Below are 56,218 nucleotides of genomic sequence, written 5' to 3'. Positions count from 1 at the left end.
CTGCTCCTTTAAGGATAAAGAGGCAACTTTATCATCCACTGTCTATTCTGGCCGTCATAAACGTTGGGTTAAACAATGCGAATCATGTATCGCAGACCTGTATGATGACGCCATGGGAATTAATGTCGCCTCTATGCGTCCTAAAAGAGGCAGTCACAGGGAAGCGCTTAGCAGTAAGCTACACACATCCGACACCTGCCCTGTCTGAAACATGTGTCCTTAAAAGTAATCAAGGAGAAGTCCATGCTGATACTCACCCGTAAAGTTGGTGAAAGCATAAACATCGGTGATGACATTACGATCACCATCCTGGGCGTCAGCGGCCAGCAAGTACGAATCGGCATCAATGCACCGAAGGATGTTGCCGTGCATCGCGAGGAAATCTACCAGCGCATCCAGGCCGGCCTGACGGCGCCGGACAAAAACCAGACGCCTTGAAGCGCCTTCAGTAGCCAGCCTTTTCGTTCACGGTCACGGCTGGCGAAAACCCTATTGGCCTGCTCGCGTTCTTTTCGCGTTCAGCGTATCCAGTCCTTTCATCGTCGCTAAAAAGATGAAACTGTCATTACGCCCGGAACTTGTTACATGATTTGCAGCCGAACCTCGTGAGAACCTCTTCCGCCATACGAGTGCACTCAGGAGCACATCGATGAGGCCTAGCACGAAGCGACCTTTTGCCGCCCGTTCCTGGATGATCGCCCTGTTCATCGGGCTCGTCTTTGCGGGATTGGAATGCGGCTTGAGGTTCGAAATCAAAGACATCTACGTCACCGATGTGCCGTCGTGGCTGGACTTGACGCTGTTGCTCGGCGGCTACCTGTTTGTGTTCTGCCTCAAGCCGATCCAGAAAACCGTCCAGCGCAAAATGTGCCAGCGCGCAGCTCCCGGCGAACACCGGAGAACTACCCGCTGACGGCTGATGCCTGGCTATCAGATCGCCGGTATTTACAGCCCTGCAGCAGCACCTATGCTTGGCCTTGCACGGTCGGCTGAAAGGCGTTGAAACAGATGGACACCCTGAGCAAATCCCAAATCGAATCTGCACTGGCATCGCGCTTGCCCAGCTATAAGGTCGTCTGCACATTACATGCTGACGGCACCCTCTCAGCCATTCTCAGCGGCCCGAACACCGACCACTTCGCAATCACCGGCATCGTGCGCGCGCACTATCGCGGCGAAGAAGCGATTGCCCGACTTGCCAATGAGATACTCAGAGAGATGGTGCTGTCGCGCCAGGGCGTGAAAAATTATCCGTTGCACACGCCCGGCGCCCCAGGCACGTGTGAAGAAGGCCACGGCCGATAGAACGCGCAGCCTGTTCCCCTCACTCCATTCGGCGCTCGACGCGCAGCAGGCCTTCAGCGTCGCGCCGCACCTGAAACTGCTCATACCCGTCGATCCAGGCATGCGCAGTCACCATGGGTGTCAGGTGCGTCGAGGTCACGACCATCACATCCGCGCCCGCCGCCTCCCCCGCTCGGATCCCCACCGTCGCATCTTCGAATACCAGGCAGTCCTGGGCCGCGACACCCAGACGTTGCGCACCCAGCCTATAGCAGGCGGGATCCGGCTTGCCGTTGGCGACATCCTCGGCCGTCACCCACACCGCCGGCGGACTGATGCCCGCCGCCTGCAGGCGCCGCAGCGCCAACTCCCTGGGGGCGGACGTCACCAACGCCCATTGATCGCTGGGCACATCATTCAAGAACGCAACGGCGCCGGGAATCGCCACCACACCCTCGACATCATTCAGCTCAGCCTCGGTGATCCATTGCGCCTCAGCCTCAGGATCGACCCCAGGCAACGCCTGACGCCTGATCGTATCGATCGCCCGCGCGCCATGAATGGTGGTCAGGAACGCCGCCACATCCAGGCCATGACGTTCAGCCCAGATACTCCACACCCGTTCGGCAGCCGCAATGGAGTTAAGCAAGGTGCCATCCATATCGAACAGGAAGGCGCGATAACGCTGGGCAAATACAGCTGAACCGGGGATGGGCACGGTGTGGCTTCCTCGCAGGCGACGACAAAAATAGACTCGAGGCAATCTACGGATCACCTCGACGCTTGTAAACGCCAACAGCGCTCACGCGACGCATCCCCGGCGCTACAGCGGCAGCGCCCAGGGCGGGGCGACGTGTTTCGAGTGGTTTTTTCCAAGGCGGGAGAATTGTCGCTGCAGACCGACAAACCGTGGGGGGGGGGGGGGGTGATCGCCTTGTGTCGGCCCGGCGTGAAGATTCTCATTCAGCCACTACACTCAACAAAGCAACCGCACGTTCTGTGCATCGTTCAGGGCAAGATTGCCGACAAAGAGGCTAGCCACTATGTACGCCGGACAAACGCATATGGAAACGTTCAATGGCGAAATTCTCGGCCAGATGCTCGTCCAGATCATCTGTCTGCTAGCGGTGGCTCAGCTTTTCTTCTGATCGCCCGCTTCACCGTCCGCCGCGAACGGGGCGTGGCGAAACTGCGCGCAAATTTCAGGCGCACACAAAAAAGGGCCCACCTTTCGGTGAGCCCTTCTAGACCGCCCAGCAGAGCGGATTTTGTTTGGTAGGCGCGATTGGACTCGAACCAACGACCCCCACCATGTCAAGGTGGTGCTCTAACCAACTGAGCTACGTGCCTGCTGTGAGGCGGCATTTTACGGAATTCCGGAGGGCTGTCAACATCTTTTTTGCAGCTAACCCTATGAATATGCGAATTTTTTATTTTCGGCCCGCACACCCGTATTTTTCGGGCGGCTGGCAGGCGATTTTCAACTCAGGTAGGATCAGGGCACTCGTAAAAAATATAAAACAGAGGTTCCAGGATGGCGAACACCCCCTACCCCCAGTCGTATTACGCCGCGTCGGCGAATGCGGCTCCGCCTCGCCCAGTGCTGCAAGGTGAAGTCGAAACCGATGTGTGCGTGATCGGTGCTGGCTACACCGGACTCTCCAGCGCGCTGTTTCTGCTGGAGAACGGTTTTCGCGTGACAGTCCTGGAGGCAGCCAAGGTGGGGTTTGGCGCGTCTGGCCGCAACGGCGGGCAGATCGTCAACAGCTACAGCCGCGATATCGATGTGATCGAGCGCAGCGTCGGGCCGAAGCAGGCGCAGTTGCTGGGACAGATGGCGTTCGAGGGCGGCAGGATCATTCGTGAGCGGATCGCCAAGTACCAGATTCAGTGCGATCTGAAGGACGGTGGAGTATTCGCCGCGCTGAACAGCAAGCACATGGGTCACCTGGAGTCGCAGAAGCGCTTGTGGGAGCGTTATGGCCATACGCAGCTGGAGTTGCTGGACGAGCGGCGCATCCGCGAGGTGGTGGCCTGTGACAATTACGTCGGCGGCCTGCTGGACATGAACGGCGGACATATCCACCCGCTCAACCTGGCGCTGGGCGAAGCAGCAGCCGTAGAGTCCCTCGGCGGCACGATTTATGAGCAGTCAGCCGCATTGCGCATCGAGCGCGGCGCCAACCCAGTGGTACACACCGCCGAGGGCAAGGTCAGGGCGAAGTTCATCATCGTCGCCGGCAATGCCTACCTGGGGAACCTGGTGCCGGAATTGGCGGCCAAATCGATGCCGTGCGGCACGCAGGTGATCACCACCGCACCGCTGGGGGACGAACTGGCCAAAACGCTATTGCCACAGGACTACTGCGTCGAAGATTGCAATTACCTGCTCGACTACTACCGCCTGACCAGTGACAAACGCCTGATCTTCGGCGGTGGCGTGGTCTATGGCGCGCGGGACCCGGCCAATATCGAAGCAATCATCCGCCCGAAGATGCTCAAGGCCTTCCCGCAACTCAAGGATGTGAAGATTGACTACGCCTGGACCGGCAATTTCCTGCTGACCCTGTCGCGCTTGCCGCAAGTCGGTCGCCTGGGCGACAACATCTATTACTCCCAAGGCTGCAGCGGCCACGGCGTGACGTACACACACCTGGCGGGCAAGGTACTGGCAGAGGCCCTTCGAGGCCAGGCAGAGCGTTTTGACGCGTTTGCCGACCTGCCGCACTACCCGTTCCCCGGCGGGCAACTGCTGCGCACGCCGTTTGCCGCGATGGGCGCCTGGTATTACGGGCTACGGGATAAGCTGGGGTTCTGATGGGAAGGCTTGCCTGGGATGCTGGCACGGCGCACTCAGCCGACATCATCGCAGGCAAGCTTGCGTCCACAGGGGCTGAGGTAGCTTGCCGACACGCGCCGATCAATGCTGAATCGCAGACACAAAAAACCCCGGTCTTTCGACCAGGGTCTTTGCTATCGGGTCAAAGGCAGCCAACGGCTTTCTTTGTGCTGCAAGGCGTTCAGTGGGCCTTGAAGCAGATATGGCGCAGCGGACGGGACTCGAACCCGCGACCCCCGGCGTGACAGGCCGGTATTCTAACCGACTGAACTACCGCTGCGTATCGCTTGACCGGCCGAACGTAAACCCTCGACCGTCTTTAAACATCTGGCTGATCAGCCTTGGCTGTTCAACCTCAAGCCCGACGAATCGAACCTGGCAAATATGGCGCAGCGGACGGGACTCGAACCCGCGACCCCCGGCGTGACAGGCCGGTATTCTAACCGACTGAACTACCGCTGCGCGTCGGTGCAACCTTTAACGTTGCGTCTTACCCTAGGGCAAAACTCTCAAGAAGTGGTGGGTGATGACGGGATCGAACCGCCGACCCTCTGCTTGTAAGGCAGATGCTCTCCCAGCTGAGCTAATCACCCTTTGCTTCGTTGAGGCCGCGAAATTTACGCAGATAGCGGACCTAAGTCAATAGCCTGCTTGAAGTTTTTCTGAAAAAGACAAAATAGTTTCAAGACGGCTACCCACCCTACTCGCTGTAAATCATCTTCTTGCTCATGCCGCCGTCCACCACAAACTCCTGCCCGGTGACGAACCCGGCCTGGCGCGACAGCAGCCATGCCACCAGCGCCGCCACGTCCTCCACCGTGCCAACCCTGCCCGTCGGGTGCTGGGCGTGGTCGGCGTCGGTCAGCGGCTCTGCGCGACGGGCTGCCGGATCACGCGCATCGATCCAGCCAGGGCTGACGGCGTTGACCCGCACTTCCGGGCCAAGGCTCATCGCCAAGGCGTGTGTCAGGGCCAGCACGCCGCCCTTGCTCGCCGCGTAGGCTTCGGTGTCCGGCTCCGACTGCCGAGCCCGGGTCGAGGCCAGGTTGACGATCGCACCGCCATGGGCGCGCAGGTAAGGCGCACAGTGCTTGGCCAACAGCATCGGGCCGCTGAGATTCACCGCCAGCACGCGATTCCAGGAGGCCAGGTCAAGGCTTTCAAGGGTGATATTGCGCGGGTCGGCCACCGCCGCATTGCACACCAACGCATCCAGGCGCCCGAACTGCCCGAGCACTTCAGCGACGCCCTGGGCGACTTGCTTCTCGTCGGCCACGTCCATGGTGATAAACCAGGCGTTCTCGCCGAGCACCTTGGAGACCTTGGAGCCGCGCTCGCGGTCCAGGTCGGCCAACACCACCTGCCAGCCTTCGCTGATCAGCCACGCCGCGATCCCCAGGCCAATGCCCCGGGCAGCGCCCGTCACCAGCGCGACGCGGCCGTTACCGCCCGCAGCCGCTTCCATGGACCACTCGATCACAAAGCCGCCAGCCCACGGGCCAGATCAGCCTGCAAGTCAGCGACGTCTTCAAGCCCCACCGCAACACGGATCAGGCTGTCGCGAATACCCGCCGCTTCCCGCTCCTGCGGCGCCAGGCGGCCGTGGGACGTGGTGCTCGGATGGGTAATGGTGGTCTTGCTGTCACCCAGGTTGGCGGTGATCGAGATCAGGCGCGTCGCGTCGATAAAGCGCCAGGCGCCCTCTTTGCCGCCTTTCACTTCAAAACTCACCACCGCACCGAAGCCGCGCTGCTGGCGCTGGGCCAATGCGTGCTGCGGATGGCTCTTGAGACCGGCGTAGTGAACCTTCTCGATACCGTCCTGCTGCTCCAGCCACTCGGCCAGGGCCTGGGCGTTCGCGCAATGGGCTTTCATCCGCAGGCTGAGAGTCTCCAGGCCCTTGAGGAAGATCCATGCATTGAACGGGCTCAGGGTCGGGCCGGCCGTGCGCAGAAAACCCACCACTTCTTTCATCTGCTCGCTACGCCCCGCCACCACACCGCCCATGCAACGGCCTTGGCCGTCGATGAACTTGGTCGCCGAATGCACGACAACATCCGCACCCAGCTTCAACGGCTGTTGCAACGCCGGCGTGCAGAAGCAGTTGTCGACCACCAGCATGGCGCCTTTGGCATGCGCGACTTGCGACAGCGCGGCGATGTCCACCAACTCGGCCAGCGGGTTGGACGGCGACTCGACGAACAGCAGCTTGGTATTGGCTTTGATTGCTGCATCCCAGCCGGAAAGATCCGCCAAAGGCACGTAGTCCACTTCAATACCGAAGCGCTTGAAATACTTTTCGAACAGGCTGATGGTCGAACCGAACACGCTGCGTGACACCAGCACATGGTCGCCGGCGCTGCACAAGCTCATGACCACCGCCAGGATCGCCGCCATGCCGGTCGCCGTGGCGACCGCCTGCTCAGCGCCTTCCAGTGCGGCGATACGCTCTTCGAACGCGCGCACGGTCGGGTTGGTGTAACGGGAATAGACGTTGCCCGGCACTTCACCGGCAAAACGCGCAGCGGCGTCGGCAGCGGTGCGGAACACATAGCTGGAGGTGAAGAACATCGGATCACCGTGCTCGCCTTCTGGCGTGCGGTGCTGACCGGCGCGCACAGCCAGGGTATCGAAAGCTACGCCATCGAGGTCGCTGTCCAACCGACCGGCATCCCATTCCTGACTCATGCTGCGACTCCTTACTCAATGCTTTGTTTAAGATACAAAACCGGCCCCTCAGGGCCGGTGTTCACTCAATTGTTGTACAGATCGATGATCGCACTGACCGCCTGGGTCTTGATCTTCGACGAGTCGTTACGCGCCTGCTCGATCTTATTCAGGTAAGCCTCATCGACATCACCGGTCACGTATTTGCCGTCGAACACCGCGCAGTCGAACTGCTCGATCTTGATCTTGCCACCGCCGACCGCTTCGATCAGGTCGGAAAGGTCCTGATAGATCAGCCAATCGGCGCCGATCAGATCGGCTACGTCCTGGGTCGTGCGGTTGTGGGCGATCAGCTCGTGGGCGCTCGGCATGTCGATGCCGTACACGTTCGGGTAACGCACGGCAGGCGCGGCGGAGCAGAAGTACACGTTCTTCGCGCCAGCTTCGCGGGCCATCTGGATGATCTGCTTGCAGGTGGTGCCACGCACGATGGAGTCATCCACCAGCATCACATTCTTGCCGCGGAATTCCAGTTCGATGGCGTTGAGCTTCTGGCGTACCGACTTCTTGCGCGCCGCCTGGCCAGGCATGATGAACGTGCGGCCGATGTAGCGGTTCTTGACGAAGCCTTCACGGAACTTGACGCCCAAGTGGTTGGCCAGCTCCAGCGCAGCGGTACGGCTGGTGTCCGGGATCGGGATCACCACGTCGATATCGTGCTGAGGGCGCTCGCGCAGGATCTTGTCGGCCAGCTTCTCGCCCATGCGCAGGCGCGCCTTGTACACCGAAACGCCGTCGATGATCGAATCCGGACGCGCCAGGTAGACGTGTTCGAAGATGCACGGGGTGAGTTTCGGCGCAACAGCGCACTGGCGGGTGTGCAGCTTGCCATCTTCGGTGATGTACACCGCTTCGCCCGGTGCCAGGTCGCGGATCAGGGTGAAGCCCAGCACGTCCAGGGACACGCTTTCGGAGGCGATCATGTACTCGACGCCTTCATCGGTGTGACGCTGGCCGAACACGATCGGGCGGATGCCGTGCGGGTCACGGAAACCGACGATGCCATAACCGGTGACCATCGCCACTACCGCGTAACCACCGACGCAACGGTTATGCACGTCGGTGACGGCGGCAAACACATCTTCTTCGGTCGGCTGCAGCTTGCCGCGCTGGGCCAGCTCGTGAGCGAACACGTTGAGCAGCACTTCCGAGTCAGAGTTGGTGTTGACGTGGCGCAGGTCAGATTCGTAAATCTCCTTGGCCAGCTGTTCAACGTTGGTCAGGTTACCGTTATGCGCCAGGGTGATGCCGTAAGGCGAGTTGACGTAAAACGGTTGAGCTTCGGCCGAGGTCGAGCTACCGGCAGTCGGGTAGCGCACATGGCCAATGCCCATGTGCCCGACGAGGCGCTGCATGTGACGCTGATGGAACACGTCACGTACCAGACCATTGTCCTTGCGCAGGAATAACCGGCCGTCGTGGCTGGTCACAATACCGGCAGCGTCCTGGCCGCGGTGCTGGAGGACGGTTAGCGCGTCATACAGCGCCTGATTGACGTTCGACTTACCGACGATACCGACGATGCCACACATGCGACGCAACCCCTACTTAATGAATCTTGACTGAACACTGCTTACTGAGGCGTTTTGGCCGGTAAGAGGTGCTCCTTGAACGGAAGATCAGCGGGCACGCTGATCCCGCTGGCCAGCCACTGACTGCTCCACCCCAAAATGAGGTTCTTGGACCAATCTGCAACCAATAGAAATTTTGGCACGAGTACCGACTCCTGCCACCACGAATCCTGCTGTACTGGCCCCAGGCTCAACAGCCCGACCGCCACGACCACCAGCAACGCGCCACGCGCAGCGCCGAAGGCCATGCCGAGAAATCGATCGGTCCCGGAGAGGCCGGTGACACGTATCAACTCGCCAATAAGATAATTGACCATTGCTCCCACCAGCAGCGTGGCGATGAACATGATGGCGCAGCCCGCGATGACGCGAGCCGAAGGTGTCTCGATGTACCCGCTCAAGTAGACCGACAGCGAACCGCCGAACATCCAGGCGACGACTCCTGCAATGATCCAGGTCAGCAACGACAGTGCTTCTTTTACGAAGCCGCGGCTTAGACTGATCAAAGCGGAGATGGCGACGATTGCGACGATCGCCCAATCAACCCAGGTAAATGGCACGGTGCAGCCTACAGACGGATAAGGCGGCGCATTTTAGCAGAGCGCCGGGCTATCGGTAAGCTGTGATTGCGGGTGCTTTGCAAAACAATAGTTTGTGACGAGTTAAGCGCATTTCAAGGCCCACTCGAAACCAAAGTGGAAGGGGGCTGGCTCCCGATGGCGGTGGGTCAGTCAGCACAACCGATACTGATCGACCGCCATCGGGGGCAAGCCCCCTCCCACATTTGACTGCATTCCAAGCTGAAAGCGGCGTGAACTCAGCCGCGTTCAGGCTGGAAACGCACCACAAAACCGTTGAGATTCTGCTGACGCCCCAACAAATCGCGCAGGCGGTCCGCCTCGGCACGCTCGATCAACGGCCCGATAAACACGCGGTTCTTGCCATCGGCGCTGCGGATGTAAGCGTTGTAGCCCTGGCTGCGCAGTTTTTTCTGCAAGGCCTCGGCGCTTTCGCGATTGGCCAGGCTGGCCAACTGGATCGACCAACTGATCGGCAGGCCATTCGGGTCGATACGGCTCTGACCCACGTCCGGCTTGCCCGGCGCAGCGGGTTGCGGCGCGACCGGCTTGGGGGCAGGCGCTGGCGCGGCGGGCTTGGCAGCGACGGCAGGCGCCGGCTTGACCACTGGAACACTCGGCTGCACCGGCATCGAAGGGGCCGGCTGCGCGGCCAACTCCTCATCGGCCGGCACCGGCTCTTCTTCAGGCAATGCCTGCGGCTCAGGCACCACCACCGGCTCAACCTGCACCTGAGGCACGGCCGGCGCCTGGGGCGCTGCCGGGGCCTCGACGACCACCTGGCGCTGTTCGTCCTGACGGGAAAACAGCATCGGCAGGAAAATCACCGCCAAGGCCACCAGCACCAGGGCACCGACCATCCGCTGCTTGTATGCGCTATCCAGTAATGCCATGTGCAGCTTCCTCCGTGGAGCGCCGGGCCAACCATTCGAGCGCCTCGGCAACACAATAAAATGACCCGAACAACAGAATCTCATCCTCGGGCGTGGCAACCGCACACTGCGCTTCAAGGGCCGCAGTGACACTTGCATACGACGCCACGCGCGCACCAAGGTTCTGCAAGGCCGCCTCAAGCTCGGCGGCCGGACGGCTACGCGGCGTGTCCAGGGGCGCCACGGCCCAGGCCTGGACATTCCCCAGCAACGGCGTCACTACGCCCTCCAGATCCTTGTCGGCCAGCAAGCCGAACACCGCCAGGCGGCGACCGACCGGCGCTGTACGCGACAGGCGTTGCGCGAGGTATTCGGCGGCGTGGGGGTTGTGCCCCACATCCAGCAGCAGGTTCAGGCGCTTGCCCTGCCAATCGAAGGTTCGGCGATCCAGACGCCCAACGATCCGCGTCGCCAGCAATGTACGAGCAATCTGCGCAGGATTCCACGGCAGATCCAATAGCAGATAGGCTTGCAGAGCGAGCGCGGCGTTTTCCATCGGCAGGTTCAGCAGCGGCAAGTCATGCAACTCTACGAGCTGGCCGCGCGCATCACGCCCGCGCCACTGCCAATGCTCAGCACCGACCTCAAGATTGAACTCACGCCCGCGCAGGAAGAATGGGCAATCCAGCTCCCGCACCCGGTCGAGCAACGTCTGCGGCGGGTCCAGGTCACCGCACAGCGCAGGCCTGCCCTGGCGGAAGATGCCGGCCTTTTCATAGGCCACGGATTCACGGGTATCGCCCAGGTAGTCGACATGGTCGACACCGATGCTGGTGACCAGCGCCAGGTCGGCATCCACCACGTTGACCGTATCCAGGCGCCCGCCCAGGCCCACTTCAAGCACGACCACGTCCAGGCGCGCCCGTTCGAACAGCCAGAACGCCGCCAGAGTGCCCATCTCGAAGTACGTCAGGGAAATCTCACCGCGCCCGGCATCGAGCGCGGCGAAGGCTTCGCAGAGCTGCTCGTCAGTGGCTTCCACACCATTGAGTTGCACCCGCTCGTTGTAGCGCAGCAGGTGCGGCGAGCTGTACACGCCGACCTTCAGGCCTTGGGCCTGCAGCAGCGCTGCGACAAAGGCACAGGTCGAGCCCTTGCCGTTGGTCCCCGTCACCGTGATCACTCGCGGCGCCGGGCGGCCCAACCCGAGGCGGGCCGCTACCTGTTGCGAGCGCTCCAGGCCCATGTCGATGGCGGACGGATGCAACTGCTCAAGGTAGGCGAGCCATTCGCCCAGGGTACGTTGGGTCATAGGTTTGCAGGCACCGGCGGCACGACGATCGGCTCAACCTTCGGCGCGATGTAGACCGGCGTCGGCAGGCCCATCATTTGCGCGAGCAGGCTACCCAGGCGTGGACGCAACTCGCCACGGGCGATGATCATGTCGATCGCACCGTGCTCCAGCAGGAATTCGCTGCGCTGGAAGCCTTCCGGCAGTTTTTCGCGAACGGTCTGCTCGATCACACGCGGGCCGGCAAAGCCGATCAGGGCCTTGGGCTCGCCGACGATCACGTCGCCCAGCATCGCCAGGCTGGCGGAAACACCGCCGTACACCGGATCGGTCAGCACGGAGATGAACGGAATGCCCTCTTCCCGCAGACGCGCCAGCACCGCGGAGGTCTTGGCCATTTGCATCAGGGAGATCAGGGCTTCCTGCATGCGCGCACCACCGGAGGCTGAGAAGCAGATCATCGGGCAGCGGTTTTCCAGGGCGTAGTTGGCGGCGCGCACGAAACGCTCGCCGACGATGGCACCCATGGAACCGCCCATGAAGGAGAACTCAAACGCCGACACCACGACCGGCATGCCCAGCAGCTTGCCGCTGACCGAAATCAGCGCGTCTTTCTCACCGGTCTGCTTCTGTGCAGCGGTCAGGCGGTCCTTGTACTTCTTGCCGTCACGGAACTTGAGGCGGTCAACCGGCTCGAGGTCTGCGCCCAGCTCGTTACGGCCGTCGGCGTCGAGGAAAATGTCGATGCGCGCGCGAGCGCCGATACGCATGTGGTGGTTGCACTTAGGGCAAACGTCCAGGGTCTTTTCCAGCTCCGGGCGGTACAACACCGCGTCGCAGGATGGGCATTTGTGCCACAGACCTTCAGGAACCGAGCTTTTTTTCACCTCGGAACGCATGATCGAAGGGATCAGTTTGTCTACTAACCAGTTGCTCATGCTTTCTTTCTCCAGTACCGGTGGCTTGAACACAGCCCCGCGTATGCCCTTGAGCTAAATTCATATGTGGCGATGACACATGCAGGACGGGGTCAGACGTTCGACCAGCCATTTCCCGCATGTTTCCTCAGCCTTCCAGACAACCCCGTGCAGGGTTGCCACTTCATTTCCGGGCCTCCCGCAGGTGGCACCGGGCTGTTTTACACAGTGGTAGTTATGGACGGCGGCAGACTGCCAGCCGTCACATCACGCCATCGCTGTTGCGCACAGCCTGCATGAATGCGCGAATCTTGCCGTGGTCCTTGATGCCCTTGCCCTGCTCTACCCCACCGCTGACATCCACGGCATACGGCCGGACCTGCTCGATCGCCGCCGCGACATTGGCGGAGGTAAGCCCGCCGGCCAGGATGATCGGTTTGCTCAACCCCTCGGGGATCAGCGACCAATCGAAGGCTTCGCCGGTGCCGCCGGGTACGCCTTCGACGTAGGTGTCCAGCAGTATCCCGCGCGCGCCGGTGTAGGCCGCGCAAGCGCCGGCGACATCATCCCCGGCCTTGACTCTCAACGCCTTGATATACGGACGCTGGTAGCTTTCGCATTCGTCAGGGCTTTCATCGCCGTGAAACTGCAACATGTCCAGTTGCACGGCATCCAGGGTTTCGTTGAGTTCGCAGCGGCTGGCATTGACGAACAAGCCCACGGTGGTCACGAACGGCGGCAGTGCGGCGATGATCGCCCGCGCCTGCAGCACATTCACCGCCCGCGGGCTCTTGGCATAAAACACCAAACCGATGGCATCCGCCCCCGCTTCGACTGCCGCCAGCGCGTCTTCTATGCGGGTAATCCCACAAATCTTGCTGCGAACGGCTGACATGTCGTGGAAACCTCAGGGGTTGAACCGAGAAAGTCCCGGATGGTAACAAAAGCTTTTCCGGGCGTCAGCCGCCAAGTTCGCTGAAACCTGTGAGGAAGTGTGGCCCGATGAAGCGCTGCGGCAGCTCGAACTCGTCGCGGTACTCCACTTCCACCAGATACAGGCCAAACGGATGCGCCGTGACGCCGCCGGTCCGCCGAATACGGCTTTCCAGTACTTCCCTGGCCCACTCCACCGGGCGCTCGCCGGTGCCGATGGTCATCAACACACCGGCAATGTTGCGCACCATATGGTGCAGGAACGCTCCGGCGCGGATATCCAGCACGATCATCTTGCCGTGACGCGTCACCCGCAAGTGATGGACTTCCTTGATCGGTGACTTGGCCTGGCACTGGCCGGCACGGAACGCGCTGAAATCGTGGACGCCAACCAGATGCTGCGCGGCTTCGGCCATGCGCTCGGCATCCAGCGGGCGGTGGTTCCAGGTGATTTCTTCGTTGAGGTGCGCCGGGCGGATCTGATCGTTGTAGATCACATAGCGGTAACGCCGGGCGATCGCCTTGAAGCGCGCATGAAAGTGCGCCGGCATGACCTTGGCCCAACTGACACTGACGTCATGGGGCAAATTGATATTAGCGCCCATCACCCACGCTTTCATCGAGCGCTCGGCCTGGGTGTCGAAATGAACCACCTGGCCGCAGGCGTGGACGCCGGCGTCGGTACGCCCGGCGCACATCAGCGATACCGGCGAGTCGGCGACTCTGGACAGGGCCTTTTCCAGGGTTTCCTGCACCGTCAGCACGCCGGACGCCTGGCGCTGCCAGCCACAATAGCGCGAACCTTTGTATTCCACGCCCAGGGCGATGCGGTAAAAGCCTGCAGCCGCCATTTCGGCAGCCGGGTTATCTATATTTGCCAAGAACTGAGAGCCTGATGAGTTGCGCAAAGGCGGGCATTATAAGGCGCTGCGCCCCAGACGCCATGTGTTTGGTACCGGCAATGCAAAACGGCGGCCCGAAGGCCGCCGTCTGGGTCACCCCGTGGCGATTACACCAGTCGGCCAAGCATCTCCTTGGCTTCGCCGCGCTGGGTTTCATCACCCTCGGTCAGCACTTCGGAAAGGATATCCCGCGCGCCATCCGTATCGCCCATGTCGATATAGGCCTGGGCCAAATCCAGCTTGGTTGCGACCTCATCGGTGCCGGAGAGGAAGTCGACCTCCGGTTCGTCACCGCCCAGCGCCGCGTCTTCAGCGGTGAAGGACGGCTCGATCGGCGGGTTTTCCAGGCTCTGGGACAGACGATCGAGCTCGGCGTTGACGTCATCCAGCTCCGAGGCGAACGCATCGGGTTTGGCCGCCGGGGCGTCCGGCTCGTCAGCCAGGGACAGGTCGAAGTCTTCCGGCAGGTCGAGGTCGTCCAGGGCGGCCGGGGTCAGGGTCGGCGGTTCGACCGGCGACACGTCCTTCATCTGATCTTCAAGCCCCGAGAGGAAGTCGTCATCGGACTGGGACGCCGGCGGGTCCAGTTGCAGGTCGAGGTCAAAGTCCGACAGATCTTCCGGGCTCGGCTTGGCATCGGTCTGTTGCTGCAGCAGCGCTTCGAAGGTCTGCTGATCGGTCTTGTCCAACGCCGCTGGCGAAGCCGCCTCCAGCTCGTCCAGACTCAGATCGAAATCAGTATCGAACGGCTCCGCTTCTGCCGTCGCTTGCGGCGCGGCGGCCGGCTTGTCTTCCAGCAGATCCTTGACGTATTGAGCGTCCATCGCGGCGGCGGCCACGGCGGCACTCACTCCCGCCGCCAACACGGCCATGGCCGGGAAGCGCGACTTGAGCTGCTCGACCTGGGCATGGTTTTCACCATTGGCCACCAACTGACGCTCCTGGACGACAAAACCGTCCTTGTCGTTCTGCAGGCCGTAGACTTCCATCAGCTTCAAGCGCAGGTCGCTGCGCTTGGGTTCGTACTTGATGGCTTGTTCCAGCACATCGGCCGCCTGGTTCAAGTGACCGCGGTCGATATGGGATTGGGCCTGGACCAGCGCATCATTGGTGTTTTCCGGCGCTACGGCGCCAGCCAGTGGCGCAAGCACCGAGGCCGCGCTTGGTGCCGCTGCCGGCGCGACCACAGGTGCCGGCGCAGGCGCAGGCGCGGCGGCCAACGTCACGTTCGGTGCCGGTACTTCCAGACCAGCGAAGCTGTCCGGTGGCAGATCAAGGTCGATGTTCGAGGTGAATTCCGGCTCTTCGGACAGGGCCCGCGCCATGCGCAGGTGCTTTTCTTCTGCGCGACGGGCATTGCGATGACGCGCCCACAGCAACAGGAGCACCAACGCCACCAGGCCGGCTGCGCCGCCGATGACGCCAAGCACAATCGGGTTGGTCAGCAGTTCGTTGAATTTGTCTTCGCTGGTCGCAGGCACGGCGTCGGGCTTGATCGGCTCGGCCACCGGGGCCGCAGTGGCGGCCGGCTCAGCGGGCGCGACTGCAGCGGCCGGCGGCTCACCTGCCAACTGCGCGGGCATGACCGCAGTCGCCGGGGTTGCCGGGGCGCCTTTTTCAGCCTGCAACCTGGCCAGTTGATCGTTTTTCAGCTGGATCAGCTTTTGCAGCTTGTCCAATTGGCTCTGCAGGTCTGCGGCGCGGCTTTTCAGTTCTTCGTTGTCACGGCGTGTGGTGTCGAGCTGTTCCCGGGCCATCGCCAGCTTGTCGCTCAGGGCCTGACCATCACCCGCCTTGCCCTTCGCGCCCTTTTTGGCGGAGTCGGCCGAAACCAGACTCAAGTTATCCTTGGCGTTGGTGCTCGCCGGCGCATTGCCAGCCTGGGTGCGCTTGGTGGCGTCCAGTTGTTGCTTACCGGCCGCCTGATGGGGCGCGGCACGGCGGCCCTGGCGCCAGGCGACGTTCTGCGCGGTCACTTCGGCAATGGCCTTGGACTGCGGTAACGCCGTGCTTTGTACGGTATCCGGCAGGCGCAGCACGTGGCCGGTTTTCAGACGGTTGATGTTGCCGCCGATAAAAGCGTCAGGGTTGAGTGCCTGGATCGCCAGCATGGTCTGCTGCACCGAAGCGCCATTGCGGTGCTTCTCGGCGATTTCCCACAGCGTGTCACGGGCCGTGGTGGTGTGCTGGGCTGGCACGCTCAACGCGGGCGCGCTCAAACGCGGCGTGGCTGCGCTGTTGGTCGGCGTCGACTGGTCGAACTTGGCCGGGTCGAGCAGCACGCTGTAGTCACGCATCAAGCGGCCATTGGGCCATTGCACTTGCAGCAGGAACCGCACGTAGGCATCAGGCAGCGGCTTGCTGGACGTGACACGCACCACACTGCGCCCGGCCGGGTTGATCACCGGGGTGAACGTCAGGTCATTGAGGAACGCCTGGCGATCGACGCCGGCATCGACAAACGCCTGGGACGACGCCAGGCTCGGGGTGATCTCGGAGGCCGTGAGGCCGCCGACGTCGAGCAATTCGATTTCCACCGACAACGGCTGGTTCAACTTCGACTTGAGGGTCATCTCCCCCAGCTGCAGCGCCTGCGCCATACCGGAGGACAGCGCCGAGGCGGCCGCTATTGCTAACACCAGTTTGCGAACTTGAACCATAGCCTCATCCTTTGTTTGAACACTCCCCGGCCTGCGAGAAGGTTGGTAACCGTTGCCATAAGGCACGGCGAGCCGATAGGTCACCGACACGCAACTGTTCCTGCTTGGGGCCAAGCATAGCGCCTGGTTAGAATCAATCTACAAATTGCCGCCAAGTATCTTTTACACAAGGCCTTTTATCAACAACTGCGCCAGCTGCACCGCATTCAGTGCGGCGCCTTTACGCACGTTATCTGACGTCAACCACAGATTTAGTTCCGCCGGATCGTCCACCCCCGCACGCACTCGTCCGACGTAGACTACATCCTGGCCGACGGCATCACCCACCGCTGTCGGGTAATCCCCCTCCTCCACCCGCTCGATACCCGCTGCGGCGTCGAGCGCACGGTTGACGGCGGCAAGGTCGACCGGCGAACCCAATTGCAATGACACAGTCAAGCTATCGCCAAAAAACACCGGGGCTTGAACGCAAGTCGCAGAAATCTTTAGTAAAGGAGTTTCCAGCACCGCGCGCAGTTCGTGTACGAGACGTTTCTCCAGCGCTGTATGACCTTGGGCATCCGGCGTGCCGACTTGTGCCAACAGGTTGAATGCCATCTGCCGATCAAAGAATTTGGGCTCCAGCGGGCGCACATTCAGCAACTCGGCGGTTTGGCGCGCCAGCTCGCTGACTGCTTCACGGCCCTGGGCAGACACCGCCAGATTGGCGGTAACGCTGACACGCTGGATATCCAGAATCCCGCGCAGCGGCGCCAGCACCACCGCCAGGTTGGTCGCGGACGGGCTCGGGCTGCCGAGCTGGAACGGCTTTTTCAAGCCCTCCAGCACATGGGCATTGGCTTCCGGCACCACCTGAGGCGCTTGCGCGGCCGGCAATGCGCCCGACAAATCGATCACCGAACAGCCGGCCGCCGTGGCGCGTGGGGCGAAGCTCAGGGTCACCGCCGGGCCGGCGGCGAAAAACGCCAGTTGCGCCTTGCTGAAGTCAAACTCATCGACTTCCCGCACGCGCACGTTCTTGCCACGGAACGGCACCGACGCGCCCGCGGAGTTGCTGCCCGCCAGCAGGTACAGGGTGCCCACCGGGAAAGCCAGCTCTTCGAGGATCTGCACCAGGGTTTCACCGACGGTGCCGGTGGCGCCGATCACGGCGATATCAAAGGTCTGGGTCATGGGAGCTGCCTCGGGCATTGCGGGGGGAGCGGCACTTTACCGGGTGGTGGGGGGTGAGGCAATTGGGCTGGGCCTTGCGGTGTGACGATTCGACTTGCTCCCGATGCCTTCCTGAAAGCCAACAAAAAACCCGCGCCTGTCACCAGTCGCGGGTTTTTCTTAGTGCCTCAAGCGATCAACGCTCCAGCAGAATCCGCAGCATGCGCCGCAGCGGTTCGGCCGCGCCCCACAGCAACTGGTCGCCGACGGTGAACGCGCCCAGGTACTGGGTGCCCATGTTCAGCTTGCGCAGACGCCCCACCGGAACATTCAGGGTGCCGGTAACCTTGGTCGGGCTCAGCTCCTGCATGCTGATTTCGCGGCTGTTCGGCACCAGCTTGACCCAAGGGTTGTGCTGGCTGATCAGCCCTTCGATATCGGCGATCGGTACGTCTTTGTTCAGCTTGATGGTCAGCGCCTGGCTGTGGCAGCGCATGGCGCCGATACGCACGCAGATGCCGTCCACCGGGATCGGGCTCTTGAAGCGACCGAGGATCTTGTTGGTCTCGGCCTGGGCCTTCCACTCTTCACGGCTCTGCCCGTTCGGCAGTTCCTTGTCGATCCACGGGATCAGGCTACCGGCCAACGGCACGCCGAAGTTCTCGGTCGGGTAAGCGTCGCTGCGCATGGCTTCGGCCACACGGCGGTCGATGTCGAGGATCGCGCTGGCCGGGTCGGCCAGTTGATCGGCGACCGCCGCGTGGGTCGCGCCCATCTGCTTGATCAGTTCGCGCATGTTCTGCGCGCCGGCGCCGGACGCCGCCTGATAAGTCATGGCGCTCATCCACTCGACCAGGCCGGCTTCGAACAAGCCGCCCAGGCCCATCAGCATCAGGCTGACGGTGCAGTTGCCGCCGATATAGTTCTTGGTGCCAGCGTCGAGTTGCTGGTCGATGACCTTGCGGTTGACCGGGTCGAGCACGATCACCGCATCGTCCTGCATGCGCAGGCTGGACGCGGCATCGATCCAGTAACCCTGCCAGCCGGCTTCGCGCAGCTTGGGGAACACTTCGCTGGTGTAGTCGCCGCCCTGGCAGGTCAGAATCACATCGAGGGTTTTCAGCTCTTCAATGCTGTAGGCGTCCTTGAGCGGCGCAATATCCTTGCCCACGGACGGCCCTTGGCCACCCACGTTCGAAGTGGTGAAAAACACCGGCTCAATAAGATCGAAATCCTGCTCTTCCAGCATCCGCTGCATGAGCACGGAACCGACCATACCGCGCCAACCGATCAGACCTACACGTTTCATCGCAACTACACCTTGTTAAAAAGTGGGCCGACTTGCAGCAACAACTGCAAGCGGGCCCGAGAGATTACAGATTCCGCAACGCGGCGACTACTGCGTCACCCATTTCTTGCGTACCGACTTTGGTGCAACCCTGCGACCAGATGTCTCCGGTGCGCAAGCCCTGGTCCAACACCAGGCTCACGGCCTTCTCGATGGCATCCGCCGCGTCGCCCAGGTTGAAGCTGTAACGCAGCATCATCGACACCGACAAAATGGTCGCCAGCGGGTTGGCGATGCCAAGGCCTGCGATGTCTGGCGCCGAACCGTGGCACGGCTCGTACATGCCCTTGTTGTTAGTGTCCAGGGACGCCGACGGCAGCATGCCGATGGAACCGGTGAGCATCGACGCCTGGTCGGACAGGATGTCGCCGAACAGGTTGTCGGTGACGATCACGTCGAACTGCTTCGGCGCGCGCACCAGTTGCATGGCAGCGTTGTCGACGTACATGTGGCTGAGTTCGACGTCCGGGTAGTCCTTGGCGACTTCTTCGACGATTTCGCGCCACAGCTGGCTGGAGGCCAGGACGTTGGCCTTATCGACCGAGCAGATCTTCTTGCTACGCACGCGGGCCATGTCGAAACCGACCCGGGCGATACGGCGGATTTCGCTCTCGCTGTACGGCAGGGTGTCGTAGGCCTGGCGCTCGCCATTCGGCAGCTCGCGCACGCCGCGCGGCGAGCCGAAGTAGATACCGCCGGTCAGCTCGCGCACGATCAGGATATCCAGGCCCGCCACCACTTCCGGCTTGAGGCTCGACGCGTCGGCCAGTTGCGGGTAGAGGATTGCCGGGCGCAGGTTGCCGAACAGGCCCAGTTGCGCGCGGATCTTCAGCAGGCCGCGCTCAGGGCGGATGTCACGCTCGATCTTGTCCCATTTCGGGCCACCCACGGCGCCGAGCAACACGGCGTCGGCCGCACGGGCGCGGTCCAGGGTCTCGTCGGCCAGGGGCACGCCGTGCTTGTCGATGGCCGCGCCGCCGATCACGTCGTGGCTCAATTCGAAGCCCAGGTTGTACTTGGTGTTGGCCAGTTCCAGGACTTTGACCGCTTCGGCCATGATTTCCGGACCAATACCGTCGCCTGGGAGAATCAGAATCTGCTTGCTCATGCGTTCCTCATTTCATCATGCGACCCGCCCTGGGGCAGGTCGGGAAAAATACTCAGCGTTCGGCCCAAACCACCAGCACGTCGGTGCTGAAGGTGCCGTCGGCTTGAATTTCGTAATAATCGCGGACTTCCTGGCCCATTGCCTGTTGCAGCTCAAGAATCGCCGCACGCAAAGGCGCTGGCGTACGCATGCGCTCGACCCACGAGGTGTATTCCAGGCGCAGGCGCTGGCGGCTGCTGTTGCGCACATGCAGACCGGCTTCGCTGAGCTGGCGCATCCATTCGGCGGCGGAGTAATCGCGCACGTGGCTGGTGTCGCGCAGCACTTCGACAGTTTGCAGGTAAGTGTCCAACAGCGGGCTGCCCGGTGACAAGACATCGACAAACGCCGCCACGCCACCCGGCTTGAGCACCCGGCGCACTTCGCGCAGGGCCAGGCCGAGGTCGCTCCAATGGTGCGCCGAATAGCGGCTGAACACGAAGTCGAATTCGCCATCGGCGAACGGCAAGCTCTCAGCAGCGCCGTGGACCGTGCGGATATTGCCCAGGCCACGGTCTGCGGCAGCGGCGGCGACCACGTCGAGCATCTGCTGCGACAGGTCGTAGGCCACCACTTCTTTTACCAGCGGCGCCACATGGAAACTGACATGACCGGCGCCGCAGCCCAGATCCAGCAGTCGCGCAGCGCCGTGCCCGGCCAGTTCGGCCTGGAGCAGCGCAAATTCAGTACCTTGGGCGTGTACGGCACTGCTCAGGTAGGCCGAGGCCTGTTCACCGAATTGTTTTTGCACGACTTGGGTGTGGACGGTGTGGGTCATGGGAGTTTCCTCAATGGACCTTGTGGTGTTTGTTCTGGCCCCATCGGGGGCAAGTCGAATCGTCGCACCGCCCCTCCCACATTTGAAGGTGTTCACACATCAAAATGTGGGAGGGAGCTTGCTCCCGATGGCGGCGGTCCTGCCTACATCACATCAAGCGTCGCGAAACAACCAAGGCTGGCTGGCCCGGTGCCTGGTTTCAAACGCGGCAATCGCATCGCCGTCCTGCAAGGTCAGGCCGATGTCGTCCAGGCCGTTGAGCAGGCAGTGCTTGCGGAAGGCATCCACTTCAAAGTGGTACACCTTGCCGTCCGGACGGGTCACGGTCTGCGCGGCGAGGTCGACGGTCAGTTCGTAGCCGGGGTTGGCTTCCACTTGCTTGAACAGTTCATCCACTTCGGCATCGCTCAAGATGATCGGCAGCAAGCCGTTCTTGAAGCTGTTGTTGAAGAAGATGTCGGCGTAGCTCGGCGCGATGATGCTGCGAAAGCCATATTCTTCCAGGGCCCACGGCGCGTGTTCGCGGCTGGAGCCGCAGCCGAAGTTTTCCCGCGCCAGCAGCACGCTGGCACCCTGGTAACGTTCGGCGTTGAGCACGAAGTCCTTGTTCAGCGGGCGCTTGGAGTTGTCCTGATAGGCGTAGCCCACGTCCAGGTAGCGCCACTCGTCGAACAGGTTGGGACCGAAACCGGTGCGCTTGATCGACTTCAAGAACTGCTTGGGGATGATCTGGTCAGTGTCCACGTTGGCACGGTCCAACGGCGCGACAAGACCAGTGTGTTGGGTAAAAGCTCTCATCGGGTATTCCTCAGATCAATTCGCGAACGTCGATGAAACGACCGTTGACGGCAGCGGCGGCGGCCATGGCCGGGCTCACCAGGTGAGTACGCCCACCGGCGCCCTGACGCCCTTCGAAGTTACGGTTGGAGGTCGACGCGCAATGCTCGCCGGACTCCAAGCGGTCCGGGTTCATCGCCAGGCACATGGAGCAGCCCGGTTCACGCCATTCAAAACCGGCGTCGAGGAAGATCTTGTCCAGGCCTTCCGCTTCGGCCTGGGCCTTCACCAGGCCCGAACCCGGCACCACGATGGCCTGCTTGATGGTCGAGGCGACTTTGCGGCCCTTGGCGATCACTGCCGCGGCGCGCAGGTCTTCGATCCGCGAGTTGGTGCAGGAACCGATGAACACGCGATCCAACTGAATGTCGGTGATCGCCTGGTTGGCTTTCAAGCCCATGTACTTCAAGGCGCGCTCGATGGAACCGCGCTTGACCAGGTCGGCTTCCTTGGCCGGGTCCGGCACGTTCTGGTCGACGGCCAAGACCATTTCCGGCGAGGTGCCCCAGCTGACTTGCGGCTTGATCTGGCTGGCGTCCAGTTCCACCACGGTGTCGAACACGGCATCGGCGTCGGAGACCAGGTCTTTCCAGGCCTCAACGGCGGCATCCCAGTCGGCGCCTTTGGGGGCGAACGGACGGCCTTTGACGTACTCGACGGTTTTTTCGTCCGCCGCCACCATGCCCACGCGGGCACCGGCTTCGATGGACATGTTGCAGATGGTCATGCGGCCTTCGATGGACAGGTCGCGAATGGCGCTGCCGGCGAATTCGATGGCATGGCCGTTACCGCCGGCGGTGCCGATCTTGCCGATCACGGCGAGCACGATGTCCTTGGCGGTCACACCGAAAGGCAATTGGCCTTCGACGCGCACCAGCATGTTCTTCATTTTCTTGGCGACCAGGCACTGGGTGGCGAACACATGTTCCACCTCCGAGGTGCCGATGCCATGGGCCAGGGCGCCGAACGCGCCGTGGGTGGAGGTGTGGGAGTCACCGCAGACCACGGTCATGCCGGGCAAGGTCGCGCCCTGCTCCGGGCCGATCACGTGGACGATGCCTTGGCGCACGTCATTCATCTTGAATTCGGTGATGCCGTATTCGTCGCAGTAGTCGTCGAGAGTCTGCACCTGCAAACGCGACACGGTGTCGACAATGGCGTCGATCCCGCCCTTGCGCTCCGGGGTGGTCGGCACGTTGTGATCCGGGGTAGCGATGATCGAGTCGACGCGCCAAGGCTTGCGCCCGGCCAGCCGCAGGCCTTCGAACGCTTGGGGCGAGGTCACTTCATGGATGATGTGACGGTCGATATAGATCAGCGACGAGCCATCGTCGCGCCGTTTCACTTCATGGGAATCCCAAAGCTTGTCGTAAAGCGTTTTGCCGGCCATCAGTCGGTCCTCATCAGCGGTCTTTCTATGCCCCGGGTCTTGAGACATTCAATAACCCTTTGGCTTGTGAGGCTGATGGTATGGCGCTACATTAAATAACTCAAATTCATATTTTTTATGCTTTGGATTACCAACTGGAATACAACAATGGACCTGGCCAACCTCAATGCTTTTATTGCCATCGCCGAGACCGGCAGCTTCTCCGGCGCCGGTGAGCGCCTGCACCTGACCCAACCGGCCATCAGCAAACGCATTGCCGGCCTCGAGCAACAACTGAAGGTGCGCCTGTTCGATCGCCTGGGCCGTGAAGTCGGCTTGACCGAAGCCGGGCGCGCCCTGCTGCCGCGCGCCTATCAGATTCTCAACGTCCTGGACGACACCCGGCGCGCCCTCACCAACCTCACCGGTGAAGTCAGCGGGCGCCTCACATTGGCCACCAGCCACCACATCGGCCTGCATCGCCTGCCGCCGATCCTGCGCACCTTTACCCGGCAATACCCCAATGTGGCGCTGGATATTCAGTTTCTCGACTCGGAAGTGGCCTACGAAGAGATCCTGCATGGCCGCGCCGAAGTGGCGGTGATCACCCTGGCGCCCGAGCCGCACAACCTGGTGCGCGCCACCCCGGTGTGGGACGACCCGCTGGATTTCGTGGTGGCGCCGGAGCACAGCCTGACCCGCAACGGCTCGGTCACCCTGGCGGACATCGCCGGTCACCCGGCGGTTTTCCCTGGCGGCAACACCTTTACCCATCACATTGTCAGCCGTCTGTTCGAGGCCCAGGGCCTCACGCCGAACATCGCGATGAGCACGAACTATCTGGAAACCATCAAAATGATGGTGTCCATCGGCTTGGCGTGGAGCGTATTACCGCGCACCATGCTCGACGATCAGGTGACAAGTATCGCTTTGCCGGGCATACAACTCAGTCGCCAGCTAGGCTATATCGTGCATACCGAAAGGACGCTGTCGAACGCTGCGCGGGCTTTTATGAGCCTCTTGGATGCACAGGTCGAGCTGCCAGGGACACCGGCATGAAGCTGTGCGGCCTCAAGGCCTGAATAAAACCGCGCCGAACGCCCATCGAGCCAAGGCTTTTTGATAATGCGCAATCCCGTCGACCCTATGCCACCCCTGCCCCGCATTTACGCCCTGGACCCTGAAGAGGCGGAACAAAGCTGGGACAGCGCCCCGCAACTGCTGGCAGCGCTTAACGCTGCACGGCTGGGTGCATGGTGCTGGGAAATCGATACCGGGCGTATCAGTTGGTCACGGGGCACCCAGGCGCTGTTCGGCTTCGACCCGCGCCAACCGTTGCCCAAGGATCTGGAGTACCTGGACCTGCTCGCGCCGCAAGACCGCGCCCGGGTGATACGCGCGTTTCACGCGGTGCTGGCCGGCGAGCCGTTCGAGCAGGCCATGCACCACCACATCCAGTGGCCGGATGGCAGCCAGCACTGGCTGGAAATCAACGGCAGCCTGGCGCCGGACAAAGCCGGCCGGCGCCGCATGATCGGGGTGATCCGCGAGACTACCCGCCAGCGCGAGCGGGAACACGCCCTCAGCCACTCCGAAAAGCGCTTCGCCACGCTGTTTCACCTGTGCCCGAACATGGTCCTGCTCACCCGCCAGTCCGACGGCTTGATCAGCGAAGCCAACCAGTATTTCCAGATCCTCTTCGGCTGGCCGGTCGCCGACGCCATCGGTCGCACCACCCTGGACCTCGGCCTGTGGCTCCACCCTGAACAGCGTGCGCAGTTGGTCAGGGCCACCCAGCGCAAGGGCGAACCCATCACCATGGAAGTGCAATTCTGTGCCAGCAACGGGCAGATCCACGATGGCACGCTCTGCGCGCAGAAGGTCGAGCTGGACGGCGAGGCCTACCTGATCAGCACCTTTCTCGACACCACCGAGCGCAAAAACGCCGAGCAAGCCTTGAAAGACAGCCAGGAGCGCCTGGACCTGGCCCTGGACTCCGCGCAATTGGGCACCTGGGACTGGCACATTCCCACCGGCATGCTCTACGGCTCGGCCCGCGCCGCCCAACTGCACGGCCTGCCGGCGGAAGCGTTCCATGAATCGTTCGAGGCGTTTTTCGAGGGCATGCCCAAGGAAGAGCGCGAGAGTATGCGCAACGCCTATCGCACCCTGCGCGAAGGCCCGGCCGGCAACTATCAGCTGACTTACCGTGTACAACTGGAAGACGGCAGCCCGCGCTACCTGGAAAGCCGAGCACGCCTGTACCGCGACGAAAAAGGCGCGCCACTGCGCATGGCCGGCACCCTGCTGGACATCACCGACCAGGTCGAGCGCGAACAACGCCTGAGCGCCTCCGAAGAAAAATTCGCCAGCCTGTTCCAGGCCAGCCCCGACCCGATCTGCGTCACCCGCCTGGACAACGGCGAGTTCATCGAGATCAACCCCGCGTTCACCCAGACCTTTGGCTGGACGGCCGCCGAAGTGATCAACATGAGCGCCGAACAGATCGGCCTGTGGGACGAGTCGAGCCAGCGCCTGCAACGCATCGAACAGGTGATTCGCGACCAGGCGCTGAACAACGTGGCGATCATCGCGCACCACAAAAGCGGCCAGGCCCTGACCTGCGTGATTTCCAGCCGGATGATCAAGGTCGGCGACCAGCCGTGCATCGTCACCACCCTGCGCGACATTACCCAGCAGCAACGCTCCGAGGCCGCGCTGAAGGCCAGCGAAGAAAAATTCGCCAAAGCCTTCCATTCCAGCCCCGACGCGATTTCCATTACCGAACACGACACCGGCCGCTATGTGGAGGTGAACGACGGGTTCTGCCGCTTGACCGGTTTTCGTGCCGAAGATGTCATCGGCCTGACGCTGTACCAAGTCGGCATCTGGGCCGATGAAAACCAGCGCGCGGTGCTGCTGGCCGAACTGCAACTCAAAGGCCGTATCCGCCATTTGGAAATGCTCTGGCACAACAAGCGCGGCGATGTGCTGGCGGTGGAGGTTTCAGTCGAGCCGATCACCCTCAACGAAACCCCTTGCCTGTTGCTGACCGCGCGGGATGTGAGCCTGCTGAAAAACGCCCAGGCGCAGATCCGCCACCTGGCCTACCACGACCCGCTGACCAACCTGCCCAACCGCGCACTGCTGATGGACCGCCTGAGCCAGCAGATCGCCCTGCTCAAGCGCCATAACCTGCGCGGTGCATTGCTGTTTCTCGACCTCGACCACTTCAAGCACATCAATGATTCCCTCGGTCACCCGGTGGGCGACACCGTGCTGAAAATCGTCACCGCGCGCCTCGAAGCCAGCGTGCGTATGGAAGATACCGTGGCGCGCCTGGGCGGCGATGAGTTCGTGGTGCTGCTCAGCGGCCTGGATGGCACGCGCACCGAAGTCAGCGCCCAGGTTCAGGAACTGGCCGACACCCTGCGTGAATTGCTCTCCGAACCGATGTTCCTCGACGGCCAACGCCTGCAAGTCACGCCGAGCATCGGTGTGGCGCTGATCCCCGATCATGGCTCGACCCCGGCCGACCTGCTCAAACGTGCCGACATCGCGCTGTACCGCGCCAAGGATTCGGGGCGCAACGCCACGCAGATGTTCCACAACAGCATGCAGAAAACCGCCAGCGAACGCCTGCGCATGGAAACCGACCTGCGCCTGGCCCTGTCACGCGGCGAATTCAGCGTGCATTACCAACCCCAGGTGGACGCGCGCGGCAATAAGATCGTCGGCGCCGAGGCCCTGGTGCGCTGGCAGCATCCGCAACTGGGCGCGCAGGCGCCGTCCGAATTCATCAAGGTGCTGGAAGACAGCGGCCTGATCCTCGAAGTCGGTACCTGGATACTCGACGAAGCGTGCGCCGCCTTCGAGCAATTGATCAAAGAAGGCAAGGTGGACCCGCTGAATTTCAGCCTGTGCGTGAACATCAGCCCCCGGCAGTTCCGCCAGAACGACTTTGTCGAACGCGTCGAGCGCAGCCTCAAGCAGCATTCACTGCCCTACTGCCTGCTGAAACTGGAAATCACCGAAGGCATCGTGATCCAGAACCTGGATGACACCATCAGCAAAATGCGTCGCCTGAAAAAGCTCGGCGTGAGTTTTGCGATGGACGACTTCGGCACCGGTTACTCATCGCTCACCTACCTCAAGCGCTTGCCGGTGGATACGCTGAAGATCGACCAGTCCTTCGTGCGCGATGCCACCCACGACCCCAACGACGCCGAAATCATCCGCGCCATTGTGGCCATGGCGCGCAGCTTGAACCTGGGGGTGATCGCCGAAGGCGTTGAAACCCCGGAGCAACTGGCGTTCCTGCAAAAGCTGGGCTGCCACTTGTTCCAGGGCTATTTGCACAGCCGGCCCTTACCGATAGAAGGGTTCAGGCTCTTGCTGGATTGAGGCTCAGACCAGCTTCAGGGCCCGGAACCCCGAACTCATCCAGCGCGATGAGGCCAGGTCCTGCTTTTTTCCATAGAAATCCAGCGCCCCATCGATCACCGCCACCGAATGCCAGTTGTCTGCCAGGGTGCCGATCGCCCCGTTGGCCAACTCTGCGACCGTGCTTTCACGCACGTAGCCAAACAACCCCAGGCGGCGCAGCGCTTCGCCAGGGTACTCGCCATCGTTGAGGGTTTGCAGAGCCGTCGTGTAACTCTGGCGGGCACGAAAATCGTTGTTCTCGATCTGCGCGCGCTTGGCACTGACTGCGTACAAAAAGTGCGCGGCATTCAGCAACTGTCGATTATTGCCATGAAAGTTCGACTCGGCGGCAGCCTGGCGCACTTCCTCGTGGGTCAGTTGCAACCGGAAGGCATCTCGCATGACCACGTCAAACCCCGTCGGCGTGATTTGAACCTGCTTATAGATCGCCCTCGGGTCTTGCCCGAACCGGATCATCGCCGCCTTGATCGCCGAGACCGTGACGCAATTGCCTTCGACCCCCTGGTAAAACCCGCTCCAGATGTCCGCGGGCCGGACGCTCGCGACCACAGGGGCGGCGCCGCGATTGCTCGGCGGCGGCAGTTGATCATCGAACAAGACATACCCATAGCCCCGATCAGCCGTTCGTGGTGTCCCGCCATCATGCCTGACCCCCTCGCGCACCAGCGCCGACCCGCGGTTATGGGTCTCCAGCACCCCTACCGCGCCCTTGCCCGCCATATCGCTCACCGGGACGAACTGCGACAGGCCGAACACCCCCATGCCTTGCAGACAACGCTGGGTGGTCTCGCCCTCGAGCGTCTTTGCCAAGGCGGCTTCGAACGTGGCATAGCCCCCGGTCAGTTGCTTGCGTTTGACAAAGGCGGCAAACATGAAATTGGCATCCTTTACCACGCCGCTGTCCGCCCCCGTGAAGCGGGAAGCCTGCGACGCCTGCTGCAACTCCTGGCGGGACAGGTGCAGCTTGAACTCATCCTTCATCGTGACGTCGTACCCATCGCCCGAGGGTAGCAACTCGTTAAACATCGCGGCTGGACGCTGACCGAACGTCATCATCATCAACTTGATCACCGCCGCGTGGCTGCTGCAATCAAAACTCTCGCCGAAGCGCCGCTCGCTCGCGTGGAATGCCGAAGCGATATCAGCCGGCCTTTCACCTGCGGGTTTCACCGGAAATACGGGAGAAGCCCCGCGCTGCTGGGCCGTTTCGATCATCGAACGGCTAGCTGTGGAGATATACATGCACTGGGTTCCTGACGCTTGTAAAAAATAAGCAGCCGAACGGGCAGCCAGGTTTGGGCTGACTGCCCCGTTCGCAGCCCTTCAATTCAACGGATTCACCAATAGGGCTATGGCACCAGAGCTATGGCATCGCCGTGCGTGGGCGCTTTTCCCTGTCGCCCCCATAGCTCTTCGCGACCGTTGATGACCGCCACCGAATGCCGGGCCCGATTGCACATGCCCAACTGCCCCTTGGCGAGCTCACGCACGGGGACCCTCTTCATGTGCTTGCTCAGCCCCAGCCGCTTCAACCCCTCCCCCGGCCCTCGCTCATCCTCGCCATCATTCAGGCTGCGGATCGCCGCACCGAAACTGCGTGCCGCCCTGCCATCGTTGTTTTCGTCCTGGGCACGCTTGGCGCTGATCGCGAAAAGAAATTGCGCGTCTTTGAGCATCTCTTTGTCAGCCCCGACAAATTTTGCCCCACGCGCACCTTCGGCGAGCTCCCGGTCCGTCAGGTTGACGGTTACGTCATCGCGCATGACCACGTGATAACCACGCTCGGTTTTTTTCACCTCCTTGAAAATATCCGTAGGGCTTTGGCCAAACTGGTACATCGCCGCCTTGATGGCCGATACCGTCACGCAGTTGCCATCCGGCCCTTGGCGAAAGCCGCTCCAGATATTGTCGGGCTTCGCGCCGTTGCGCTTCTTCGAAAGGCCCGCGATCATCGCCGCAGGCTCGGGTTTGGGCGGCGCCGGCGCAGGCACCACAGGCGTAGTGACCTCCGGCCGCGATGGGGATATTCCCGGCAGCGGCTTCTCTTTGTTATCAGAGACCAAGTTAATCAGCTGAGTTAAAAACGAAGTAAACAGCGTCATTAACTTATCGAGCGGCTCTGAATTATTCGCCACGCCATGAGTGTTTTCCCGCACGTGCTCCAGTACCCCCTGGCTCGCCGGAGACGGCACACTCAAGAAACCGCTTAATTGCGCAAACTGTTCATTTTTTGCTTTCATGGAATCGACAGGAAGTACCTGACGAACATCCACAACACGCGCAATATTATTAATTGAACAACATGACATACGGGCCTCCACTTGCAGGCACTTCCCGGAACATCAGCCCCAAAGAAGTGCACATCCAGTTCAATACGTATAAAGGAAGTTGCTGACGTCAGGCTCTGAATGCAGGCCGGCGACTGGTCCGCCAGTCGCGCATATCAGATTGACGTTCAGCCGGGCCGGGACTGGTTATATCCGGGGTAGGCGTATCTGGTTGTGGTTGTGGTTGTGGTTGTGGTTGTGGTTGTGGTTGTGGCGTGATCGCAGGTACTTCCGGGGTGGCCGGTCGCGGCTTGACCTCAAGCGCATGCACACCCGGCTTGGGTGCCGGCATGACCTCCGGCGTAGGTGTGTGCTTGTGCGTAGGCGTAGGCGTAGGCGTGGGCGCAGGCGTGTGCGTGTGCGTAGGCATGGGCATAGGCATGGGCGTAGGCGTGTGCGTAGGCATGGGCATAGGCATGGGCGTAGGCGTGTGCGTAGGCGTGTGCGTAGGCATGGGCGCAGGCGTAGGCATGGGCGCAGGCGTGTGCGTGTGCGTAGGCGTGTGCACAGGCACCACTTCAACCTTGCGAGCGGCTTCCGGCATCGGCATGACGCGAGGTAAAACCGCTGCCGCATTCGGTTTCGTTTCGCCGCTCAGCGCCTTCGTATCGGGGCAATGACAATGACCGACGTTAACGTTCACTTGCACCTGATTGTCGGCATCCTTGATCACGGAGGCAGTGGATTGATGCATGTGGGGTGACACCGGAAGAGCCGGCTGGCCTCGCCGATCAGCCGTCAATGCGAGGTGTCCAGGCTTCTCCGGCAGCTTGCTCGCATCCACTGGAATGGCGGGCGTTTTATCCGCCCCAGGCAACATGCCGGACACCATGTTCCGCCCCGAAAACATCTCACGCACGGTTTTGACAACCTGCTCCAGCATGTCAAGCAAGCGTGCAAGCCCGCCTGTCTCGATTGTCATGTTGCTGTTCGAAACCTTGAAAGGGTCATGAGGCACGCCAGGGTGAGCCACAGTCGTATTGGCCCCCAATGTGCCGGTTTGCGTGAAGGTTTTCGACATGGATGGCGACAACCGCTCCATGGATGTTGTATCGCCGTTGAACAAAGGTGAATGATTAATCGATAGCGACATCAGTAAGTTCCTTATTGGCACGGCCCGGCTCGGTTAATCAGCGGGGCAGGCAAGAGTTTTTTATCGACTGGAAACAACCCATGCTGCTTCACAGTCGATACTTTCGTGGAATACGAGGCTATCGAGTTCCAGAAATCGCGACTCATATAAGGAAACCAAATCAAACTTTCGGACTTTTCCCCCTGTTAATTTTTAAAAGACCGCAAACCAAGTAGCCTTAGCCAGATCCGACTGGACACACACGCTAATAAACCACCCTCTGGGCAACTTACCGACACAACCCCAAAACCTGCACGGCATCCGGCTGTGTTATTTCGCCCCGACTTCCTCGCGCCAAAACGCAAAATGCCCCGCATCTTTCGATACGGGGCATTTTCTTCAAACAAACGAGCTGCGCATTCAAGCGCAACGGGTCACCCCTCAGACGCGGCAGGATGGGCCATCCCCAACAACCGGCTCACCTGCTCCAAGTCCGTCTCCCGACGCATGGCGGTGAACAGCTCGACGGCCTCCGGGTAATTGCGCGTCAGCATCGCCAACCACTGCTTCAGCCGGCCGGGCGCCTGGCGTTCGGTCAGTTGGGCCACCGACTGGGTCCAGAAATCCTGGAGCATCGGCTGCATCTGCGCCCAGGTCATTGCCACGACGTCTTCGCCGGCGCGTGCCGCCGCGATCTGCCGCGCAAGATCCGGACGCGCAACCAGCCCGCGACCCAGCATGATGTCTTCGGCGCCGCTGACTTCGCGGCAACGCTTCCAGTCTTCGACGCTCCAGATATCGCCATTGGCGAACACTGGCACCTTGACCACATCCTGCACGCGTGGAATCCACTCCCAGTGAGCCGGCGGTTTGTAGCCATCGGTCTTGGTCCGCGCATGCACGACGATATGCGCCGCGCCGCCCTCGGCCAGCGCCGTCGCGCATACCAGCGCGCCATCCGGGCTGTCGAAGCCCAGGCGCATCTTGGCGGTCACCGGGATATGCGCCGGCACTGCGCGACGCACATGCTCGACGATGCGGTTGAGCAGCTCCGGCTCCTTGAGCAGCACCGCGCCGCCACGGGACTTGTTGACGGTCTTGGCCGGGCAGCCGAAATTCAGGTCGATCACCTCGGAGCCCAACTCGCAGGCCAGGGCCGCGTTCTCTGCCAGGCACGCCGGGTCGGAACCGAGCAACTGCACACGCAGCGGCACGCCAGCGGCGGTGTGGGCACCGTGCAGCAGTTCGGGGGCGAGCTTGTGGAAATAGGCCGGGGTGAGCAGGCGGTCGTTGACGCGGATGAACTCGGTCACGCACCAGTCAATACCGCCCACGCGGGTCAACACGTCCCGCAGGATGTTGTCGACCAACCCCTCCATGGGCGCCAAAGCAATTTGCATGGAAAACACTCTACAAAAATCGTGGCGCAGTTTACTGGGTTTCCCGCCGCGACCGTTAACCCCCTGTCAGGGCGGCGCCGTAGCCGTCGAGAAACTCCGCCGGCATGCGCTTGGGCTTGCCGCTGGACAGTTCGATGCAGACAAAGGTGGTTTGTGCGCGCAGCAGGGTCGCGCCGTCGCGAGGGCGTACCAGCTGGAAACGCCGGGTCATTTTCAGGCGCTGGTCCCAGTCGACGATCCAGGTCGCCAGTTGCAGCTCGTCGCCTTCATAGGCGGCCGCCAGGTAGTCGATCTCATGGCGCACCACCGCCATGGCGCGGTCCAGTCGCCGGTACTCGGTGAGGTCCAGCCCCAGGCGCTGGGAATGGCGCCAGGCGCAACGTTCCAGCCAGGACACGTACACCGCGTTATTGGCATGCCCCAGGCCGTCGATGTCCTCAGCGACGACCTGCAGATCGATGATAAACGGCGTTGCCAAATCCCAGCCCATACCTTGCTCCTGTCGATTGATGTCGGCAGGGCAGTGTATCAGGCAGTTTGGCGCGCCTGTAAACGGCAGCCCGCCAGCAGCGCCAGCACCGCCTCGACGACCCGCGGATCGGCCAGCACGCGCTGGTGCCCGCCCTGCTCCAGGCGCAACAGGCGGCTGTCAAACCAGGCGTCGTGGATGACCTGGGAAGCGCTGACCGGCACGAAGGTATCGTCTTCGGCATGCACGATCAGGCCGGGGAGGTCCATCTGGTAATGGGCCACGTCCAAGTGCTTGAGCGGCATGCCCAGGGTCAGCTCGACTTCCTGGATAAACGCTGAGCGCGCCCGCGACGGCAAACCGACCATCCCGGCAAACCCGCCGAGCACATCAAGGAAGCGCGACGGCGCGGCAATGCTCACCAGCGCTTCGGTACGCAGCCCCAATTGCACCGCCAGCATCGCACTGGCGCCGCCCATGGAGTGGCCGACCACCGCATGCAACGGCGGCAGCTCGGCCGCCGCTTCAAGCATCGCGCGGGCAAACAGCAGTACGTGGGCTTCACGCCCCGGCGAACGGCCATGGGCCGGGCCATCTAGGGCGAATACCGAATAGCCGTTCTGCACCAGCGCAGTGATCAGGCTGGCGAACTGGGTGGGCCGGCCTTCCCAACCGTGCATCAGCAGCACCGCCGGGCCTTGGCCCCAGCGCAACGCCGACAGGCCGAAACGCAAGGTGACGCGCTCGGCGTGCGCCAGCAGCGGCAACTCCCAATCCCGCGGCGGCAGATCCCGCGGGGTCATGAAGACCCGCCGCATGCTGTTGGCCACCGTGTGCGGCGCCAGGCGCCCCAAGGTGCCGTTGACGCCACGAATCCAGGTCAATGCGCCCATTTTTATAACCCCTCTTAACGTATGGCCGACTTGGCGGCACGCAACACACGATCGGACAACTCACCCGGCCCCAGGGCACGCGCCAATGCCAGCCCACCGACCATCAAGGCCATGTCCGCCAGGGCCTTGTCAGTGTCTTCCGGGCTGGCGGCCAGTTGTGCGGCCATCAGTTCCACATGTTCGTTGAGGACATCGCGAAAGGCGTCCGGCAGGCGGCCCATCTCGCCCACGGTTGCCGGAATCGGGCAAGCCTTGGCCGTGGAGTCGCGGTGCTTGCGCGACAGGTAGAACGCCGCAACCAGGGCACGGCGCTCTTCGCCGGTGAGTTGGGCATCCATGTCGTCGATCGATGCACGGCGCTGGGCCAGCAATTGGCTGAAGGCTTCCAGCATCAGCGCATCCTTGCTTTCAAAGTGCGCGTAGAAGCCGCCGACAGTCAGCCCCGCCGCCCCCATGACCTCGCCAACGCTCGGCTCGGCCGGGCCACGCTGGACCAACGCGGCGCTAGCGGCCTGCAGGATACGTTCGCGGGTTTGCGCTTTTTTATCGCTCATCGTGTGCCTCCGACTCTCATGGGTTAAATATTATAACCATAATAATATTTCGCAAGCGAGCGGCACGACCATTGGTCAGAAGCCCGGAGGGGCAAGGGAAGGGAGAATTGGCCAAACGCCAGACAAACAAAAGGGCCATTCAATAATTGAATGACCCTTAAAAATCCCGCAGAGCGGGTAATCGTGGCGTCCCCTAGGGGACTCGAACCCCTGTTACCGCCGTGAAAGGGCGGTGTCCTAGGCCACTAGACGAAGGGGACACAAACCTTCTATACAACTGATCAGGCTGAGACTGATCGATCCAAGGGCGGCGTGGCCAAAACCTTGAACCTGTAAATTGGTGGAGCTAAACGGGATCGAACCGTTGACCTCTTGCATGCCATGCAAGCGCTCTCCCAGCTGAGCTATAGCCCCGGATTTTTCGCCTCGCGGCGCAGCAGACCTTGCGAACTGCTTGTTGAAACTGGCGTCCCCTAGGGGACTCGAACCCCTGTTACCGCCGTGAAAGGGCGGTGTCCTAGGCCACTAGACGAAGGGGACAAAACCTTCTGTACAACCTGATCAAGCTAGGCCTGATCGATTCAAGGACGGTGTGGCCAGACCTTGAACCTGTAAATTGGTGGAGCTAAACGGGATCGAACCGTTGACCTCTTGCATGCCATGCAAGCGCTCTCCCAGCTGAGCTATAGCCCCTCATCGGTGAGGACGGGGCGAATCTTAATGGCGCTTTGGGAACGTGTCAAATTTATTTTCAACAATTTCCAAAATTTTTTGCCGGGATAACAATCACTTACCAACCAAACCCCGAAAAACCGGGGTTTGGCCGCCACAAGCGCTGACTCAGGCGATCGCGCCCAGCAGCTTCTCCCACTCTTTGTTTTCTTTCTTCGACACACCACCAAGCAAATCAAGGGCTTGGCGCAGACGGAAACGCGTAAGGTCCGGGCCGAGAATTTCCATCGCGTCGAGTACCGACACCGAACTGGCCTGCCCGGTGATCGCGGCAAACATCAGCGGCATGGCATCGCGCAATTTCAGCTCGAGGGATTCGACCACGGCCTGGATCGTCGCGGTGATGGCGTCCTTCTCCCACTGGCGCAGGCTTTCGAGCTTCCACAGGATCAGTTGCATCAACTGGCGCACCTGATCGGCGGAGAGTTTCTTCGACTCAAACAGTTTGACGTCCGGGTTCACGCCACCGGCGAAGAAGAAACTGGCCAACGGTGCGACCTGGCTGAACGTCTCCACCCTGCCCTGCACCAGCGGCGCGATCTTCATCATGTACTCGGGGTTCAACGCCCACTGCTGCACGCGGCTGGCGAACTCTTCCACCGGCAGGTCACGCAGCCACTGGCCATTGAGCCACGACAGCTTCTCGATATCGAAGATCGGCCCGCCCAGCGATACGCGGGACAGGTCGAAGTTATCGACCATTTCCTGCAGCGAGAACTTCTCGCGCTCGTCCGGCATCGACCAACCCATGCGGCCCAGGTAGTTGAGCATCGCTTCGGGCATGAAGCCCATGCGCTCGTAGAAGGTCACCGAGGTCGGGTTCTTGCGCTTGGACAGCTTGCTCTTGTCCGGGTTGCGCAGCAGCGGCATGTAGCACAGCTGCGGTTGTTCCCAGCCGAAGTACTCGTAGAGCAGGATCAGCTTCGGCGCCGAGGGCAGCCATTCTTCCCCACGCAGCACATGGGTGATGCCCATCAGGTGGTCATCGACCACGTTGGCCAGGAAGTACGTCGGCAGGCCGTCGGTCTTCATCAACACTTGCATGTCCATGCGGTCCCACGGGATCTCGACGTCGCCGCGCAACATGTCCGGCACCACGCACACGCCTTCGCTCGGCACCTTCATGCGGATCACATGGGGCTCGCCGGCGGCCAGGCGCGCGGCCACTTCTTCTTTCGACAGCAGCAGCGCGCGGCCATCGTAGCGCGGGGTTTCGCCACGGGCCTGTTGTTCGGCGCGCATCTGGTCCAGTTCTTCGGCGGTGCAGAAGCAGGGGAACGCATGGCCCATGTCGACCAACTGCTGGGTGTACTGCTTGTAGATGTCGCTGCGCTCGCTCTGGCGATACGGGCCGTGCGGGCCGCCGACGTCCGGGCCTTCCGACCAGGTGATGCCCAACCAGCGCAGGGCATCGAAAATCTGCTGTTCGGACTCGCGGGTCGAACGCAGTTGATCGGTGTCTTCGATCCGCAGGATGAATTCACCGCCGTGCTGCTTGGCAAAGCAGTAGTTGAACAAGGCGATGTAGGCAGTGCCGACGTGGGGGTCCCCGGTAGGCGATGGCGCGATGCGCGTGCGGACGGTGGTCATGGCTGGTCTCGAATGGGCGATATAACTGAAATTGAAACAAGGGGCGAATGGTAACAGCCATGGGCACTTAGGCTCCAGCGTCCTCCGTACCGAGCATGGCATATAGGCCAAGTTTGAGCCTGGCGACTCGTCGTAGCTATTTGCCAGCTGGCTGGCTGGTTATATTCCATTACCTCTTGTTACAGACTCCGCGCCCATGCCTGCCCCACTGAAACGCCGCCTGCTTATCTTCGTATTGATCGTGAGCCTGATCGCCCTGGGTTTCTTCGCCCATTGGTTCTTCAGGGGCCGCTTCTACGAAAGCACCGACAACGCCTACGTGCAGGGTGAGATCACCCGTGTCTCCAGCCAGCTCGGCGCGCGGATTGTCGAGGTGCTGGTGGGCGACAACGAACACGTGCAACAAGGCCAGTTGCTGGTGAGGCTTGAAGACGACGACTTCCACCTCGCCGTGGACCGCGCCAACGCCGCCCTCGCCATGCGCGAAGCCGAGCGCACCCAGGCGCAGAGCAAGCTGACCCAGCAAGCCAGCCTGATCGCCGCCGGCGAAGCCAAAGTCGCGTCCAGCCAGGCCAGCCTGGGTCGTTCGCAGATCGACCTGTCCCGCGCCCAAACCCTGCGCAAACCCGGCTACGTCTCGGAAGAACGGGTGACCACCCTCTCCGCCGACAACCATATCGCCCGCTCCCAAGTGGCCATGGCCCAGGCCGACCTGCAGGGGCAGCGCCAGCAGGTCAACGCGCTGAATGCCGAGATCAAGCGCCTCGACGCGTTGATCGCCAACGCCAGAACCGACCTGGCCCAGGCCGAGCTGAACCTGACCCGCAGCGAAATCCACGCGCCCATCAGCGGCCTGGTCGGCCAACGCGCCGCGCGCAACGGCCAATACGTACAGGCCGGTGCCTACCTGCTGTCGATCGTCCCCGACCAGGACATCTGGATTCAGGCCAACTTCAAGGAAACCCAGATCGGCCACATGCAGCCTGGGCAAAAGGCCGAGCTGACGTTCGATGCTTACGGCGATACGCCGATCGAGGCGCGGGTCGACAGCCTGTTCGCGGCCTCCGGGGCGCAGTTCAGCCTGTTGCCGCCGGACAATGCCACCGGCAACTTCACCAAAGTCGTACAACGGATTCCGGTGAAACTTACGTTTGCTGCGGATAACCCGCTGAAGGGCAAGATCCGCCCCGGCATGTCCGTCACCGTCAAAGTGAACATCAAAGATCAGCCTGATGGCCGGTGATCAACTGCTGCGCCCGGTCGGCGAACCGACCCGGCGCGACTGGATCGCGGTCATGAGCGTGATGCTCGGCGCCTTCATGGCGGTGCTCGACATCCAGATCACCAACTCGTCCCTCAAGGACATCCAGGGCGCGCTGTCGGCCACCCTGGAAGAAGGCTCGTGGATTTCCACCTCCTACCTTGTGGCCGAAATCATCATGATCCCCCTCACCGCCTGGCTGGTGCAGTTGCTCTCGGCACGGCGCCTGGCGGTGTGGGTGTCGGTAGGGTTCCTGATCGCCTCGCTGATGTGTTCCATGGCCTGGAGCCTGGAAAGCATGATCGTGTTCCGCGCCCTGCAGGGTTTTACCGGCGGCGCGCTGATCCCGCTGGCGTTTACCCTGACCCTGATCAAGCTGCCCGAGCACCACCGCGCCAAAGGCATGGCGATGTTTGCCATGACCGCCACCTTCGCGCCGTCCATCGGCCCGACCATCGGCGGCTGGCTCACGGAAAACTGGGGCTGGGAATACATCTTCTACATCAACGTGCCGCCCGGGCTGCTGATGATCGCCGGGCTGCTCTACGGCCTGGAAAAAAAGGCGCCCCACTGGGAGCTGCTCAAAAGCACCGACTACACCGGCATCGTCAGCCTCGCCATCGGTTTGGGCTGTTTGCAGGTGTTTCTGGAAGAAGGCCACCGCAAAGACTGGCTCGAGTCGAACCTGATCGTCAGCCTGGGCAGCATCGCCCTGCTGAGCCTGATCACCTTCGTGATCGTGCAGCTGTCAAAACCCAACCCGCTGATCAACCTTGGCATCCTGGCCAATCGCAACTTCGGCCTGTCGAGTATTTCCAGCCTGGGGATGGGCGTCGGGTTGTATGGCTCGATCTATCTGTTGCCGTTGTACCTGGCGCAGATCCAGAACTACAACGCGCTGCAGATCGGCGAAGTGATCATGTGGATGGGCATTCCGCAGCTGTTCCTGATCCCGCTGGTGCCCAAGCTGATGAAATACGTGTCGCCCAAATGGCTGTGCGCCGTAGGCTTCGGGCTGTTCGGCCTGGCGAGTTTTTCTTCGGGGGTGCTCAACCCAGACTTTGCCGGCAGCCAGTTCAACCAGATCCAGATCATCCGCGCCCTCGGGCAGCCGTTGATCATGGTAACCATCTCGCTGATCGCCACGGCCTACATCCTGCCGCAGGACGCCGGGTCGGCTTCCAGTCTGTTCAACATCCTGCGCAACCTCGGCGGCGCCATCGGTATCGCACTGCTGGCGACCTTGCTGGATGCGCGCACCAAGACCTATTTCGATTATTTACGCGAAGCGATCGTGCCGACCAACCCGCAGGTGGCGGAGCGGCTGGCGACGCTGACGGAACAGTTCGGCAACCCGACGGCGGCGCTGGGCAAACTCAGTGAGATTACGCACCAGCAGGCGCAGATCATGGCCTACAACGATGCGTTTCACTGCGTGGGATTCGCGTTGGGCGTAAGCATGCTCGCGATCTTGTTGACCAAGGCGTTGCCGGCGGGGCTTAAGGCTGGGGGGAGTCATTGAGACCGTGTCGCGCCTATCGGGAGCAAGCTCCCTCCCACATTTGATCGGGTTCCAACGTTGAAATGCGGTCAAATGTGGGAGGGGGCTTGCCCCCGATGAGGCCAGTACCGCCACCACCGATCAAACCGCCAACAGGCGCTCACGCAACTTGCCGATTTCATCGCGGGTTTGCGCCGCCGCTTCGAACTCCAGATCCCGCGCCAGCTGGTACATTTTCTCGCCTATCGGGAGCAAGCTCCCTCCCACATTTGATCGGGTTCCAACGTTGAAATGCGGTCAAATGTGGGAGGGGGCTTGCCCCCGATGAGGCCAGTACCGCCACTACCGATCAAACCGCCAACAGGCGCTCACGCAACTTGCCGATTTCATCGCGGGTTTGCGCCGCCGCTTCGAACTCCAGATCCCGCGCCAGCTGGTACATTTTCTCGCCTATCGGGAGCAAGCTCCCTCCCACATTTGACGGCATTTCAAGCTTGGGCATGCTGGTGATTTTGTTGAGCACGGCGTTGCCGGCGGGGCTTGAGGCTGGGGGGAGTCATTGAGGCCGTGTCGCGCCTATCGGGAGCAAGCTCCCTCCCACATTTGATCGGGTTCCAACGTTGAAATGCGGTCAAATGTGGGAGGGGGCTTGCCCCCCGATGAGGCCAGTACCGCCACCACCGATCAAACCGCCAACAGGCGCTCACGCAACTTGCCGATTTCATCGCGGGTTTGCGCCGCCGCTTCGAACTCCAGATCCCGCGCCAGCTGGTACATTTTCTCGCCTATCGGGAGCAAGCTCCCTCCCACACTTGATCGGGTTCCAACGTTGAAATGCGGTCAAATGTGGGAGGGGGCTTGCCCCCGATGAGGCCAGTACCGCCACCACCGATCAAACCGCCAACAGGCGCTCACGCAACTTGCCGATCTCATCGCGGGTTTGCGCCGCCGCTTCGAACTCCAGATCCCGCGCCAGCTGGTACATTTTCTCGCCTATCGGGAGCAAGCTCCCTCCCACATTTGATCGGGTTCCAACGTTGAAATGCGGTCAAATGTGGGAGGGGGCTTGCCCCCCGATGAGGCCAGTACCGCCACCACCGATCAAACCGCCAACAGGCGCTCACGCAACTTGCCGATTTCATCGCGGGTTTGCGCCGCCGCTTCGAACTCCAGATCCCGCGCCAGCTGGTACATTTTCTCGCCTATCGGGAGCAAGCTCCCTCCCACACTTGATCGGGTTCCAACGTTGAAATGCGGTCAAATGTGGGAGGGGGCTTGCCCCCGATGAGGCCAGTACCGCCACCACCGATCAAACCGCCAACAGGCGCTCACGCAACTTGCCGATCTCATCGCGGGTTTGCGCCGCCGCTTCGAACTCCAGATCCCGCGCCAGCTGGTACATTTTCTCGCCTATCGGGAGCAAGCTCCCTCCCACATTTGATCGGGTTCCAACGTTGAAATGCGGTCAAATGTGGGAGGGGGCTTGCCCCCGATGAGGCCAGTACCGCCACCACCGATCAAACCGCCAACAGGCGCTCACGCAACTTGCCGATTTCATCGCGGGTTTGCGCCGCCGCTTCGAACTCCAGATCCCGCGCCAGCTGGTACATTTTCGCGCCTATCGGGAGCAAGCTCCCTCCCACACTTGATCGGGTTCCAACGTTGAAATGCGGTCAAATGTGGGAGGGGGCTTGCCCCCGATGAGGCCAGTACCGCCACCACCGATCAAACCGCCAACAGGCGCTCACGCAACTTGCCGATTTCATCGCGGGTTTGCGCCGCCGCTTCGAACTCCAGATCCCGCGCCAGTTGGTACATTTTCTCTTCCAACTGGCGGATACGCTTGGCGATCTCGCTCGGCGAGCGCAGTTCGTTTTCGTACTTGGCGCTTTCCTCGGCGGCCTTGGCCATGCCTTTGCGCTTCTTGCTGCGCGAGCCAGGCACGGTGGCGCCTTCCATGATATCGGCGACATCCTTGAACACGCCTTTGGGCGTGATGCCGTTCGCCAGGTTGAAGGCGATCTGTTTGTCGCGACGGCGCTCGGTCTCGCCAATCGCCCGCTCCATGGAGCCGGTGATGCGGTCGGCATAGAGAATCGCCCGGCCATTGAGGTTACGCGCCGCACGGCCGATGGTCTGGATCAGCGAACGCTCGGAGCGCAGGAAGCCCTCCTTGTCCGCGTCCAGAATCGCCACCAGCGACACTTCCGGCATGTCCAGGCCTTCGCGCAGCAGGTTGATCCCCACCAGCACATCGAAGGTGCCCAGTCGCAGGTCGCGGATGATCTCCACGCGCTCCACGGTGTCGATGTCCGAGTGCAGGTAGCGCACGCGCACGCCGTGGTCGGCCAGGTAGTCGGTCAAGTCTTCGGACATGCGCTTGGTCAGCGTAGTGACCAGCACCCGCTCTTCCAGGGCCACGCGCTTGCTGATTTCCGAGAGCAGGTCGTCGACCTGGGTCAACGCCGGGCGGATTTCGATCTGCGGGTCGACCAGGCCGGTCGGGCGCACCAGTTGCTCGATCACGCGCCCCGCGTGCTCAGCCTCGTAATTGCCGGGCGTCGCCGAGACGAAGATGGTCTGCGGGCTGATGCGTTCCCATTCGTCGAAGCGCATCGGCCGGTTGTCCAGCGCCGACGGCAGGCGGAAGCCGTATTCCACCAGGGTTTCCTTGCGCGAACGGTCGCCCTTATACATCGCGCCGACTTGCGGCACGCTGACGTGGGATTCGTCGATCACCAACAGCGCGTCGTCCGGCAGGTAGTCGTAGAGCGTCGGCGGCGGCGCTCCGGATTCACGGCCCGAGAGGTAGCGCGAGTAGTTTTCGATGCCGTTGCAGTAACCCAGTTCCAGGATCATTTCCAGGTCGAAACGGGTGCGTTGTTCCAGGCGCTGGGCTTCCACCAGCTTGTTGTTGGCGCGCAAGTATTCCAGGCGCTCGGCCAGCTCGACCTTGATGCCCTCAACGGCGCCCATCAGGGTTTCGCGCGGCGTGACGTAGTGGCTTTTGGGGTAGAAGGTGAAACGCGGCAGTTTGCGGATCACTTCGCCGGTCAACGGGTCGAACGCCGACAGGCTCTCGACTTCATCGTCGAACAGCTCGATGCGGATCGCCTCCAGGTCGGACTCCGCCGGGTAGATGTCGATCACATCGCCGCGCACGCGGAAGGTGGCACGGGCGAAGTCCATGTCGTTGCGCGTGTATTGCAAGCTCGTCAGCCGACGCAGCAGTTCGCGCTGGTCGAGTTTGTCGCCACGGTCGACGTGCAGCACCATCTTCAGATAGGTTTCCGGGCTGCCGAGGCCGTAGATGCACGACACCGTGGTGACGATGATCGCGTCCTTGCGCTCCAGCAGCGCCTTGGTCGCCGACAGACGCATCTGCTCGATGTGGTCGTTGATCGATGCGTCCTTCTCGATAAAGGTATCGGAGGACGGCACATAGGCTTCGGGCTGGTAGTAGTCGTAGTAGGAAACGAAGTACTCCACCGCGTTGTTCGGGAAGAACGCCTTGAACTCGCCATACAACTGCGCGGCCAGGGTTTTGTTCGGTGCCAGTACCAGGGTCGGGCGGTTGATCTGCGCGATCACGTTGGCGATGCTGAACGTCTTGCCCGAACCGGTCACCCCGAGCAGCGTCTGGTGCGACAGGCCCGCTTCGATGCCTTCGACCATCTGGCGAATCGCTTCGGGTTGATCGCCGGCGGGTTCAAAGCGGGTGACGAGCTGGAAATCCGACATAACGTACCTCTTTCAAGTCACCCCCGGCTGCACTCCACCAAGGACGAAAAAAGCTCAGCGACCCGCGAATTTTCATCGCAGGTTGCAGGAAAAAACCATGATAGCTGTAGAAGTGGTGACGAATGTGCCGGGTTTCAAGGCAATCGTCCGACCTGCCGTCTACGCTCAAGGTTGGATTAAGACTGACGGTCGGTAAATAAACCGAAAAACTTGGCCGAAAAGCCGTTTCGGTTGTCGCCCTTGACCGTGATGGCCTCTATACTAGCTCCCCGTTTGTGCACCGCTCTAGTGCATTCGGCTGGAGCGCGACACGTCCCTCCTTTCCCCCAAAGAGCTGCCGCAAAAATGAGCCTGTTCTCCGCTGTCGAAATGGCACCACGCGATCCAATCCTGGGCCTCAACGAAGCATTCAACGCCGATACACGAACCACCAAGGTCAACCTTGGCGTGGGCGTTTACTGCAACGAGGAGGGGAAGATTCCACTCTTGCGTGCCGTTGCCGAAGCGGAAGCCATTCGCGTGGCGCAACACGCTGCCCGTGGCTACCTGCCGATCGACGGGATCGTGGCCTACGACCAGGCTGTGCAAAAGCTGCTGTTTGGCGCTGACTCGCCGCTGCTGAGCGCTGGCCGTGTGATTACCGCACAAGCGGTTGGCGGCACCGGCGCGCTGAAGATCGGTGCAGACTTCCTCAAGCAACTGCTGCCCAATGCCGTGGTTGCCATCAGCGACCCAAGCTGGGAAAACCACCAGGCGCTGTTCGAAAAAGCCGGCTTCCCGGTGCAGACCTACCGCTACTACGACGCCGCCACCCACGACGTGAACCGTGCTGGCCTGCTCGCCGACCTCAACGCCCTGCCGCCGCAATCGATCGTGGTGCTGCACGCCTGCTGCCATAACCCGACCGGCGTCGACCTGAGCCCGGCCGACTGGCAACAAGTGCTCGACGTGGTCAAGGCGAAAAACCTGGTGCCGTTCCTCGACATGGCCTATCAGGGTTTTGGTGATGGCATTTACGAAGACGCCGCCGCAGTGCGCCTGTTCGCGGAATCGGGCCTGACGTTCTTTGTATCGAGCTCGTTCTCCAAGTCGTTCTCCCTGTACGGCGAACGCGTGGGCGCGCTGTCGATCGTCAGCGAATCCAAGGAAGAAAGCGCGCGCATCCTGTCCCAGGTCAAGCGTGTGATCCGCACCAACTACTCCAACCCGCCGACCCACGGCGCGGCGGTCGTGGCCGCAGTGCTGAACAACCCTGAGCTGCGCGCCCAGTGGGAAGCCGAGCTGGCGGAAATGCGCCTGCGCATCCGTGGCATGCGCGAGCAGATGGTCGCCGAACTGGCCAAGGCTGCGCCGGGCCACGACTTCAGCTTCGTCGGTCGCCAGCGTGGGATGTTCTCCTACTCCGGCCTCACCGTTGAGCAAGTCACCCGTCTGCGCACCGAGTTTGGCATCTACGCGCTGGACACCGGGCGTATCTGTGTGGCCGCGTTGAACCAGTCGAACATTGGTGCGGTAACGAAGGCGATTGTTCAGGTTCTATAAACCTGGCGGCGCTGAACGAAGGGAAGCTACGGCTTCCCTTTTTAATGCCTGTCAGAAAACGCCCTGCTCCCCTAGACTGAACCCCGACTGCCCCTTTGCTGTGAGAGCCCTATGAGAAACGACGACCTGGACCTGCGTGCCGACCGCGACGAACTGGACCACTTCACCCCGCGCGCGCCGCAAGCCAAGCGCCAGAAAAGCCTGGTTTTGCAAGTGGCCCTCGGCGTATTCCTCGGCGGGTTGGCCCTGTGGCTGGTGCAATTGGGTGCGACAGCGATAATGGCCAAATTGGCGATGGGTACCCTGCAATTCGGCGGCTGATGAAGATTGAAATGTGGGAGGGGCCTTGCTCCCGATCGCGGGGTATCAGTGATGGGTGTATTGGCTGACCCAGCGCTTTCGCGGGCAAGCCCCCTCCCACATTGGTTTTATGGGGTTGCCAGGACGCGTTCCTCCAGTAACCTTACGAAACTGTTCAGGCTCTGTGACACCGTGCCTCGGCGCCAGATCAACCAAGTGTGCAAGACGCGGAAACTGTCCGTCAGCGGCCACACACTCACCGTGGTAAACCCCGGCATGCTTTCCAACATGCTGCGCGGCATCAGCGCCAGGCCGGCCCCGGCGCTGACGCAGGCAAGCATGCCGTGGTAAGACTCCATCTCGAAAATCCGCCCCGGCACCGCGCCGTCCTGTGCGAACCAGCGCTCGAAGTGGTGGCGGTACGAACAGTTGGAGCGAAAGGTATAGATGCTTTCCCCGTTCACATCCTGCCCGCGGGTGATCGGCGCGTGATGCAGCGGTGCAATCACCACCATCTCCTCCTCGAACACCGCCAGGCCCTCCAGGGTGGCATGCAACACCGGTCCATCGACGAATGCCGCCGCCAGACGCCCCGACAACACGCCTTCGATCATCGTGCCCGAGGGCCCGGTACTCAGGTCCAGCTCGACCTTGGCGTGCTTCTGGTTATATGCCGCCAGCAGTGCGGGAATACGCACCGCTGCGGTGCTTTCCAACGAACCGAGGGCAAACGCGCCCTGGGGCTCCTCCCCCGCCACCGTCGCACGGGCTTCTTGTACCAGGTCGAGAATACGCCGCGCATAGCCGAGGAAATTCCACCCGGCCGGGGACAGACGCAGGCGGCTCTTCTCGCGGATAAACAGCGCCACGCCAAGATCCTGCTCCAGTTGCTTGATGCGTGTGGTCAGGTTGGACGGCACCCGATGAATCAACTGCGCGGCGGCGCTGATGCTGCCTTGCTCGGCAACGGCCTTGAAGATTTCCAGCTGCACCAGGTCCAAATCATTCTCCAATCGTGAACGCATTGCTTAATATTATTCACTTTCCAGAAAAGATATAGCCCCTTACGCTGATTCCAATCCAAACCTTCAGCAGGACGGTGCCATGAACGCTATCGCTCACCAGACCCACGCCCTCTCGATCAACCCCGCCACCGGCGAAACGGTCGGCAGTTACCCGTATGAAAACGAGAGCCAGCTGGACGCCACCCTCAACCGTGCGACCGCCGCTTTCCGCACCTGGCGCCGCCAGCCGCTCAGCCAGCGCGCAGAGCGGTTGCAGGCCCTGGCCGGCGTGCTGCGTGAGCAAGCCGAAGCCATGGCGCAGATGATCACCCTGGAAATGGGCAAACCCATCACCCAGGCCCGCGCCGAAATCGAGAAATGTGCGCAACTCAGCGAATGGTACGCCGCCCACGGTCCAGCCATGCTCGCCGCGGAACCGACGCTGGTGGACAACGGCAGCGCGCACATCGAATACCGCCCGCTGGGCCCGATCCTCGCGGTGATGCCGTGGAACTTCCCGGTCTGGCAAGTCCTGCGCGGCGCCGTGCCGACGCTGCTCGCCGGCAACACTTACGTGCTCAAACACGCACCGAACGTGATGGGCAGCGCCTACCTGATGAAAGCGGCGTTCCACAAAGCCGGCTTTGCCGAAGGCCTGTTCGAAGTGCTCAACGTGACCCAGGACGGCGTTTCCAAAGCCATCGCCGACCCACGCATCGCCGCCGTCACCCTCACCGGCAGCGTGCGCGCCGGTATGGCCATCGGCGCCCAGGCCGGTGCCGCGCTGAAGAAATGCGTGCTCGAACTGGGCGGCTGCGACCCGTTCATCGTGCTCAACGACGCCGACCTCGACGCTGCCGTCCAGGCCGCGATGATCGGCCGTTTCCAGAACAGCGGCCAAGTCTGCGCCGCAGCCAAGCGCCTGATCATCGAAGCCGGCGTGGTGGACGCCTTCACCGCCAAGTTCGTCGAAGCCAGCCGCCAACTGGTGATGGGCGACCCGACCTCGACCCACACCTACGTCGGCCCGATGGCCCGCTTCGACCTGCGCGACGAACTGCACGGCCAGGTCCAGGCGACCCTGGCAGAAGGCGCGACCCTGCTGCTGGGCGGCGACAAAGTGCCCGGCGCCGGCAACTACTACGCACCGACCGTACTGGCCGACGTCACCGACCAGATGACCTCGTTCAAACAAGAGCTGTTCGGCCCCGTCGCCTCCATCATCAGCGCCCGCGACGCCGATCACGCCGTGGCCCTGGCCAACGACAGCGAGTTCGGCCTGACCGCGAGCATCTTCACCCGCGACTCGGCGAAAGCGCGCGAGATCGCCGACCAGCTGGAAACCGGCGGGATCTTCGTCAACGCCTTCAGCGTGTCCGACCCTCGGGTGGCGTTTGGTGGCGTGAAGAAAAGCGGCTTTGGGCGAGAGTTGTCGCACTTTGGCGTGCGGGAATTCTGCAATGCGCAGACGGTGTGGCTGGATCGCAAATAATCCACCGCAACCCCTGCGGCAAGGGAGCATGATCCCGCGGGGCTGCGCAGCAGGCTCAGCAGCGGATATGCCGGCGCACGCACTGCACCAGCCCGTCCAGCGCCTCTGACTTCACAGGCGCGAGCACACACACCGTGTGCTCGCGCTCACCTTCGGTCACGGTCAGGGTGTAATGCACCTGGCCTGGATTACCGGGTTCCGGCGCGGTGCTTTGCGGCAACTGAAAGAAGTGTGAAGCCTCGATCAGTTGCCGCAACTCTTGCTGGTCCGCCTCGGGCAGCGTCTCCAGTTCCACGGTGTTCGGTCGGGCCAGGCCCGGGAAAAACGCGGGTCCCCCAATTTCCTTGATCGAAATTTGCATGGCTGTTCCTCACCGCCCAGGCGGGTTGTCAGACGTTAATGCCCACTGCTTTCCAGCCTTCCTTCACCGCCTTGTGCTCGGCCTTGCCAGCACCGTACAGCCGACCGGCAATGTCGTAGGTGATGCGCGCGAAACGCAGAAACCCCGCGTTCGGCCGCAACCGCGCATCGCGTAACGCGTCATACCAGATACGCCCTGCGCGCTCCCAGGCAAACCCGCCGATCTTCGTGGCTACCTGATAGAACGCATGGTTGGGAATACCGGAATTGATATGCACCCCGCCGTTGTCCTCATAGGTCTGCACAAAATCGTCCATATGCCCCGGCTGAGGGTCCTTGCCCAGCAGCTTGTCATCGAACGCGGTGCCCGGCGCTTTCATCGAGCGCAACGCAGTGCCTTTGATTTTCTTGGTAAACAACCCTTTGCCGATCAACCAATCCGCATCTTGCGCCGTTTGCTGCAGCGCGTACTGCTTGATCAGTGAGCCGAACACGTCGGACAGCGACTCGTTCAACGCACCGGATTGATTGAAATACATCAGCTTGGCCTCATCTTCGGTCACACCGTGGGCCAACTCATGGCCAATGACATCAAGGGCTATCGTGAACCGGTTGAATAGTTGCTGATCGCCATCACCAAACACCATCTGGCTCGAGTTCCAGAATGCATTGTTATAGTTCTGGCCAAAATGAACGGTCGCGTCCAGCGCCATACCGGCGTCGTCTATGGAGTTGCGGTCGAAGACCTGATCGAAAAAATCGAATGTGGCGCCCAACCCATCGTAGGCCTCGTCCACCGCCACATCACCACTGACGGGTTGCCCTTCGCCACGGATCAACTTGCCCGGCAGGCTATCGGCGCCCTCGGCGCTGTAGATCGAACGCCGTTTTTCGGCGCCCATGGGCAGGGCCATGTGGGCAGCCCCTTTGGCGGGTACGGCAACCATGCGCAACGAACGGAACGTGCTGTCTTTGGCGCGTGTGCGTAACGCGACTTCCCGTTGCGCTTTATCGCCGTTGCGGGCGATCTGGTCGAGCATGTATGGCGGGATCAGGCAGAAAATCGGGTTGCGATGCTGGCGAACACACATTGGCTGGCTCCATTTTGGCGTGAGGTGAACGTCCGGATAACCGTTCAAGAATAGTCCTGCCGTGGCGGCTTGGGCCAAATTGTCATGAAGCTATGCTGCAGTAGTGTTAATCCGAGGACTGCGAGGAACTTACAATGCCCCCACGCGCCACCAAAATCGACCTTTCGCACCGCCCCCGGCTCGCCGATCTGCGCCCGTTGATCGCGGCCGGCCCGAGCCTCATGGAGGCCCGGGCGGCGACTGCGCGTGTCACTGCGGCCAAGGACCTGCAGGACCGGCGCGGCTACGCTGAAGCGTTTCTAGACCGCTTCGTGGTGCCATGGCCCACGGTGGATGAAGCCCTGCTGGCTGACGTACAGCCGCTGCGCCTGGACTACACGCATTTCTCAGTGACCATGTCGCGCTCGAGGCGACTGGCACTCTACGTGGGCGCCAATATCGATGGCGCACAGCATGTGGATATCATCCGCAGCAACGACGCCTGGGCCTACGACGGCCGCCTGCCCATCAGCGCACAGGTGGGTGATGCGCTCTACACCGACAATGGCCTGGACCGCGGTCATCTGGTGCGCCGACAGGACCCCAACTGGGGTGACGCGGCCAACATCGCCAATGCCGACACCTTCCACTTCACCAACTGCTCACCGCAGATGAGCGGGTTCAACCAGAAGACCTGGCTGGAACTCGAGGACTACATTCTCGATAACACACAACGCTGGAAAGCCCGGGCCACTGTGTTTACCGGCCCGGTGTTGGCGGACGACGACCGCGTCTACCGGGGCGTTAAAATCCCCAAAGCGTTCTGGAAAGTGGTCGCCTACCTCAGCGACGACGGCAAGCCCTGCGCCAGCGCCTACATGATCGACCAAAACCGCGAGCTGGGTCAGCTCGACCTCATGTTCGGCCAGCTCAGAACCTACCAGCGCAGCGTGATTCAGATCGAACGCTTGACCGGTATCCGCTTCGCCAACCTGGCCGACTACGATGGTTTCAGCAATGAAGAGCGCGCCACGGGGACGCGAATTGAAGCGCTGATCCAGGGCCCTGAAGATATTCGTCTGTAACCGGGCGACCTAAGGCTATATCGCCCCGCCGTGATCGACTACCATACCGCGCCGGTTCCCAAACGGGACTAATAGGGAATCCGAAGCGCGGTACACCGCGCCAATCGGAACTGCCCCCGCAACTGTAGATGCCGAGCCCGCTCCCCCACTGCCACTGGACCCCGTCCGGGAAGGCCGGAGCGTGGCGACGACGCATCAGTCAGGAGACCTGCCGGCCCAGCAAAATCACTAACCGGCGGGGTGTCCGGGAAGGACATCCTTGCCTGCCTCACCCGCAGCGGTCGAGGGCGTGTTTCCGAACCGTACCCCCCCCCTGTTCCAGGTACGGCTCCAAGGAGATTGCCCAATGCTGCCACGCGTTACCGCCCTGCTCACCGGCCTGGGCCTGTGTGCCCTGGCCCAAGCGGCCCCCACTCAGTACCCGCTGACAGTGGAGAACTGCGGCAGCAGCCTGACCTTCGCGCAAGCGCCCGCCCGCGCCGTGACCATCGGCCAGGCTGCCACCGAAATGCTCTATGCCCTCGGCGTGGGCGATAGAGTGGTCGGCACGTCGCTGTGGTTCAACAACGTGCTGCCACAGTTCAAGGCGCTGAACGACGGCATCGAACGCCTGGCCAATAACGAACCGAGCTTCGAGTCGGTGATCGCCAAGCGCCCGCAACTGGTGGCGGCCGAGCTGGAATGGGTGGTCGGCCCGCAAGGCGTGGTGGGCACCCGCGAGCAGTTTCATGAGTTGAAGATCCCCACCTACCTGCTGCCCTCCGACTGCGAAGCCAAGAACAACCGGGTGGGCGCCGACGGCACGCGGCTGGAGCCGTTCCGCATCGACACGATCTACAAGGGCATCCGCCAGTTGGCGGAGATTTTCGACGTGCAGGATCGCGGCCAGCAACTCAACGATGAACTCAAGGCGCGCCTGGCCAAGTCCGTCGCCACCGTGCAAGGCAAGGGGCTCAAGCAGGCCAGCGCGCTGGTGTGGTTTTCCAGCGCCGAGATGGCCAGCGATCCCTATGTGGCCGGTCACAAGGGTGTCCCCGAATTCATGCTGCAAACGCTCGGCCTGCGCAACGTGGTGCAGTCCGATGAGGAATGGCCCGCCGTCGGCTGGGAAACCATCGCCAAGGCCAACCCCACCGTGCTGGTGATCGCCCGCATGGACCGCCGCCGCTACCCGGCCGACGATCATGCACAGAAGCTCGCCTTCCTGCGCAGCGACCCGGTGACGCGCAACATGGACGCGGTGAAACACAACCGCATCATCATCCTCGACGCCATGGCCCTGCAGGCCAGCGTGCGGACCTTCGAGGGTCTTGAACAACTGGCTGCGGCCATCGACGGCTACGACCTGCCGAAATGATACGAACCCTACTCGCCCTGGCATTGCTACTGATCGCCGTGCTCGCCGGCGTGGCCATCGGCGAAACCGCCATCGCACCGCAGGTGGTGTTGCAGGTACTCGCCAACAAACTGTGGGCGGCCGGCTACGTACTGGACCCGATCGATGAAGGCGTGGTGTGGAACTACCGCCTGACCCGCGCCCTGGTCGCCGCCGCATGCGGGGCCGGGCTGGCCACCTGCGGGGTGATTTTGCAGTCGTTGTTGCGCAACCCCCTGGCCGATCCTTACCTGCTGGGCATCAGCGCCGGCGCTTCGACCGGCGCAGTCCTGGTGGTGCTGATGGGCGTCGGCGGCGGCTTGGTTTCGCTGTCGGTCGGTGCGTTCGGCGGGGCGATGGCGGCGTTTGCGCTGGTGGTATTGCTCGCGCGGGCCAGCGGTTCGTCCAGCGGCACCGGGCAGATCATCCTCGCAGGCATTGCCGGCTCGCAGCTGTTCAATGCGCTCACCGCGTTCCTGATCACCAAGTCGGCCAGCTCCGAACAGGCACGCGGCATTCTGTTCTGGCTGCTGGGCAACCTCAGCGGCGTGCGTTGGCCGTCGGTGTGGCTGGCGGTGCCGGTGGCGGTCGCCGGGTTGGCGGTGTGCCTGTGGCATCGTCGGGCGCTGGATGCGTTCACCTTCGGCCGCGACTCGGCGGCCTCCCTCGGCATCCCGGTGCGCCGCGTGCAATGGGTGCTGGTGGGCTGCGCGGCGCTGGTCACGGCGGTGATGGTATCGATTGTCGGCTCCATTGGTTTTGTCGGGCTGGTGATTCCCCATGCCGCGCGCCTGCTGCTCGGCACCGGGCACTCGCGCCTGTTGCCGGCCAGCGCATTGGGTGGCGCGCTGTTTCTGATCGCGGCGGATGTGCTGTCGCGCACCTTGATCAAGGGCCAGGTGATTCCGGTCGGCGTGGTCACTGCGCTGGTCGGCGCGCCGGTGTTTGCACTGATTCTGATCGGCCGGAGAAACCCTCGATGAGTGCGCCGGTATTGAGCTGCAGCGGGCTGGGCTTCAAGGTGCGGGAAGCCGAGTTGCTGCGGGATATCCACCTGGAGGTGACGCTCGGCGAAACCCTCGGGATCGTCGGCCCGAACGGCTCGGGTAAATCCACCTTGCTCAAACTGTTGGCCGGGTTGCGTACCCCCGCTCATGGCGAAGTACGCCTGGGTGGCGAGCGCCTGGGCGAGCTGCCCCGCCGCACCGTCGCACAACGCCTGGCCGTGGTGGAACAACAGGCCGACACCGACGACGCCATTCGGGTGTTCGACGCTGTCGCATTGGGCCGCACCCCGTGGCTGTCAGCGCTGAGCCCGTGGTCCGAGGCAGACGATCGCATCGTGCGCCAGGCGCTGCACGACGTGGACGCCATGCACTTGAGCAACCGCGCCTGGCGCAGCCTCTCCGGCGGTGAGCGCCAACGCGTACACATCGCCCGCGCCCTGGCGCAACGGCCACAGATTCTGGTGTTGGATGAGCCGACCAACCACCTGGATATCCAGCATCAACTGTCGATTCTCAAGGGCGTGCAGGCGTTACCCGTGACGACCTTGATCGCCCTGCACGATCTCAATCAGGCACTGACCTGTGATCGCCTGGCCGTGCTGGACCGCGGGCGTTTGGTGGCGCTGGGCAAGCCGCAGGACGTGCTGACGCCGCAGCGGCTGCAGGACACCTTCGGAGTGCAGGCGCACTACCTGACGGACCCGTTTGACGGGGCGCAGATTCTGCGACTGCGCGCTTAACGGCAACACCGTTCAAATGTCGGCGCTGTCGAGCCCGGCGAGGCGGCGATAGGATCAGCGCGCAGCACATGCCGAACTGCCGCGCGCGCTGGGCTAATCCTCGACAATCCTCAGCCAAGGCCACCGCGCCTGATAGCTGCGCGCCTTCTGCACAAACAACTCCGGCTCAGGATTGATCGGGTTGATCCTGAGCAGGCCCTGCTCCATATCAGTCAAACCAAAAGGCGCATACACCTCGCCCGTCGCCACATCCAGCCCGATGCACGTCCCGGCCACCAGGTAACGATCAATCCCGGCGCGCGCGGAGTGCAGCTGCGGATACGGTCGGCCAAACCGCTGGCCATACCAAAGGTGAACGCGCGCCTGATTCTTCACTTCAATTTCTACCTCCAAATCCTCGAACAGCCGCTGTGCAGCGCGAATGACTGCGTCTTCGGCCTCCCAGGAAAGGTCCGGGTCGAAGTAAAAAACGTCGTAGTCCTTCACTCCCTGGTCAGCAGGCAGATTCGACTGATGATTCCAAACAGCCTGGAACAGACAGCCCGCGGTCAGCATGCACTGGTTCACACCAAGGGCCGGCAGGCGCGCGGTGATCTCGGCGTTGATGGGGTTGGCCATGGCCAACTCGAGAAAGGTTTCGACGGTCAATGTCATGTTCAATCCTTTGTAGTGGGCACCTGTCTTGGGGAGCCAACAGTACAACAACGCAGGTTACGCTTTCACGTAACGGCCTCTTCTTCACGTAATCAAAATTCGCTAAGGTGCCTCGACACACCGCTCCCCTATTGCCCTCACCGAGACGCCGACCTTGGCCCATTCCCCGACTGATCGCCCCGCCAGCTCCTGGTCGGTGTTTCTGATTTTCCTGCGCTTGGGGCTCACCTCCTTCGGCGGCCCCGTCGCGCACCTGGGTTACTTTCGCGACGAGTTCGTCACCCGGCGCCGCTGGCTGAGCGAGCGCAGTTATGGGGATTTGGTCGCGCTGTGCCAATTCCTGCCCGGCCCGGCCAGCAGCCAGGTAGGTATCGCGCTGGGCCTGTCGCGGGCTGGCTACGGTGGGGCGCTGGCGGCATGGTTGGGGTTTACGCTGCCGTCGGCCGTGGTGCTGATCCTGTTCGCCTTGGGCATTGCCCAGCACAGCACGGCGCTCCCGCCGGGTGCGCTGCATGGCCTTAAGGTGGTGGCCGTCGCCGTGGTCGCCCAAGCCGTGTGGGGCATGGCGCGCAATCTGTGTAGCGACGCCGCGCGCATCAGCGTGATGCTGATCGCGGCGTGCGTGGCCCTGCTGCAAACCTCGGCGTGGGGCCAGGTCGCCGTGATCAGCGCGGCGGCGCTGGCGGGCCTGCTGCTGTTCAAGCCCACGCCACCGGCCGCGCACGATGCGTTACCCGTGACGCTCAGCCGCCGCGTGGGGGCGATGTGGTTGTCGCTGTTTGTGCTGGTGTTGGCCGGCCTGCCGATCCTGGCCCAACTGATCCCCAATCAGAGCCTGGCGATGACCGACGCGTTCTACCGCAGCGGCTCGCTGGTGTTCGGCGGCGGCCACGTGGTGCTGCCGCTGCTGCAGGCCGAAGTCGTGCCCACCGGCTGGGTGAGCAACGATGTCTTCCTCGCCGGCTACGGCGCCGCCCAGGCCATGCCCGGCCCCTTGTTCACCTTCGCCGCGTTCCTCGGCGCGTCGATGAGCCAGGCCCCGAGCGGCTGGCTCGGTGGCCTGCTCTGCCTGCTGGCCATCTTCGCCCCGTCGTTTTTACTGGTGCTCGGCGCACTGCCCTTCTGGGAAAGCCTGCGCCGCAGCCCGCGCACCCAGGCCGCCCTTGCGGGCGTGAACGCAGCGGTGGTGGGGCTGTTGCTGGCGGCGCTGTACCAGCCGGTATGGACCAGTGCGATCTTCAGCGCACGGGATTTTGGCCTGGCCCTGATCGGCCTGGTGGCGTTGATGGTGTGGAAGCTGCCACCGTGGCTGGTGGTTGTCGGAAGCGGCGCGCTCGGATGGTTATTGAGTCTTGCCCTGTAACGCGTCCACCGCGCCTTGCTGCTTGACCTGTCCGAAGACCTCGGCGGCTGACGACTAGCCCTTCAACTCACTCGCGCGATTGCTCGCCGCGTCGTCGTAAGCCACATACAACGACTCGGCGATTTGGCTCTTGATGGCTTTGGTGGACTCAAGGCCCAAGACAAAACCTTCGGCTTTGCCGCCGGCACGGTTGAGTTCTTCGTGGGTGGAGGCACCGGTGATGGCGTCGAGGAGTTTAGAGGCGTGAGGGCCGACACCTTTGGGAAGGGAGATTTGGTCGATGGTCATTGCGATGCCTTTATGAAAAATGGACGGTAGCGCGTGGACCACTGCCGGGCTGGCATGGTAGACCTGTTTGTCGAGAAAGGGGCTGCTTTCGGCCCAAAACCGGACATCGAGTGTCTACAGATTCAGTGACCCTTTCCGACCGCCCAAAACAAAACCCCTGTCTGCGCGAGCAAACAGGGGTTCTGGAATTTAATCTTGACGATGACCTACTCTCACATGGGGAAACCCCACACTACCATCGGCGATGCATCGTTTCACTGCTGAGTTCGGGATGGGATCAGGTGGTTCCAATGCTCTATGGTCGTCAAGAAATTCGGGTACTGAGTCGTGGCCAGCTGGCCTCGCTTCAGCAAATTGGGTATGTGATAGCTTTCGGTGTTTTGTAAGCGTCGAACTTTCGGTTCGTTTCGTCTTCACACACCGCAATCTGATGCTCTTTCGAGTAGTCAAATTGCTTGGGTGTTATATGGTCAAGCCTCACGGGCAATTAGTATTGGTTAGCTCAACGCCTCACAGCGCTTACACACCCAACCTATCAACGTCGTAGTCTTCGACGGCCCTTCAGGGGACTCAAGGTCCCAGTGAGATCTCATCTTGAGGCTAGTTTCCCGCTTAGATGCTTTCAGCGGTTATCTATTCCGAACATAGCTACCCGGCAATGCCACTGGCGTGACAACCGGAACACCAGAGGTTCGTCCACTCCGGTCCTCTCGTACTAGGAGCAGCCCCTCTCAAATCTCAAACGTC

General features: G+C 62.0%; 48 protein-coding genes, 8 tRNA genes, 2 rRNA genes, 6 pseudogenes and 1 riboswitch (1 of these 65 only partly in view). Of the genes and pseudogenes, 17 read left to right on the top strand and 47 right to left on the bottom strand.

Annotated elements, in window-relative coordinates:
* Positions 1-243 precede the first annotated feature (243 nt).
* From csrA to C5F70_RS04280, 3 genes are all read left to right on the top strand, one after another.
* Entirely contained in the window at positions 244-438 is a 195-nt protein-coding gene (gene csrA, locus C5F70_RS04290) for a carbon storage regulator CsrA (protein WP_003192511.1), read from the top strand.
* Positions 439-649: 211 nt separating this feature from the next.
* Positions 650-913 (top strand): hypothetical protein, encoded by a 264-nt coding sequence (locus tag C5F70_RS04285; RefSeq protein WP_017847683.1) that lies wholly within the window; start codon positions 650-652, stop codon positions 911-913.
* Between the two features lie 95 nt (positions 914-1,008).
* A complete protein-coding gene (locus C5F70_RS04280; RefSeq protein ID WP_017847684.1) occupies positions 1,009-1,305 on the top strand; it encodes a hypothetical protein in 297 nt (98 codons plus the stop codon).
* A 19-nt stretch (positions 1,306-1,324) separates the two neighbouring features.
* Here C5F70_RS04280 and C5F70_RS04275 read toward each other — a convergent pair whose 3' ends face one another.
* A complete protein-coding gene (locus C5F70_RS04275) occupies positions 1,325-2,002 on the bottom strand; it encodes an HAD family hydrolase (RefSeq protein ID WP_017847685.1) in 678 nt (225 codons plus the stop codon).
* A gap of 555 nt (positions 2,003-2,557) precedes the next feature.
* A tRNA-Val gene (locus C5F70_RS04270) sits at positions 2,558-2,634 on the bottom strand.
* A gap of 184 nt (positions 2,635-2,818) precedes the next feature.
* On the opposite strand from C5F70_RS04270, the gene C5F70_RS04265 reads away from it, so the two are divergent.
* Positions 2,819-4,102 (top strand): FAD-binding oxidoreductase, encoded by a 1,284-nt coding sequence (locus C5F70_RS04265; protein ID WP_104902758.1) that lies wholly within the window; start codon positions 2,819-2,821, stop codon positions 4,100-4,102.
* A 224-nt stretch (positions 4,103-4,326) separates the two neighbouring features.
* On the opposite strand, the gene C5F70_RS04260 is transcribed toward C5F70_RS04265, so the two are convergent.
* From C5F70_RS04260 to leuC, 19 genes are all read right to left on the bottom strand, one after another.
* A tRNA-Asp gene (locus C5F70_RS04260) sits at positions 4,327-4,403 on the bottom strand.
* A gap of 105 nt (positions 4,404-4,508) precedes the next feature.
* Positions 4,509-4,585: transfer RNA gene (locus C5F70_RS04255), tRNA-Asp, on the bottom strand.
* Between the two features lie 55 nt (positions 4,586-4,640).
* Positions 4,641-4,716: transfer RNA gene (locus tag C5F70_RS04250), tRNA-Val, on the bottom strand.
* Positions 4,717-4,823: 107 nt separating this feature from the next.
* Positions 4,824-5,588: an SDR family oxidoreductase gene (locus C5F70_RS04245; protein ID WP_017847688.1), complete on the bottom strand. Its 765-nt coding sequence runs from the start codon at positions 5,586-5,588 to the stop codon at positions 4,824-4,826.
* An 11-nt stretch (positions 5,589-5,599) separates the two neighbouring features.
* On the bottom strand, positions 5,600-6,811 hold the full coding sequence (locus C5F70_RS04240; RefSeq protein WP_057005680.1) for an O-succinylhomoserine sulfhydrylase: 1,212 nt from the start codon (positions 6,809-6,811) through the stop codon (positions 5,600-5,602).
* A gap of 65 nt (positions 6,812-6,876) precedes the next feature.
* Positions 6,877-8,382: an amidophosphoribosyltransferase gene (gene purF / locus C5F70_RS04235; RefSeq protein ID WP_017847690.1), complete on the bottom strand. Its 1,506-nt coding sequence runs from the start codon at positions 8,380-8,382 to the stop codon at positions 6,877-6,879.
* A 41-nt stretch (positions 8,383-8,423) separates the two neighbouring features.
* Complete coding sequence (locus C5F70_RS04230; RefSeq protein ID WP_026140123.1) at positions 8,424-8,981, bottom strand: CvpA family protein; 558 nt, start codon at positions 8,979-8,981, stop codon at positions 8,424-8,426.
* A 257-nt stretch (positions 8,982-9,238) separates the two neighbouring features.
* Positions 9,239-9,892, bottom strand: a complete 654-nt coding sequence (locus C5F70_RS04225; RefSeq protein ID WP_046486756.1) for an SPOR domain-containing protein — start codon at positions 9,890-9,892, stop codon at positions 9,239-9,241.
* Positions 9,876-11,183, bottom strand: coding sequence for a bifunctional tetrahydrofolate synthase/dihydrofolate synthase (folC, locus tag C5F70_RS04220; protein WP_104902757.1), 1,308 nt, complete (start codon positions 11,181-11,183; stop codon positions 9,876-9,878). Before folC ends, C5F70_RS04225 begins: the two co-directional genes overlap by 17 nt.
* Complete coding sequence (accD, locus tag C5F70_RS04215; protein WP_017847695.1) at positions 11,180-12,100, bottom strand: acetyl-CoA carboxylase, carboxyltransferase subunit beta; 921 nt, start codon at positions 12,098-12,100, stop codon at positions 11,180-11,182. The genes folC and accD overlap by 4 nt, the downstream gene beginning before the upstream one ends.
* Before the next feature lie 241 nt (positions 12,101-12,341).
* Positions 12,342-12,974, bottom strand: coding sequence for a phosphoribosylanthranilate isomerase (locus C5F70_RS04210; protein WP_104902756.1), 633 nt, complete (start codon positions 12,972-12,974; stop codon positions 12,342-12,344).
* A 64-nt stretch (positions 12,975-13,038) separates the two neighbouring features.
* Positions 13,039-13,863, bottom strand: coding sequence for a tRNA pseudouridine(38-40) synthase TruA (gene truA / locus C5F70_RS04205; protein WP_046382638.1), 825 nt, complete (start codon positions 13,861-13,863; stop codon positions 13,039-13,041).
* A gap of 158 nt (positions 13,864-14,021) precedes the next feature.
* Entirely contained in the window at positions 14,022-16,574 is a 2,553-nt protein-coding gene (locus tag C5F70_RS04200; RefSeq protein ID WP_104902755.1) for a FimV/HubP family polar landmark protein, read from the bottom strand.
* Positions 16,575-16,736: 162 nt separating this feature from the next.
* Entirely contained in the window at positions 16,737-17,747 is a 1,011-nt protein-coding gene (locus tag C5F70_RS04195; protein ID WP_017847699.1) for an aspartate-semialdehyde dehydrogenase, read from the bottom strand.
* A gap of 175 nt (positions 17,748-17,922) precedes the next feature.
* Entirely contained in the window at positions 17,923-19,035 is a 1,113-nt protein-coding gene (gene asd / locus C5F70_RS04190; RefSeq protein WP_017847701.1) for an aspartate-semialdehyde dehydrogenase, read from the bottom strand.
* Between the two features lie 64 nt (positions 19,036-19,099).
* Entirely contained in the window at positions 19,100-20,182 is a 1,083-nt protein-coding gene (leuB, locus tag C5F70_RS04185; RefSeq protein ID WP_017847702.1) for a 3-isopropylmalate dehydrogenase, read from the bottom strand.
* Between the two features lie 52 nt (positions 20,183-20,234).
* Complete coding sequence (locus C5F70_RS04180; protein WP_104902754.1) at positions 20,235-20,999, bottom strand: class I SAM-dependent methyltransferase; 765 nt, start codon at positions 20,997-20,999, stop codon at positions 20,235-20,237.
* A 153-nt stretch (positions 21,000-21,152) separates the two neighbouring features.
* On the bottom strand, positions 21,153-21,797 hold the full coding sequence (gene leuD, locus C5F70_RS04175) for a 3-isopropylmalate dehydratase small subunit (RefSeq protein ID WP_026140124.1): 645 nt from the start codon (positions 21,795-21,797) through the stop codon (positions 21,153-21,155).
* A gap of 10 nt (positions 21,798-21,807) precedes the next feature.
* Positions 21,808-23,226, bottom strand: coding sequence for a 3-isopropylmalate dehydratase large subunit (gene leuC, locus C5F70_RS04170; protein WP_104902753.1), 1,419 nt, complete (start codon positions 23,224-23,226; stop codon positions 21,808-21,810).
* A 147-nt stretch (positions 23,227-23,373) separates the two neighbouring features.
* Between leuC and C5F70_RS04165 the strand changes: the two genes are divergently transcribed.
* A complete protein-coding gene (locus C5F70_RS04165) occupies positions 23,374-24,264 on the top strand; it encodes a LysR family transcriptional regulator (protein WP_017847706.1) in 891 nt (296 codons plus the stop codon).
* A gap of 66 nt (positions 24,265-24,330) precedes the next feature.
* Positions 24,331-27,609 carry an EAL domain-containing protein gene (locus C5F70_RS04160; protein WP_104902752.1) on the top strand — a complete coding sequence of 1,093 codons (3,279 nt, stop codon included), beginning with the start codon at positions 24,331-24,333 and terminating at the stop codon, positions 27,607-27,609.
* A 3-nt stretch (positions 27,610-27,612) separates the two neighbouring features.
* Here the strand turns inward: C5F70_RS04160 and C5F70_RS04155 are convergent, their stop codons facing one another.
* Positions 27,613-28,893, bottom strand: a complete 1,281-nt coding sequence (locus tag C5F70_RS04155; protein ID WP_104902751.1) for a hypothetical protein — start codon at positions 28,891-28,893, stop codon at positions 27,613-27,615.
* A 107-nt stretch (positions 28,894-29,000) separates the two neighbouring features.
* Entirely contained in the window at positions 29,001-29,891 is an 891-nt protein-coding gene (locus C5F70_RS04150) for a hypothetical protein (protein ID WP_057005687.1), read from the bottom strand.
* A gap of 302 nt (positions 29,892-30,193) precedes the next feature.
* Here C5F70_RS04150 and C5F70_RS30760 point away from each other — a divergent pair, with 302 nt between their 5' ends.
* Entirely contained in the window at positions 30,194-30,598 is a 405-nt protein-coding gene (locus C5F70_RS30760) for a hypothetical protein (protein ID WP_177410546.1), read from the top strand.
* Between the two features lie 886 nt (positions 30,599-31,484).
* Here C5F70_RS30760 and C5F70_RS04140 read toward each other — a convergent pair.
* The 9 genes from C5F70_RS04140 to gltX all read right to left on the bottom strand — a co-directional run bounded on the left by C5F70_RS04140 (position 31,485) and on the right by gltX (position 36,688).
* A complete protein-coding gene (locus tag C5F70_RS04140) occupies positions 31,485-32,450 on the bottom strand; it encodes a tRNA-dihydrouridine synthase (RefSeq protein WP_104902750.1) in 966 nt (321 codons plus the stop codon).
* Between the two features lie 55 nt (positions 32,451-32,505).
* Positions 32,506-32,940 carry a thioesterase family protein gene (locus tag C5F70_RS04135; protein WP_017847711.1) on the bottom strand — a complete coding sequence of 145 codons (435 nt, stop codon included), beginning with the start codon at positions 32,938-32,940 and terminating at the stop codon, positions 32,506-32,508.
* Between the two features lie 38 nt (positions 32,941-32,978).
* Positions 32,979-33,812 (bottom strand): alpha/beta hydrolase, encoded by an 834-nt coding sequence (locus C5F70_RS04130; RefSeq protein ID WP_017847712.1) that lies wholly within the window; start codon positions 33,810-33,812, stop codon positions 32,979-32,981.
* A 14-nt stretch (positions 33,813-33,826) separates the two neighbouring features.
* A complete protein-coding gene (locus tag C5F70_RS04125; protein ID WP_046382629.1) occupies positions 33,827-34,366 on the bottom strand; it encodes a TetR/AcrR family transcriptional regulator in 540 nt (179 codons plus the stop codon).
* 184 nt (positions 34,367-34,550) lie between these two features.
* Positions 34,551-34,626: transfer RNA gene (locus C5F70_RS04120), tRNA-Glu, on the bottom strand.
* Between the two features lie 78 nt (positions 34,627-34,704).
* A tRNA-Ala gene (locus C5F70_RS04115) sits at positions 34,705-34,780 on the bottom strand.
* 50 nt (positions 34,781-34,830) lie between these two features.
* Positions 34,831-34,906, bottom strand: a tRNA-Glu gene (locus tag C5F70_RS04110).
* Between the two features lie 77 nt (positions 34,907-34,983).
* Positions 34,984-35,059 (bottom strand) — tRNA-Ala (locus C5F70_RS04105).
* A 147-nt stretch (positions 35,060-35,206) separates the two neighbouring features.
* Positions 35,207-36,688 carry a glutamate--tRNA ligase gene (gene gltX / locus C5F70_RS04100; protein ID WP_017847714.1) on the bottom strand — a complete coding sequence of 494 codons (1,482 nt, stop codon included), beginning with the start codon at positions 36,686-36,688 and terminating at the stop codon, positions 35,207-35,209.
* A gap of 196 nt (positions 36,689-36,884) precedes the next feature.
* Between gltX and C5F70_RS04095 the strand changes: the two genes are divergently transcribed.
* Positions 36,885-37,931, top strand: a complete 1,047-nt coding sequence (locus C5F70_RS04095) for an HlyD family secretion protein (RefSeq protein WP_017847715.1) — start codon at positions 36,885-36,887, stop codon at positions 37,929-37,931.
* Positions 37,921-39,471 carry an MDR family MFS transporter gene (locus tag C5F70_RS04090; protein ID WP_017847716.1) on the top strand — a complete coding sequence of 517 codons (1,551 nt, stop codon included), beginning with the start codon at positions 37,921-37,923 and terminating at the stop codon, positions 39,469-39,471. Before C5F70_RS04095 ends, C5F70_RS04090 begins: the two co-directional genes overlap by 11 nt.
* Positions 39,472-39,591: 120 nt before the next feature.
* Here C5F70_RS04090 and C5F70_RS04085 read toward each other — a convergent pair.
* The 8 genes and pseudogenes from C5F70_RS04085 to uvrB form a co-directional block, all read right to left on the bottom strand.
* A pseudogene (locus C5F70_RS04085) lies at positions 39,592-39,693 on the bottom strand (UvrB/UvrC motif-containing protein); the annotation flags it as partial.
* Between the two features lie 106 nt (positions 39,694-39,799).
* Positions 39,800-39,901: pseudogene (locus C5F70_RS30480) on the bottom strand (UvrB/UvrC motif-containing protein); the annotation flags it as partial.
* 233 nt (positions 39,902-40,134) lie between these two features.
* Positions 40,135-40,236, bottom strand: a pseudogene (locus C5F70_RS04075) (UvrB/UvrC motif-containing protein); the annotation flags it as partial.
* Positions 40,237-40,342: 106 nt separating this feature from the next.
* A pseudogene (locus C5F70_RS04070) lies at positions 40,343-40,444 on the bottom strand (UvrB/UvrC motif-containing protein); the annotation flags it as partial.
* 107 nt (positions 40,445-40,551) lie between these two features.
* Positions 40,552-40,653 (bottom strand): annotated as a pseudogene (locus C5F70_RS04065) (UvrB/UvrC motif-containing protein); the annotation flags it as partial.
* Positions 40,654-40,759: 106 nt separating this feature from the next.
* Positions 40,760-40,861 (bottom strand): annotated as a pseudogene (locus tag C5F70_RS04060) (UvrB/UvrC motif-containing protein); the annotation flags it as partial.
* Between the two features lie 106 nt (positions 40,862-40,967).
* Positions 40,968-41,060, bottom strand: a complete 93-nt coding sequence (locus C5F70_RS04055; RefSeq protein WP_017847717.1) for a UvrB/UvrC motif-containing protein — start codon at positions 41,058-41,060, stop codon at positions 40,968-40,970.
* Positions 41,061-41,175: 115 nt separating this feature from the next.
* Positions 41,176-43,191 (bottom strand): excinuclease ABC subunit UvrB, encoded by a 2,016-nt coding sequence (uvrB, locus tag C5F70_RS04050; RefSeq protein ID WP_017847718.1) that lies wholly within the window; start codon positions 43,189-43,191, stop codon positions 41,176-41,178.
* Positions 43,192-43,536: 345 nt separating this feature from the next.
* On the opposite strand from uvrB, the gene C5F70_RS04045 reads away from it, so the two are divergent.
* Both C5F70_RS04045 and C5F70_RS04040 read left to right on the top strand, forming a co-directional pair.
* Positions 43,537-44,733, top strand: coding sequence for an amino acid aminotransferase (locus C5F70_RS04045; protein ID WP_017847719.1), 1,197 nt, complete (start codon positions 43,537-43,539; stop codon positions 44,731-44,733).
* A gap of 111 nt (positions 44,734-44,844) precedes the next feature.
* Positions 44,845-45,054: a hypothetical protein gene (locus tag C5F70_RS04040; RefSeq protein WP_017847720.1), complete on the top strand. Its 210-nt coding sequence runs from the start codon at positions 44,845-44,847 to the stop codon at positions 45,052-45,054.
* A gap of 107 nt (positions 45,055-45,161) precedes the next feature.
* Here the strand turns inward: C5F70_RS04040 and C5F70_RS04035 are convergent, their stop codons facing one another.
* Entirely contained in the window at positions 45,162-46,034 is an 873-nt protein-coding gene (locus C5F70_RS04035; RefSeq protein WP_046382626.1) for a LysR family transcriptional regulator, read from the bottom strand.
* Positions 46,035-46,137: 103 nt separating this feature from the next.
* Between C5F70_RS04035 and C5F70_RS04030 the strand changes: the two genes are divergently transcribed.
* A complete protein-coding gene (locus C5F70_RS04030) occupies positions 46,138-47,529 on the top strand; it encodes an aldehyde dehydrogenase family protein (protein ID WP_104902748.1) in 1,392 nt (463 codons plus the stop codon).
* Positions 47,530-47,584: 55 nt separating this feature from the next.
* Here the strand turns inward: C5F70_RS04030 and C5F70_RS04025 are convergent, their stop codons facing one another.
* Together C5F70_RS04025 and C5F70_RS04020 are read right to left on the bottom strand one after the other, a co-directional pair.
* On the bottom strand, positions 47,585-47,890 hold the full coding sequence (locus C5F70_RS04025; RefSeq protein ID WP_017847723.1) for a protealysin inhibitor emfourin: 306 nt from the start codon (positions 47,888-47,890) through the stop codon (positions 47,585-47,587).
* 28 nt (positions 47,891-47,918) lie between these two features.
* A complete protein-coding gene (locus C5F70_RS04020) occupies positions 47,919-48,980 on the bottom strand; it encodes a M4 family metallopeptidase (RefSeq protein ID WP_057005690.1) in 1,062 nt (353 codons plus the stop codon).
* Between the two features lie 134 nt (positions 48,981-49,114).
* Between C5F70_RS04020 and C5F70_RS04015 the strand changes: the two genes are divergently transcribed.
* The 4 genes from C5F70_RS04015 (at position 49,115) to C5F70_RS04000 (ending at position 53,166) form a co-directional block, all read left to right on the top strand.
* Positions 49,115-50,044 (top strand): DNA/RNA non-specific endonuclease, encoded by a 930-nt coding sequence (locus C5F70_RS04015; protein WP_102618875.1) that lies wholly within the window; start codon positions 49,115-49,117, stop codon positions 50,042-50,044.
* A 35-nt stretch (positions 50,045-50,079) separates the two neighbouring features.
* Positions 50,080-50,275: riboswitch (cobalamin riboswitch) on the top strand.
* Between the two features lie 115 nt (positions 50,276-50,390).
* Positions 50,391-51,401 (top strand): ABC transporter substrate-binding protein, encoded by a 1,011-nt coding sequence (locus tag C5F70_RS04010; RefSeq protein ID WP_102618876.1) that lies wholly within the window; start codon positions 50,391-50,393, stop codon positions 51,399-51,401.
* Positions 51,398-52,402 carry an iron ABC transporter permease gene (locus C5F70_RS04005; RefSeq protein WP_046382622.1) on the top strand — a complete coding sequence of 335 codons (1,005 nt, stop codon included), beginning with the start codon at positions 51,398-51,400 and terminating at the stop codon, positions 52,400-52,402. Before C5F70_RS04010 ends, C5F70_RS04005 begins: the two co-directional genes overlap by 4 nt.
* Positions 52,399-53,166 carry an ABC transporter ATP-binding protein gene (locus C5F70_RS04000; RefSeq protein WP_017847728.1) on the top strand — a complete coding sequence of 256 codons (768 nt, stop codon included), beginning with the start codon at positions 52,399-52,401 and terminating at the stop codon, positions 53,164-53,166. Before C5F70_RS04005 ends, C5F70_RS04000 begins: the two co-directional genes overlap by 4 nt.
* A gap of 93 nt (positions 53,167-53,259) precedes the next feature.
* Here C5F70_RS04000 and C5F70_RS03995 read toward each other — a convergent pair whose 3' ends face one another.
* On the bottom strand, positions 53,260-53,820 hold the full coding sequence (locus tag C5F70_RS03995; RefSeq protein ID WP_017847729.1) for a nucleotidyltransferase family protein: 561 nt from the start codon (positions 53,818-53,820) through the stop codon (positions 53,260-53,262).
* Between the two features lie 154 nt (positions 53,821-53,974).
* Between C5F70_RS03995 and chrA the strand changes: the two genes are divergently transcribed.
* The gene (gene chrA, locus C5F70_RS03990) at positions 53,975-55,183 is read left to right on the top strand and encodes a chromate efflux transporter (protein ID WP_104902747.1); all 1,209 of its coding nucleotides are present in this window, start codon (positions 53,975-53,977) and stop codon (positions 55,181-55,183) included.
* 54 nt (positions 55,184-55,237) lie between these two features.
* Here the strand turns inward: chrA and C5F70_RS03985 are convergent, their stop codons facing one another.
* The 3 genes from C5F70_RS03985 to C5F70_RS03975 form a co-directional block, all read right to left on the bottom strand.
* Positions 55,238-55,471 carry a hypothetical protein gene (locus tag C5F70_RS03985; protein WP_017847731.1) on the bottom strand — a complete coding sequence of 78 codons (234 nt, stop codon included), beginning with the start codon at positions 55,469-55,471 and terminating at the stop codon, positions 55,238-55,240.
* A gap of 193 nt (positions 55,472-55,664) precedes the next feature.
* Positions 55,665-55,780: ribosomal RNA gene (gene rrf, locus C5F70_RS03980) — 5S ribosomal RNA — on the bottom strand.
* A gap of 157 nt (positions 55,781-55,937) precedes the next feature.
* Positions 55,938-56,218, bottom strand: a 23S ribosomal RNA gene (locus C5F70_RS03975); it runs 2,610 nt beyond the window's last position.

Origin of the sequence: Pseudomonas sp. LH1G9, assembly GCF_002949975.1 — a bacterium.
Classification (GTDB): domain Bacteria; phylum Pseudomonadota; class Gammaproteobacteria; order Pseudomonadales; family Pseudomonadaceae; genus Aquipseudomonas; species Aquipseudomonas veronii.
Note: the sequence above shows the minus strand (reverse complement) of the source record. Positions and strands in the feature narration are given on the sequence as shown.

Excerpts from the sequence above, each read along its gene's own strand:
- leuB (WP_017847702.1), bottom strand. The coding sequence starts at position 20,182 with ATGAGCAAGCAGATTCTGATTCTCCCAGGCGACGGTATTGGTCCGGAA.
- C5F70_RS03995 (WP_017847729.1), bottom strand. The coding sequence starts at position 53,820 with ATGACATTGACCGTCGAAACCTTTCTCGAGTTGGCCATGGCCAACCCC.
- C5F70_RS04130 (WP_017847712.1), bottom strand. The coding sequence starts at position 33,812 with ATGGGCGCATTGACCTGGATTCGTGGCGTCAACGGCACCTTGGGGCGC.
- C5F70_RS04125 (WP_046382629.1), bottom strand. The coding sequence starts at position 34,366 with ATGAGCGATAAAAAAGCGCAAACCCGCGAACGTATCCTGCAGGCCGCT.
- C5F70_RS04140 (WP_104902750.1), bottom strand. The coding sequence starts at position 32,450 with ATGCAAATTGCTTTGGCGCCCATGGAGGGGTTGGTCGACAACATCCTG.
- C5F70_RS04045 (WP_017847719.1), top strand. The coding sequence starts at position 43,537 with ATGAGCCTGTTCTCCGCTGTCGAAATGGCACCACGCGATCCAATCCTG.
- C5F70_RS04010 (WP_102618876.1), top strand. The coding sequence starts at position 50,391 with ATGCTGCCACGCGTTACCGCCCTGCTCACCGGCCTGGGCCTGTGTGCC.
- C5F70_RS04195 (WP_017847699.1), bottom strand. The coding sequence starts at position 17,747 with ATGACCCAGACCTTTGATATCGCCGTGATCGGCGCCACCGGCACCGTC.
- C5F70_RS04160 (WP_104902752.1), top strand. The coding sequence starts at position 24,331 with ATGCGCAATCCCGTCGACCCTATGCCACCCCTGCCCCGCATTTACGCC.
- C5F70_RS04025 (WP_017847723.1), bottom strand. The coding sequence starts at position 47,890 with ATGCAAATTTCGATCAAGGAAATTGGGGGACCCGCGTTTTTCCCGGGC.
- C5F70_RS03985 (WP_017847731.1), bottom strand. The coding sequence starts at position 55,471 with ATGACCATCGACCAAATCTCCCTTCCCAAAGGTGTCGGCCCTCACGCC.
- folC (WP_104902757.1), bottom strand. The coding sequence starts at position 11,183 with ATGACCCAACGTACCCTGGGCGAATGGCTCGCCTACCTTGAGCAGTTG.
- csrA (WP_003192511.1), top strand. The coding sequence starts at position 244 with ATGCTGATACTCACCCGTAAAGTTGGTGAAAGCATAAACATCGGTGAT.
- asd (WP_017847701.1), bottom strand. The coding sequence starts at position 19,035 with ATGAAACGTGTAGGTCTGATCGGTTGGCGCGGTATGGTCGGTTCCGTG.
- C5F70_RS04155 (WP_104902751.1), bottom strand. The coding sequence starts at position 28,893 with ATGTATATCTCCACAGCTAGCCGTTCGATGATCGAAACGGCCCAGCAG.
- C5F70_RS04005 (WP_046382622.1), top strand. The coding sequence starts at position 51,398 with ATGATACGAACCCTACTCGCCCTGGCATTGCTACTGATCGCCGTGCTC.
- C5F70_RS04090 (WP_017847716.1), top strand. The coding sequence starts at position 37,921 with ATGGCCGGTGATCAACTGCTGCGCCCGGTCGGCGAACCGACCCGGCGC.
- leuC (WP_104902753.1), bottom strand. The coding sequence starts at position 23,226 with ATGGCCGGCAAAACGCTTTACGACAAGCTTTGGGATTCCCATGAAGTG.
- C5F70_RS04245 (WP_017847688.1), bottom strand. The coding sequence starts at position 5,588 with ATGGAAGCGGCTGCGGGCGGTAACGGCCGCGTCGCGCTGGTGACGGGC.
- gltX (WP_017847714.1), bottom strand. The coding sequence starts at position 36,688 with ATGACCACCGTCCGCACGCGCATCGCGCCATCGCCTACCGGGGACCCC.
- accD (WP_017847695.1), bottom strand. The coding sequence starts at position 12,100 with ATGAGCAACTGGTTAGTAGACAAACTGATCCCTTCGATCATGCGTTCC.
- C5F70_RS04000 (WP_017847728.1), top strand. The coding sequence starts at position 52,399 with ATGAGTGCGCCGGTATTGAGCTGCAGCGGGCTGGGCTTCAAGGTGCGG.
- C5F70_RS04135 (WP_017847711.1), bottom strand. The coding sequence starts at position 32,940 with ATGGGCTGGGATTTGGCAACGCCGTTTATCATCGATCTGCAGGTCGTC.
- C5F70_RS04055 (WP_017847717.1), bottom strand. The coding sequence starts at position 41,060 with ATGTACCAGCTGGCGCGGGATCTGGAGTTCGAAGCGGCGGCGCAAACC.
- C5F70_RS04020 (WP_057005690.1), bottom strand. The coding sequence starts at position 48,980 with ATGTGTGTTCGCCAGCATCGCAACCCGATTTTCTGCCTGATCCCGCCA.
- C5F70_RS04210 (WP_104902756.1), bottom strand. The coding sequence starts at position 12,974 with ATGTCAGCCGTTCGCAGCAAGATTTGTGGGATTACCCGCATAGAAGAC.
- C5F70_RS04150 (WP_057005687.1), bottom strand. The coding sequence starts at position 29,891 with ATGAAAGCAAAAAATGAACAGTTTGCGCAATTAAGCGGTTTCTTGAGT.
- uvrB (WP_017847718.1), bottom strand. The coding sequence starts at position 43,191 with ATGTCGGATTTCCAGCTCGTCACCCGCTTTGAACCCGCCGGCGATCAA.
- C5F70_RS04280 (WP_017847684.1), top strand. The coding sequence starts at position 1,009 with ATGGACACCCTGAGCAAATCCCAAATCGAATCTGCACTGGCATCGCGC.
- C5F70_RS04200 (WP_104902755.1), bottom strand. The coding sequence starts at position 16,574 with ATGGTTCAAGTTCGCAAACTGGTGTTAGCAATAGCGGCCGCCTCGGCG.
- C5F70_RS04015 (WP_102618875.1), top strand. The coding sequence starts at position 49,115 with ATGCCCCCACGCGCCACCAAAATCGACCTTTCGCACCGCCCCCGGCTC.
- leuD (WP_026140124.1), bottom strand. The coding sequence starts at position 21,797 with ATGAGAGCTTTTACCCAACACACTGGTCTTGTCGCGCCGTTGGACCGT.
- C5F70_RS04240 (WP_057005680.1), bottom strand. The coding sequence starts at position 6,811 with ATGAGTCAGGAATGGGATGCCGGTCGGTTGGACAGCGACCTCGATGGC.
- truA (WP_046382638.1), bottom strand. The coding sequence starts at position 13,863 with ATGGCGGCTGCAGGCTTTTACCGCATCGCCCTGGGCGTGGAATACAAA.
- C5F70_RS04180 (WP_104902754.1), bottom strand. The coding sequence starts at position 20,999 with ATGACCCACACCGTCCACACCCAAGTCGTGCAAAAACAATTCGGTGAA.
- purF (WP_017847690.1), bottom strand. The coding sequence starts at position 8,382 with ATGTGTGGCATCGTCGGTATCGTCGGTAAGTCGAACGTCAATCAGGCG.
- C5F70_RS04040 (WP_017847720.1), top strand. The coding sequence starts at position 44,845 with ATGAGAAACGACGACCTGGACCTGCGTGCCGACCGCGACGAACTGGAC.
- C5F70_RS04265 (WP_104902758.1), top strand. The coding sequence starts at position 2,819 with ATGGCGAACACCCCCTACCCCCAGTCGTATTACGCCGCGTCGGCGAAT.
- C5F70_RS04030 (WP_104902748.1), top strand. The coding sequence starts at position 46,138 with ATGAACGCTATCGCTCACCAGACCCACGCCCTCTCGATCAACCCCGCC.
- C5F70_RS04285 (WP_017847683.1), top strand. The coding sequence starts at position 650 with ATGAGGCCTAGCACGAAGCGACCTTTTGCCGCCCGTTCCTGGATGATC.
- C5F70_RS04225 (WP_046486756.1), bottom strand. The coding sequence starts at position 9,892 with ATGGCATTACTGGATAGCGCATACAAGCAGCGGATGGTCGGTGCCCTG.
- C5F70_RS04165 (WP_017847706.1), top strand. The coding sequence starts at position 23,374 with ATGGACCTGGCCAACCTCAATGCTTTTATTGCCATCGCCGAGACCGGC.
- C5F70_RS04095 (WP_017847715.1), top strand. The coding sequence starts at position 36,885 with ATGCCTGCCCCACTGAAACGCCGCCTGCTTATCTTCGTATTGATCGTG.